Origin of the sequence: Geodermatophilus siccatus, from assembly GCF_900103785.1 — a bacterium.
GTDB lineage: Bacteria > Actinomycetota > Actinomycetes > Mycobacteriales > Geodermatophilaceae > Geodermatophilus > Geodermatophilus siccatus.
The window spans coordinates 513589-570352 of sequence record NZ_FNHE01000002.1 but is presented as its reverse complement, the minus strand read 5'-3'; the positions used below and the strand labels follow the sequence as shown (position 1 = coordinate 570352).

General features: G+C 75.4%; 53 protein-coding genes and 1 riboswitch (1 of these 54 cut by a window edge). Of the genes, 32 read left to right on the top strand and 21 right to left on the bottom strand.

Going from position 1 to position 56764, the window contains the following annotated elements; all coding sequences use genetic code 11:
* Positions 1–171: 171 nt before the first annotated feature.
* Positions 172–675 carry a hypothetical protein gene (locus tag BLS21_RS05840; RefSeq protein ID WP_091215005.1) on the top strand — a complete coding sequence of 168 codons (504 nt, stop codon included), beginning with the start codon at positions 172–174 and terminating at the stop codon, positions 673–675.
* A gap of 49 nt (positions 676–724) precedes the next feature.
* Here the strand turns inward: BLS21_RS05840 and BLS21_RS05835 are convergent, their stop codons facing one another.
* The 4 genes from BLS21_RS05835 to BLS21_RS05820 are packed head-to-tail and all read right to left on the bottom strand — an operon-like array spanning position 725 to position 4258.
* Complete coding sequence (locus tag BLS21_RS05835; protein ID WP_091215003.1) at positions 725–1114, bottom strand: universal stress protein; 390 nt, start codon at positions 1112–1114, stop codon at positions 725–727.
* Positions 1111–2625: a tripartite tricarboxylate transporter permease gene (locus BLS21_RS05830; protein WP_091215002.1), complete on the bottom strand. Its 1515-nt coding sequence runs from the start codon at positions 2623–2625 to the stop codon at positions 1111–1113. Before BLS21_RS05830 ends, BLS21_RS05835 begins: the two co-directional genes overlap by 4 nt.
* Positions 2626–2633: 8 nt before the next feature.
* Positions 2634–3248, bottom strand: coding sequence for a tripartite tricarboxylate transporter TctB family protein (locus tag BLS21_RS05825; protein ID WP_091215000.1), 615 nt, complete (start codon positions 3246–3248; stop codon positions 2634–2636).
* On the bottom strand, positions 3245–4258 hold the full coding sequence (locus BLS21_RS05820; protein WP_091214999.1) for a tripartite tricarboxylate transporter substrate binding protein: 1014 nt from the start codon (positions 4256–4258) through the stop codon (positions 3245–3247). Before BLS21_RS05820 ends, BLS21_RS05825 begins: the two co-directional genes overlap by 4 nt.
* A gap of 141 nt (positions 4259–4399) precedes the next feature.
* Here BLS21_RS05820 and BLS21_RS05815 point away from each other — a divergent pair, with 141 nt between their 5' ends.
* The 7 genes from BLS21_RS05815 to BLS21_RS05785 all read left to right on the top strand — a co-directional run bounded on the left by BLS21_RS05815 (position 4400) and on the right by BLS21_RS05785 (position 12358).
* The gene (locus BLS21_RS05815) at positions 4400–5293 is read left to right on the top strand and encodes a LysR substrate-binding domain-containing protein (RefSeq protein ID WP_091214998.1); all 894 of its coding nucleotides are present in this window, start codon (positions 4400–4402) and stop codon (positions 5291–5293) included.
* 135 nt (positions 5294–5428) lie between these two features.
* Complete coding sequence (kdgD, locus tag BLS21_RS05810; protein ID WP_091214996.1) at positions 5429–6343, top strand: 5-dehydro-4-deoxyglucarate dehydratase; 915 nt, start codon at positions 5429–5431, stop codon at positions 6341–6343.
* A 31-nt stretch (positions 6344–6374) separates the two neighbouring features.
* Positions 6375–7706, top strand: coding sequence for an enolase C-terminal domain-like protein (locus tag BLS21_RS05805; RefSeq protein WP_091214995.1), 1332 nt, complete (start codon positions 6375–6377; stop codon positions 7704–7706).
* Positions 7707–7750: 44 nt separating this feature from the next.
* A complete protein-coding gene (locus tag BLS21_RS05800; protein ID WP_091214993.1) occupies positions 7751–8923 on the top strand; it encodes an L-talarate/galactarate dehydratase in 1173 nt (390 codons plus the stop codon).
* Positions 8924–8952: 29 nt separating this feature from the next.
* Complete coding sequence (locus tag BLS21_RS05795; RefSeq protein ID WP_091214991.1) at positions 8953–10482, top strand: aldehyde dehydrogenase (NADP(+)); 1530 nt, start codon at positions 8953–8955, stop codon at positions 10480–10482.
* Positions 10479–11441, top strand: coding sequence for an ATP-grasp domain-containing protein (locus BLS21_RS05790; protein WP_091214989.1), 963 nt, complete (start codon positions 10479–10481; stop codon positions 11439–11441). Before BLS21_RS05795 ends, BLS21_RS05790 begins: the two co-directional genes overlap by 4 nt.
* On the top strand, positions 11438–12358 hold the full coding sequence (locus BLS21_RS05785) for an AEC family transporter (protein ID WP_091214987.1): 921 nt from the start codon (positions 11438–11440) through the stop codon (positions 12356–12358). Before BLS21_RS05790 ends, BLS21_RS05785 begins: the two co-directional genes overlap by 4 nt.
* A gap of 8 nt (positions 12359–12366) precedes the next feature.
* Here the strand turns inward: BLS21_RS05785 and BLS21_RS05780 are convergent, their stop codons facing one another.
* Positions 12367–13011, bottom strand: coding sequence for a maleylpyruvate isomerase family mycothiol-dependent enzyme (locus tag BLS21_RS05780; protein WP_091214986.1), 645 nt, complete (start codon positions 13009–13011; stop codon positions 12367–12369).
* Positions 13012–13152: 141 nt separating this feature from the next.
* Here BLS21_RS05780 and mqo point away from each other — a divergent pair, with 141 nt between their 5' ends.
* From mqo to BLS21_RS05760, 4 genes are all read left to right on the top strand, one after another.
* The gene (mqo, locus tag BLS21_RS05775) at positions 13153–14631 is read left to right on the top strand and encodes a malate dehydrogenase (quinone) (RefSeq protein ID WP_245700083.1); all 1479 of its coding nucleotides are present in this window, start codon (positions 13153–13155) and stop codon (positions 14629–14631) included.
* Positions 14628–16034: an FAD-binding oxidoreductase gene (locus BLS21_RS05770; protein WP_091214984.1), complete on the top strand. Its 1407-nt coding sequence runs from the start codon at positions 14628–14630 to the stop codon at positions 16032–16034. Before mqo ends, BLS21_RS05770 begins: the two co-directional genes overlap by 4 nt.
* 114 nt (positions 16035–16148) lie before the next feature.
* A complete protein-coding gene (locus tag BLS21_RS26140) occupies positions 16149–19208 on the top strand; it encodes a BTAD domain-containing putative transcriptional regulator (RefSeq protein WP_091214983.1) in 3060 nt (1019 codons plus the stop codon).
* Between the two features lie 105 nt (positions 19209–19313).
* Positions 19314–19895 carry an RNA polymerase sigma factor gene (locus BLS21_RS05760; RefSeq protein ID WP_091214981.1) on the top strand — a complete coding sequence of 194 codons (582 nt, stop codon included), beginning with the start codon at positions 19314–19316 and terminating at the stop codon, positions 19893–19895.
* Positions 19896–19966: 71 nt separating this feature from the next.
* On the opposite strand, the gene BLS21_RS05755 is transcribed toward BLS21_RS05760, so the two are convergent.
* Positions 19967–21325 (bottom strand): Dyp-type peroxidase, encoded by a 1359-nt coding sequence (locus tag BLS21_RS05755; protein WP_139177026.1) that lies wholly within the window; start codon positions 21323–21325, stop codon positions 19967–19969.
* Positions 21306–21755 carry a hypothetical protein gene (locus tag BLS21_RS05750; RefSeq protein ID WP_091214978.1) on the bottom strand — a complete coding sequence of 150 codons (450 nt, stop codon included), beginning with the start codon at positions 21753–21755 and terminating at the stop codon, positions 21306–21308. The genes BLS21_RS05755 and BLS21_RS05750 overlap by 20 nt, the downstream gene beginning before the upstream one ends.
* A 160-nt stretch (positions 21756–21915) precedes the next feature.
* On the opposite strand from BLS21_RS05750, the gene BLS21_RS05745 reads away from it, so the two are divergent.
* The 4 genes from BLS21_RS05745 (at position 21916) to BLS21_RS05730 (ending at position 24558) form a co-directional block, all read left to right on the top strand.
* Positions 21916–22638 (top strand): AfsR/SARP family transcriptional regulator, encoded by a 723-nt coding sequence (locus BLS21_RS05745; RefSeq protein ID WP_091214977.1) that lies wholly within the window; start codon positions 21916–21918, stop codon positions 22636–22638.
* Between the two features lie 121 nt (positions 22639–22759).
* On the top strand, positions 22760–23221 hold the full coding sequence (locus tag BLS21_RS05740; RefSeq protein WP_091214975.1) for a hypothetical protein: 462 nt from the start codon (positions 22760–22762) through the stop codon (positions 23219–23221).
* Positions 23222–23492: 271 nt separating this feature from the next.
* Positions 23493–24125, top strand: a complete 633-nt coding sequence (locus BLS21_RS05735; protein ID WP_091214974.1) for an RNA polymerase sigma factor — start codon at positions 23493–23495, stop codon at positions 24123–24125.
* Positions 24094–24558 carry a hypothetical protein gene (locus BLS21_RS05730; RefSeq protein ID WP_091214972.1) on the top strand — a complete coding sequence of 155 codons (465 nt, stop codon included), beginning with the start codon at positions 24094–24096 and terminating at the stop codon, positions 24556–24558. Before BLS21_RS05735 ends, BLS21_RS05730 begins: the two co-directional genes overlap by 32 nt.
* A 105-nt stretch (positions 24559–24663) precedes the next feature.
* Here the strand turns inward: BLS21_RS05730 and BLS21_RS05725 are convergent, their stop codons facing one another.
* The 5 genes from BLS21_RS05725 to BLS21_RS05710 form a co-directional block, all read right to left on the bottom strand.
* Positions 24664–25146: a hypothetical protein gene (locus tag BLS21_RS05725; RefSeq protein ID WP_091214970.1), complete on the bottom strand. Its 483-nt coding sequence runs from the start codon at positions 25144–25146 to the stop codon at positions 24664–24666.
* Between the two features lie 54 nt (positions 25147–25200).
* Entirely contained in the window at positions 25201–25665 is a 465-nt protein-coding gene (locus BLS21_RS05720; RefSeq protein WP_091214968.1) for a hypothetical protein, read from the bottom strand.
* Between the two features lie 106 nt (positions 25666–25771).
* Positions 25772–26032, bottom strand: coding sequence for a hypothetical protein (locus tag BLS21_RS05715; protein ID WP_091214967.1), 261 nt, complete (start codon positions 26030–26032; stop codon positions 25772–25774).
* The gene (locus BLS21_RS26135) at positions 26029–26163 is read right to left on the bottom strand and encodes a hypothetical protein (protein ID WP_281241908.1); all 135 of its coding nucleotides are present in this window, start codon (positions 26161–26163) and stop codon (positions 26029–26031) included. The genes BLS21_RS05715 and BLS21_RS26135 overlap by 4 nt, the downstream gene beginning before the upstream one ends.
* Before the next feature lie 188 nt (positions 26164–26351).
* Positions 26352–26690, bottom strand: a complete 339-nt coding sequence (locus BLS21_RS05710) for a WhiB family transcriptional regulator (RefSeq protein ID WP_091214965.1) — start codon at positions 26688–26690, stop codon at positions 26352–26354.
* A 255-nt stretch (positions 26691–26945) separates the two neighbouring features.
* On the opposite strand from BLS21_RS05710, the gene BLS21_RS05705 reads away from it, so the two are divergent.
* On the top strand, positions 26946–28133 hold the full coding sequence (locus BLS21_RS05705; protein ID WP_091214963.1) for a cytochrome P450: 1188 nt from the start codon (positions 26946–26948) through the stop codon (positions 28131–28133).
* On the opposite strand, the gene BLS21_RS05700 is transcribed toward BLS21_RS05705, so the two are convergent.
* Positions 28099–29184, bottom strand: a complete 1086-nt coding sequence (locus tag BLS21_RS05700; RefSeq protein WP_091214961.1) for an App1 family protein phosphatidate phosphatase — start codon at positions 29182–29184, stop codon at positions 28099–28101. The genes BLS21_RS05705 and BLS21_RS05700 overlap by 35 nt on opposite strands.
* Before the next feature lie 61 nt (positions 29185–29245).
* Positions 29246–29794 (bottom strand): hypothetical protein, encoded by a 549-nt coding sequence (locus BLS21_RS05695; protein ID WP_139177025.1) that lies wholly within the window; start codon positions 29792–29794, stop codon positions 29246–29248.
* A 303-nt stretch (positions 29795–30097) separates the two neighbouring features.
* Between BLS21_RS05695 and BLS21_RS05690 the strand changes: the two genes are divergently transcribed.
* The 4 genes from BLS21_RS05690 (at position 30098) to BLS21_RS05675 (ending at position 39401) form a co-directional block, all read left to right on the top strand.
* Positions 30098–30913: a 3-oxoacyl-ACP reductase family protein gene (locus BLS21_RS05690; RefSeq protein WP_091214955.1), complete on the top strand. Its 816-nt coding sequence runs from the start codon at positions 30098–30100 to the stop codon at positions 30911–30913.
* A gap of 79 nt (positions 30914–30992) precedes the next feature.
* Positions 30993–36482 (top strand): ATP-binding protein, encoded by a 5490-nt coding sequence (locus BLS21_RS05685; protein WP_091214953.1) that lies wholly within the window; start codon positions 30993–30995, stop codon positions 36480–36482.
* 25 nt (positions 36483–36507) lie between these two features.
* A complete protein-coding gene (locus tag BLS21_RS05680; RefSeq protein ID WP_175479434.1) occupies positions 36508–38475 on the top strand; it encodes a 3-oxoacyl-ACP synthase III family protein in 1968 nt (655 codons plus the stop codon).
* Between the two features lie 68 nt (positions 38476–38543).
* Positions 38544–39401: an alpha/beta fold hydrolase gene (locus BLS21_RS05675; protein WP_245700081.1), complete on the top strand. Its 858-nt coding sequence runs from the start codon at positions 38544–38546 to the stop codon at positions 39399–39401.
* 69 nt (positions 39402–39470) lie between these two features.
* Here the strand turns inward: BLS21_RS05675 and BLS21_RS05670 are convergent, their stop codons facing one another.
* Entirely contained in the window at positions 39471–41075 is a 1605-nt protein-coding gene (locus BLS21_RS05670; RefSeq protein WP_245700080.1) for a PHA/PHB synthase family protein, read from the bottom strand.
* A gap of 329 nt (positions 41076–41404) precedes the next feature.
* Between BLS21_RS05670 and BLS21_RS05665 the strand changes: the two genes are divergently transcribed.
* Together BLS21_RS05665 and BLS21_RS05660 are read left to right on the top strand one after the other, a co-directional pair.
* Positions 41405–42250, top strand: a complete 846-nt coding sequence (locus BLS21_RS05665; protein WP_091214944.1) for an MEDS domain-containing protein — start codon at positions 41405–41407, stop codon at positions 42248–42250.
* On the top strand, positions 42247–43185 hold the full coding sequence (locus tag BLS21_RS05660; protein WP_091214941.1) for a sensor histidine kinase: 939 nt from the start codon (positions 42247–42249) through the stop codon (positions 43183–43185). Before BLS21_RS05665 ends, BLS21_RS05660 begins: the two co-directional genes overlap by 4 nt.
* A gap of 66 nt (positions 43186–43251) precedes the next feature.
* Here BLS21_RS05660 and BLS21_RS05655 read toward each other — a convergent pair whose 3' ends face one another.
* From BLS21_RS05655 to ureA, 5 genes are all read right to left on the bottom strand, one after another.
* On the bottom strand, positions 43252–43761 hold the full coding sequence (locus tag BLS21_RS05655) for an HD domain-containing protein (protein ID WP_091214938.1): 510 nt from the start codon (positions 43759–43761) through the stop codon (positions 43252–43254).
* A 299-nt stretch (positions 43762–44060) separates the two neighbouring features.
* Complete coding sequence (locus tag BLS21_RS05650; protein ID WP_091214934.1) at positions 44061–45410, bottom strand: MFS transporter; 1350 nt, start codon at positions 45408–45410, stop codon at positions 44061–44063.
* A complete protein-coding gene (locus BLS21_RS05645) occupies positions 45407–47071 on the bottom strand; it encodes an amidohydrolase (protein ID WP_217636002.1) in 1665 nt (554 codons plus the stop codon). Before BLS21_RS05645 ends, BLS21_RS05650 begins: the two co-directional genes overlap by 4 nt.
* A gap of 20 nt (positions 47072–47091) precedes the next feature.
* On the bottom strand, positions 47092–48780 hold the full coding sequence (locus tag BLS21_RS05640) for an urease subunit alpha (protein ID WP_091214929.1): 1689 nt from the start codon (positions 48778–48780) through the stop codon (positions 47092–47094).
* The gene (ureA, locus tag BLS21_RS05635; protein ID WP_091214926.1) at positions 48777–49355 is read right to left on the bottom strand and encodes an urease subunit gamma; all 579 of its coding nucleotides are present in this window, start codon (positions 49353–49355) and stop codon (positions 48777–48779) included. The genes BLS21_RS05640 and ureA overlap by 4 nt, the downstream gene beginning before the upstream one ends.
* Positions 49356–49582: 227 nt before the next feature.
* A riboswitch (SAM riboswitch) is annotated at positions 49583–49677 on the top strand.
* On the opposite strand from ureA, the gene BLS21_RS26410 reads away from it, so the two are divergent.
* The 7 genes from BLS21_RS26410 (at position 49671) to BLS21_RS05605 (ending at position 55487) form a co-directional block, all read left to right on the top strand.
* Complete coding sequence (locus tag BLS21_RS26410) at positions 49671–49757, top strand: putative leader peptide (protein WP_425431580.1); 87 nt, start codon at positions 49671–49673, stop codon at positions 49755–49757. Its footprint overlaps the riboswitch before it by 7 nt.
* A 179-nt stretch (positions 49758–49936) precedes the next feature.
* The gene (locus BLS21_RS05630) at positions 49937–50971 is read left to right on the top strand and encodes a methionine ABC transporter ATP-binding protein (RefSeq protein ID WP_091214923.1); all 1035 of its coding nucleotides are present in this window, start codon (positions 49937–49939) and stop codon (positions 50969–50971) included.
* The gene (locus BLS21_RS05625) at positions 50968–51627 is read left to right on the top strand and encodes a methionine ABC transporter permease (protein ID WP_091214921.1); all 660 of its coding nucleotides are present in this window, start codon (positions 50968–50970) and stop codon (positions 51625–51627) included. Before BLS21_RS05630 ends, BLS21_RS05625 begins: the two co-directional genes overlap by 4 nt.
* A gap of 55 nt (positions 51628–51682) precedes the next feature.
* Complete coding sequence (locus BLS21_RS05620) at positions 51683–52504, top strand: MetQ/NlpA family ABC transporter substrate-binding protein (RefSeq protein ID WP_091214918.1); 822 nt, start codon at positions 51683–51685, stop codon at positions 52502–52504.
* A gap of 179 nt (positions 52505–52683) precedes the next feature.
* Positions 52684–53094: a large conductance mechanosensitive channel protein MscL gene (gene mscL, locus BLS21_RS05615; protein ID WP_091214915.1), complete on the top strand. Its 411-nt coding sequence runs from the start codon at positions 52684–52686 to the stop codon at positions 53092–53094.
* A gap of 706 nt (positions 53095–53800) precedes the next feature.
* On the top strand, positions 53801–55186 hold the full coding sequence (locus tag BLS21_RS05610; RefSeq protein WP_091214912.1) for a carotenoid oxygenase family protein: 1386 nt from the start codon (positions 53801–53803) through the stop codon (positions 55184–55186).
* Between the two features lie 106 nt (positions 55187–55292).
* Positions 55293–55487 carry a hypothetical protein gene (locus BLS21_RS05605; protein ID WP_091214910.1) on the top strand — a complete coding sequence of 65 codons (195 nt, stop codon included), beginning with the start codon at positions 55293–55295 and terminating at the stop codon, positions 55485–55487.
* Positions 55488–55632: 145 nt separating this feature from the next.
* Here the strand turns inward: BLS21_RS05605 and BLS21_RS05600 are convergent, their stop codons facing one another.
* Positions 55633–55836 carry a cold-shock protein gene (locus BLS21_RS05600; RefSeq protein WP_091214907.1) on the bottom strand — a complete coding sequence of 68 codons (204 nt, stop codon included), beginning with the start codon at positions 55834–55836 and terminating at the stop codon, positions 55633–55635.
* A gap of 260 nt (positions 55837–56096) precedes the next feature.
* Between BLS21_RS05600 and BLS21_RS05595 the strand changes: the two genes are divergently transcribed.
* Positions 56097–56348: a hypothetical protein gene (locus tag BLS21_RS05595; protein ID WP_091214904.1), complete on the top strand. Its 252-nt coding sequence runs from the start codon at positions 56097–56099 to the stop codon at positions 56346–56348.
* Between the two features lie 137 nt (positions 56349–56485).
* Positions 56486–56764, top strand: partial view of an NAD-dependent epimerase/dehydratase family protein gene (locus BLS21_RS05590; protein ID WP_091214902.1) — the 5' end (the start) only. 705 nt of this gene lie beyond the right edge of the window; the window shows 279 of its 984 coding nt (coding positions 1–279); it begins with the start codon at positions 56486–56488; its stop codon lies off the right edge, out of view.

Sequence of the window (56764 nt, the reverse complement as noted above, 5' to 3'; positions counted from 1 at the left end):
CGCCCGTGCCGCCGGCGGGCCCACGGGTGCCGGGGCGAGCCGTTCCACCAGTGCCGGTCGTCCCTTGCGGGCGCCCGGACCGCCGCAGGACGATCGCGCGCACGGGCTCGGTGGACGCGCACCGGCCGGCCGTCGCGGTCGTCCCGCCGGGCATCCCGGGAGGAGGACCGCGTGCGTCGCGTCGTCAGCGGCCTGCTGGCCTGGTTCGTCGTCTTCGGCCTGGGTGTCGGCGGGTGGCAGACGCTCGCGCCGCGGTCCTTCTACGAGGACTTCCCGGGCTTCGGCCGCACCTGGGTGAGCGTCGACGGCCCCTACAACGAGCACCTGCTCCGGGACGTCGGCCAGGGCAACCTGGCCCTCGGGGTCGTGGCCCTCGTCGCGCTGGTGACCGGCGGGGTGTGGCTCGCCCGGGCGACGGGGCTGGCCGCGGTCGTGGCCTACCTGCCGCACCAGCTCTACCACCAGCTGACCCTGCACCTGCTCGAGACCAGGAGCGACGCGGTCCTGCAGACCGTGACGCTGACCCTGGTGTCGGTCGCCGCGGTGCTCCTCGCCGTGCTCGCGTTCCGGCTGCCGGTGGGTGAGCGCCCGTCGCGGGGCTCGGCGCTGCGGTCCGACCCGGTCGGCGTCCCCGGCCGGGACGCCGGACGCCGGCACGCCGTCGCGGAGGAGTGAGCTCCTCGGGAAGGGCGTGCCGGCGTCCGCGACGCAGGGCCTGGGGGCCTCAGGGCTTGACGGCGAGCACCGGGCGGTCGGCGTCGAGCAGGATCCGCTGGGCGGTGCTGCCCATGAGCAGCTTGCCGACCGGCGAGCGCCTGCGCAGGCCGATCACGATCACCGAGGCGTCGACCGCCCCGGCGACGCGCACCACCTCGTCGGCGACGTCGCCGGTGTGCGCCTCCTGGTGCACCTCGACGTCGACGCCGGCCGCGGCGGCGCGCTCCACGAGCTCCCGCACCGCGTCCTCGTCGGCCATGGCCGCGCTGACCGGCGCGCCCTCGCGCGGGGTGTTGAGCAGCACCAGCCGCCCGCCGCGGCGGCCGGCCTCCTCCACGGCCGCGGCGAAGGCGGCATCCCCCTCGGGCGTCGGGACGTAGGCGACGAGGACGGTCACACGAGCTCCTTGGTGTTGCGCCGGTCGGTGCTCCGCCGGCGGGCGAGGGCGGCCCGGATCACCGGGAGCAGCACCACGACGAGGAACAGGACGAGCAGCGTCCCGGAGATGGGACGGGTGAGGAAGCCGGTCGGGTCGCCGTCGAAGAGCAGCAGCGAGCGGCGCAACGAGTCCTCGAGCAGCGAGCCGAGCACGAAGGCGAGCACCAGCGGGCCCGGGTCGAAGCCCAGCTTCTTCATCAGGTAGCCCAGCGCCCCGAAGACGACGACCAGCCCGATGTCGAAGACGTCGTAGTTGACCGTGTAGACCCCGATCAGCGTGATGAGCACGGTGATCGGCGCGAGGATCGTGGCCCGCACCCGCAGGATCTTCACGAACAACCCGACCAGCGGGATGCTCATGATCAGCAACAGGATGTTGCCGATGTACATGGAGTTGACCACGCCCCAGAACAGCTCGGGCTCCTGGTCGACCAGCTGCGGGCCGGGGCTCACGCCCTGGATGAGCAGCGCGCCGTAGATGACCGCCATCGTGGCGTTGGCGGGGATGCCGAGCGTGAGCAGCGGGATGAACGACGAGGTGGCGGCCGCGTTGTTGGCCGACTCCGGCGCGGCGACGCCCTCGACGGCACCCCGGCCGAAGCGCTCGGGCGTCTTCGACCGGCGCTTCTCCATGGCGTAGGCGGCCAGCGAGGCCAGCGTGGCGCCGCCACCGGGCAGGATGCCGAGGAAGAAGCCGAGGACCGAGCCGCGGCCGATGGCGCCCGAGGACTGGCGCAGGTCCGCGCGCGAGGGCCAGACGTTGGCCACCGTCGCCGGTGCGTGCACCGCCCGGTGCCGTTCCTCCAGGTTGTAGAGGATCTCGCCGAGGCCGAACAGGCCCATCGCGATCGGCACGAAGTCCAGGCCGTCGGCGAGCGAGAGGTTGTCGAAGGTGAACCGCTCGGCGCCGGTGAACCCGTCGCGGCCGACCGTGGCCAGCAGCAGACCGAGGCAGGCGGCTATCACGGCCTTGAGCCGGTCCCCGCTGCTGACGGTGGCGACCAGCAGGATGCCCAGCAGCGCCAGGGCCGTGTACTCCGGCGGGCCGAAGTCCAGGGCGAAGCCGGCCACCAGCGGGGCGACGAAGGAGAGCGCGACGATCGAGACGGTGCCGCCGAGGAACGAGCCGACCGCGGCGATGCCCAGCGCCGTCCCGGCCCGGCCCTGCCGGGCCAGCGCGAAGCCGTCGAACACGGTGACCACCGAGGACGCCTCGCCGGGCAGCCGCAGCAGCACCGAGGTGATCGTGCCGCCGTACTGGGCACCGTAGAAGATGCCGGCGAGCATGATGACCGCGGTCACCGGTTCGATGCCGATGGTGATCGGCAGCAGGATGGCGATGGTCGCCGCCGGGCCGAGGCCGGGCAGCACGCCGACGAGCATGCCGACGACGACGCCGATCAGGCAGTAGAGCAGGTTGGTGGGCTGCAGCACGACGCCGAAGCCGTCGAGCACCGGGGCGAGGTCCACGGCGTCTCCTAGAACAGGTGCGGGATGGGCACCGAGAGGGCGCCCACGAAGATGAGGTAGAAGGCGACCACGAGGGCCAGGCTCGTGACGATCGACGTGCGCCAGCCCTCGTGCCCGAGGAAGCGCAGCCAGACGAAGGCGAGCAGGGCCGCGGGGATCTCGAAGCCGATGACCGGGATCAGCGCGACGAAGGCGACCATGGTCGCCAGGCCCGCGAGCACCAGCCAGCTGGTCCGGCCGAACCGCTCGGCGTCCGTGGTGCGCCGGGCCGTGGCCACGAGGCCCAGCCCGAGGACGACGATCACGACGCTGACCATGAGCGGCCAGGTCCCCGCCTCGGGGCTGCGAGCACTGCCGGCGTCGAAGGCCAGCGAGCCGACGACCGCGGCTCCCCCGAGGACGACGACGGCGGCGGCGACGACCAGGTTGCCCAGCAGCCCGGCGGCCGGCGGGCGGCCCTCGTGCTCCTCGGCCTCCACCTGGTGGATGGCCTCCTCGAGGTCGAACTCCTCGGGGGCGGCCTCCTCCGGCGGCGCTCCGGGGCCCGCCTGGGGGGTGGCCCCGGCGGCCGTGCGGCCGCCGGGGCGCCCCGGGACGTGCGCTCCGCCTGCGGAGGAGGTCATGAGTCCCCGCCGAGGTCGATTGAGTACTGCTCGACGACGCTGCGGTACCGATCGAGGTTCGACGTCCAGGCCTGGCGGACCTCCTCGCCGTCGATCTCGTTCGGGGTGAGCTGGTTGTCCTGGTTGAACTGCTGGTAGGCCTCGGACCCGAAGGCCGTCTGGAACGACGCCTGCAGGGTCTCGATCACGTCCTCCGGCGTGCCCTTCGGGGCGAAGACCGCGCGGGACTGCTGCACCGGCACGTCGTAGCCGGCCTCGATGGCGGTCGGGGTGTCGGGCAGGTAGCTGACCCGCTCCTCGGCGAAGGTCACGATCGGCGTCAGCTCGCCGGCCTCGATCTGCTCGATGGCCTCGCCCAGCTGGATGGAACCGACGTCGACCTGACCGCCGAGCACGGCCGTGAGCGTCGGGGAGCCGCCGTCGAAGGGGACGGCGGTGGCCTCGATGCCGGCCTGGTTGAACAGCAGCTCCTGGGAGAGCTGGCTGCCCGTCCCGACGCCCGTCGTCCCGAAGGTGATCGGCCGGCCGGCGTTGGCCAGGTCCTCCACCGTCGTGAAGCCGGAGGACGGTGCGGTCACCAGGACGTAGTCGTCCTGGCTGATGCCGGTGACGATCTCGTAGTCGGCGATGTCGGGCGCCTCGCCCTCGGCGACGGCCAGCGGCGTGATGTAGGCGAGGCTGCCGTTGTAGACCATCAGGGTGTGCCCGTCGGGCTCCGCGCCGGCCAGCTCCTGGGCGGCGAGCGCGCCGTTGGCGCCGGGCCGGTTCTCCACGGTGACCGGGACGCCGAGGTCGTCGGAGACCTCGTCGGCGAGCGCGCGGGCGATCAGGTCGGTGCTGCCGCCCGGGTCCTGCCCGACGAGCACGGTGATCGGGTCGTCGCCCGGGAACTCCTCGCCCTCGGCGGCCGTCCCGCCGCCGACGTTGCCGCCGCAGGCGGCCAGCGAGAGGGCCAGTGCGAGGCCGGTGCCGGCCGTCGCCCATCGGCGCGCGCGGTTGTCAGTGGTCATGAGAGTTCTCCTCGGAGAGCAGCCGTGGCCGGGCCGCGGGCGGTGTGAGTGGCGTCACGGACGCCGGGTCGTCGGCGAGCCTAAGAAGCCTCGCTCATGCCTGTCCAAATCCATTGAGGCATCGGTTGATACCTTGTCGGCATGGCCTTCACGCTCGAGCAGCTCCGCGGATTCGTCGCCGTCGCCGACGAGCTGCACTTCGGCCGCGCCGCCGCCCGGCTGAAGATGACCCAGCCGCCGCTGAGCCGGCAGATCCAGAAGCTGGAGCGGGTCGTCGGCGCCCAGCTGCTCGAGCGGGACAACCGCCGGGTCACCCTGACCGCCGCCGGCCAGGTCTTCCTCGTCGAGGCCCGGAGGCTGCTGGGCCTCGCGGACTCCGCGCCCGAGCTCGCCCGGCGCGTGTCGTCGGGGGCCAGCGGCGTGGTGCGCATCGGCTTCACCGCCGCCTCGACCTACGGCATCCTCGGCCAGTTGCTCAACGACCTGGCGCAGGAGCTGCCCGACGTCGACGTCGACCTCGCCGAGATGGTGACCCGGGAGCAGGTCGCCGGGCTGCTCAACGAGGAGGTCGACCTGGGCCTGGGGCGCCCGCCCTTCGACGAGGACGCCTTCGGGCACCGGCTGCTGCACCGCGAGGCGCTGCTCGTGGCCGCGCCCGTGGGGCACCGGCTGCTGGAGCTCGGCCGGCCCGTGACCGCCGCGGACCTCGCGTCGACGCCGGTCGTCATGCACTCGCCGACCCAGGCGAAGTACTTCTACGACCTGGTCGCCGGCGTCGCGCCGATCGCCGCCGAGAACACCGTGCACACCGTCAGCCAGGTGCTCACCATGCTGTGGCTCGTGGCGGCCGGCCGGGGGGTGGCCTTCGTCCCGGAGTCCGCCGCGCGGTTGCCGATCGAGGGCGTGGCCTTCGTCCGGCTGGAGACGCCGGTGCCCGAACCGGTGGAGCTGCACCTGCTGTGGGCCAAGGACTCCAAGAACCCCGCGCTGTGGCGGGCGCTCGCCGTGCTGGAGCAGCGGGCCGGGCGTCTCTGATACCGGACGGGCATCGAGCGATGCGCAAGTGCTCTTGGACGTGCATCGTCTGTCCTTCCTACGGTGGCCGCGACCACAGCCCGCGCCGTCGGAGGACCCCGGCGCGGACCCGTCGGACCGAAGGACACGATCTCCGTGACGCTGCTGCCCCCGGACGCCCTCGCTGACCGGCTGAAGGCCGGCCTGCTCTCCTTCCCGGTGACCCACTTCGACGCCGACCTGCAGTTCGACGAGGCCCGGTACCGGGAGCACCTGGCGTGGCAGGCGGGCTTCGACGTCGCCGGCCTGTTCGCCGCGGGCGGCACCGGTGAGGGCTTCTCGTTGACGCCGGCGGAGATCGACCGGGTCGTCCGCGTCGCCGTCGACGAGGTGGCCGACCGGGTGCCGGTCATCGCGCCGGCCACCGGCGGGACCGCCGTCTCCGTCGCCCAGGCCCAGGCCGCGCAGGCCGCCGGCGCCTCCGGGCTGCTGCTCTTCCCGCCCTACCTGACCGAGGCCAGCCAGCGCGGCCTGGTCGAGCACATCAGCGCCGTGTGCCGCGCCACCGACCTGGGCGTCATCGTCTACAGCCGGGCCAACGCCGTGCTCACCGACGCGACGGTGGCCGAGGTCGCCGAGCGCAACCCCAACCTGATCGGCCTCAAGGACGGCATCGGCGACATCGAGCAGATGACCCGCACGTACGCCCGCGTCGGCGACCGGCTGATCTACGTCGGCGGGCTGCCCACGGCCGAGACCTTCGCGCTGCCGCTGCTGCAGCTCGGCGTGACCACGTACTCGTCGGCGCTCTACAACTTCCTGCCCGAGTTCGCGCTGCGCTTCTACGCCGCGGTGCGCGCCCAGGACCGCACCGCCGTCTACCAGATGCTCAACGACTTCGTGATCCCGTACCTCGACATCCGGGACCGGGCCAAGGGGTACGCGGTCTCCATCGTCAAGGCCGGGCTCACCGCGGTCGGGCGCGACGGCGGCCGGGTCCGCCCGCCGCTGTCGGACCTGACCGACGCCGAGCTCGCCGAGCTCGCCGCCCTGGTCGACAAGGTCTCCTGACCCCACTCCCGAGAGGACGGCGAGGACTCCCATGACCGGTCGCACGCCCACCGTCGCCCGCGTGGAGGTCGTGCCCGTCGCCGGGCACGACAGCATGCTGCTCAACCTGAGCGGCGCCCACGGCCCCTTCTTCACCCGCAACCTCGCCATCGTCACCGACAGCGAGGGGCGGGAGGGTGTCGGCGAGGTGCCCGGCGGCGAGGCCATCCGCCGCACCGTCGAGGACGCGGGCGCGCTGCTGACCGGGCAGCCGGTGGCCCGGTACGGCAGCCTGCTGCGCAGGGTGGCCGCCACCTTCGCCGACCGGGACGCCGGCGGCCGCGGCCTGCAGACCTTCGACCTGCGGACGACGATCCACGCGGTCACCGCCCTGGAGTCCGCACTGCTCGACCTGCTCGGCCAGCACCTGGGCGTACCGGTGGCCGAGCTGCTCGGCGAGGGGCAGCAGCGCGACAGCGTGCCGATGCTCGGCTACCTCTTCTACGTCGGCGACCGCAACGCCACCGACCTGCCCTACCTGGCCGAGACCCACCCGGCCGACGACTGGGAGCGGCTGCGCCGCGAGCCGGCGCTGACCCCGGAGGCGGTCGTCGCGCTGGCCGAGGCGGCGCAGTCCCGCTACGGGTTCTCCGACTTCAAGCTCAAGGGCGGCGTGCTCGCCGGTGAGCAGGAGGTCGCCGCGGTCCGCGCGCTGGCCGCCCGCTTCCCCGACGCCCGGATCACCCTCGACCCCAACGGCGGCTGGCTGCTCGCCGAGGCCGTCGAGCTGTGCCGCGACCTGCACGACGTGCTCGCCTACGCCGAGGACCCGGTCGGCGCCGAGGGGGGCTTCTCCGGCCGCGAGGTCATGGCCGAGTTCAGGCGGGCGACCGGCCTGCCGACGGCGACGAACATGATCGCCACCGACTGGCGGCAGATGGGCCACGCCATCCGCTCGAACGCCGTGGACATCCCGCTGGCCGACCCGCACTTCTGGACGATGCGCGGCTCGGTGCGCGTCGCCCAGCTCTGCCACGAGTTCGGGCTCACCTGGGGCTCGCACAGCAACAACCACTTCGACGTCTCGCTGGCGATGTTCACCCAGGTCGGCGCCGCGGCCCCGGGGCGGATCACCGCCCTGGACACGCACTGGATCTGGCAGGACGGGCAGGCGCTGACCCGCGAGCCGCTGCAGATCCGCGACGGCGCGATCGCCGTCCCCACCGCACCGGGTCTCGGCGTCGAGCTGGACCGCGACGCCGTGGCCGCCGCGCACGAGCTGTACCTGGAGCACGGGCTCGGCGCGCGGGACGACGCGGTCGCGATGCAGTACCTCGTCCCCGGCTGGGCGTTCGACCCGAAGCGACCCTGTCTCGTCCGTTGAGCCTCGTCCGTTGAGCCTCGTCCGCTGACCCCTGGAGACCCGCCATGACGACGACCGTCCCGGCCCCGCTCACCTCCACCGCCCCGGCGGTGCTCGACCGCATCGAGTCGGTGACCCTGTCCTCGGTCACCCTGCCGCTGCCCAACCCGATCAGCGACGCGAAGGTCTTCACCGGCCGGCAGCGGCCGATGACGGAGGTGGCGTTCCTCTTCGCCGAGGTCACCACCGAGGGCGGCCACGAGGGCATCGGGTTCAGCTACTCCAAGCGGGCCGGCGGCCCGGCGCAGTTCGCGCACGCCCGCGAGGTCGCGCCCGACCTGATCGGCGAGGACCCCAGCGACATCGGCCGGCTGTGGACCAAGCTGGTCTGGGCCGGTGCGTCGGTGGGCCGCAGCGGGGCCGCCACCCAGGCGATCGCGGCGATCGACGTCGCGCTGTGGGACCTCAAGGCCAAGCGGGCCGGCCTGCCGCTGGCCAAGCTGCTGGGCGCGCACCGCGACTCGGTGCGCTGCTACAACACCTCCGGCGGCTTCCTGCACGAGTCGATCGACCAGGTCCGCGACAACGCCACCCGCACCCTGGAGCAGGGCATCGGCGGCATCAAGATCAAGGTGGGGTTGCCGGACTCGGCGGAGGACCTGCGCCGGGTCCGTGCCGTCCGCGAGCACATCGGCGACGGCGTGCCGCTCATGGTCGACGCCAACCAGCAGTGGGACCGGCCGACCGCCATGCGGGTCAGCCGGCGGCTGGAGGAGTTCGACCTGGTGTGGATCGAGGAGCCGCTCGACGCCTACGACGCCGAGGGCCACGCGCAGCTCGCCCGCTCGCTGGACACCGCCGTCGCCACCGGGGAGATGCTGACCAGCGTCGCCGAGCACGCCGAGCTGATCCGGCACGGTGCGGTGGACGTCATCCAGCCCGACGCGCCGCGCATCGGGGGCATCACCCAGTTCCTCAAGCTGGCGACCCTCGCCGACGTCGCGAACCTGCAGCTGGCGCCGCACTTCGCGATGGAGATCCACGCCCATCTGGCCGCGGCCTACCCTCGCGAGCCGTGGGTGGAGCACTTCGACTGGCTGCACCCGCTGTTCAACGAGCGCCTGGAGACCCGCGACGGGCGCATGTACATCTCCGACCGTCCCGGGCTGGGCATCACCCTCAGCGAGCAGGCCCGCGCCTGGACGGTCGACCGCGTCACCGTCGGCGCCATCCGCTGACCACCCGCACCACCGCACAGGAGGCCCCCGTGTCCACACGCCCCGACTCCGGAGTCGTCAGCACCGACCCCCGCACCGGCGAGGCCGTCGAGGTGGTCGCCCAGGAGACCACCACCGAGGAGGTGGACCGGCTCTGCGCGGCCGCGCTCGCCGCGGCCCCCGCCCTGGACGCCCTCGGCCGCGCCGGCCGGGCGGCGCTGCTGCGCGCCCTCGCCGACGCCCTGGAGGCCCGGCGGGACGACGTGGTCGCCGTCGCCGACCGGGAGACCGCGCTCGGCCCGACCCGGCTGAACGGTGAGCTGACCCGCACCTGCTACCAGCTGCGGCTGTTCGCCGAGGTGCTCGACGAGGGCAGCTACCTCGAGGCCGCGATCGACTCCGCCGGGGACACCCCGATGGGCCCGCGCCCGGACCTGCGCCGGATGCTCGTGCCGATCGGCCCGGTCGCGGTCTTCGGGGCCAGCAACTTCCCGCTGGCCTTCTCCGTGCCCGGCGGCGACACCGCCTCGGCGCTGGCCGCCGGCTGCCCCGTCGTCGTCAAGGCGCACGGCTCGCACCCGGCGACCTCGCAGCTGGTCTTCGACGTCCTGGACGCCGCCGCCCGCGAGGCCGGGGCGCCCGACGGCACGCTCGGCATCGTGCACGGCCTGCAGGCCGGCGCCGACCTGGTCGCCCACCCCGCGATCCGCGCCGTCGGCTTCACCGGCTCGGTCAACGGCGGCCGCGCGTTGCTGGAGATCATCGAGCGGCGGCCCGACCCGGTGCCGTTCTTCGGCGAGCTGTCCAGCCTCAACCCCGTCGTCGTCACGCCGTCGGCCGCCGCCGAGCGGGGGACGACGATCGGCGCCGAGCTGGTCGGCTCCTTCACCCTCGGGGGCGGCCAGTTCTGCACCAAGCCGGGCCTGGCGTTCGTGCCCGCCGGGCCCGAGGGCGACGCCGTCGTCGACGCGATGGCCGAGGCCGTGCGCGGCACGGCCGCCCCGGTGCTGCTCAACGAGGGCATCGCCGCCTCCTACGGGCGCATCTCCGACGGCCTGGCCGCAGCACCCGGCGTCGAGGAGATCGCCCGCGGCGGGGACCCCTCGGGCCGGGGCTTCGAGGCCGTGCCCCGCCTGCTCACCACCTCGGCGGCCGACCTCCCGCACGAGGTGACCGAGGAGTGCTTCGGCCCGGTGTCGGTCGTCGCGCGCTACGACGGCGAGAAGGAGCTGTTCGCCGCGCTCGACGCCATGCCGTCCTCGCTCACCGCCACCGTGCTGCGCGGCGATGGGGAGACCGAGCTGCCGCTGGCCGTCTCGCAGGAGCTGCGCACGCGGGCCGGCCGGCTGGTCTACGACGCCTACCCGACCGGCGTGGCCGTGTCCTGGGCGCAGCACCACGGTGGCCCGTGGCCGTCGACGAACTCGCAGCACACCTCGGTGGGGACGACGGCTATCCGCCGCTTCCTGCGCCCGGTGACCTGGCAGGGCGCGCCGCAGGAGGTGCTGCCGGAGGAGCTGACCGACGACTTCCGCGACATCCCGCGGCGGGTCGACGGCGTCCTGCAGCTGCCGCGGTGACGTCGCGGGTCGCCCTCGTCAGCTCCGAGCGCGGCCTGCGGCTCGACCCGGACCTCCCGCTCGCCGCGCCGGCGCTGCGGGAGGCCGGGTGCGCCGTCGACTGCGTGCGCTGGGACGACCCGGCGGTCGACTGGGCCGGGTACGACCTGGCCGTCGTCCGTTCCTGCTGGGACTACGCCTGGCGGCGGGCGGAGTTCCTGGCCTGGGCCGACGCCGTCCCGCGGCTGCGCAACGACGCCGCCGTGCTGCGCTGGAACACCGACAAGACCCACCTGCGCGACGTCGAGGCCGCCGGGCTGCCGGTCGTGCCCACGGTCTGGGACCCGGCGAGCGCCGCCGACCTGCCCGACGCGGGCGAGTGGGTGGTCAAGCCGTCGGTGTCCGCGGGCGCCCGGGACACCGCACGCTGGACCGACCCCGGCGACGTCCTGGCGCACGTCGCGCAGCTGACCGCGGCCGGCCGGACGGCGATGGTGCAGCCGTACCAGGCCAGCGTGGACGACGCGGGGGAGACGGCGCTGCTGTTCCTCGGCGGCCGGTTCTCGCACGCCGCGCGCAAGCCCCCGATGCTCGGCCGCGGTGAGGGCGTGCGGCAGGACCGCAGCGGTCGCCGGGGGGTGCGGCCGGCGACCGCGACGCCGGAGCAGCGGGAGCTGGCGCAGGCGGTGGTCGACGCCGTCCCCGCGCTGGTGCGCGATGCCCTCCCCGCGCTGGTGCGTGATACCCCTTCCTCGCGGGGGCGCGATGCCCTCCCCTCGCGGGGGCGCGATGCCCCCCGCTCGCGGGGGCGCGATGCCGCGCCGCTGCTCTACGCCCGGATCGACCTGGTCGCCGACCCCGCCGGCCGGCCGGTGGTGCTCGAGGTGGAGCTCACCGAGCCGAACCTGTTCCTCCCGCACGCGCCGGCGGAGGCGCTGCCCCGGCTGGTGCGCGCGGTCGGGGACGCGATCGCCGCGTGAACGGGGTGGTGGGGGGCTTCGCCGCCCTCACCGCGGTCATCGCCGTCGGTTGGCTGGTCGCCCGCACCGGCACCCTGGGGCAGGACGCCGCGGCGGTGCTCTCGAGGCTCTCCTACGTCGTGGCGACCCCGGCGCTGCTGCTGCTCACCCTCGCCGACGCCGACCCCGGCGTCCTGGTGTCACCGGCGCTGGTCGCCACCGCCGGCAGCGCGGTGCTGGCCGCGCTGCTGTTCGCCGGGCTGGCGCGCTGGCGCTGGCGGCTGCGGCCGGCCGAGCTGACCGCCGGTGGGCTGGCGTCCTCGTACGTCAACGCCGGCAACCTCGGCGTCCCGATCTCGGTGTACGTGCTGGACGACGCCTCGTTCGTGGCCCCGGTGCTGCTGTTCCAGGTGCTGGTCATGGCCCCGGTCGGCCTGGCCGTGCTGGCCGGGTCGCGCGCGCGGGCGCGGTCCCGCTGGCGGGTGCTGCTCCAGCCGCTGGCCACGCCGGTCGTGATCGGCTGCGCCCTCGGCGTGCTGGTGGCCGCGACCGGGGCGGAGCTGCCGGCGCTGGTGCTGCAGCCGGTCGAGCTCACCGCCGGGCTGGCCGTGCCCGCGGCCCTGCTCGCCTACGGGATGAGCCTGCACGGCGCGCCGCGTCCGGCGTCCGGCGAGGGCGCCGGGCCGGTGTGGCTGGCGGTGGCGCTCAAGACGGTGGGGCAACCGGCGCTGGCCTACGCCCTGGGCCGCTGGGGCGCCGGCCTCGACGGGGGAGCGCTGCTCGCGGTCACGGTGACCTCCGCGCTGCCGACGGCGCAGAACGTCTTCGTCTACGCCGCGACCCACGACCGCGGCACGCTGCTCGCCCGGGACGTCGTCCTGCTCAGCACCGTCCTGTCGGTCCCGGTGCTGGTCGGGATCGCCCTGCTCCTCGGCTGAGCGCCGGCTCAGGTCGCGGCGGACCGCAACCGCGCACGTGCCTCGGGAACGCCCTCGCCGGTGAGGTCGTCGAGGGCCGCCGGGCGGCCGGCGAGCGTGCTGAGCAGCGCGGTGGCCGGACCGCTGACCGGGAGGCCGGATCCGTGGCGCCAGTCGGTGTCGGTGGCCGTGAAGGCCAGCCCGTCGAGCAGGCCGGGGGCGAGCGCACGACGGCCGGTCAGCTGGCCGAGGGCGATGCCGGCGTCCTCCGGGTCGGTCGGCGACGGGACGCCGAGCGGCCGGTAGACGTCCTGGGCGTGGATCACCAGGTGGCTCAGCGGCGCCTCCGCCGGCGCTCCCGGCCCGGCCTCGAAGCGCAGGTGCTCGGTGTCCCGCAGGGCGGCGACGACCTGCGCGGGGGACCGCGGGTCGCGGCGGGCCCAGCGGTCCGCGGCCCGGTCGAAGCGGAGGCCGGAGCGCACCATGAGGGCGAGGAACCGGGGCACCGACAGCTCGTAGGGCATCAGCAGGTGGACGACGAGGTCGCGCACCGTCCAGCCGGCGCACAGGCTCGGCGTGCGCCACCCGTCGGCGTCGAGGCCCTCGAGCACGGGCAGCAGCCGGTCCCGCTCCCGCCGGACCCGCAGCTCCACGTCGTCCCTGGTCATCGTCATCCCGGTGCCCCTCTCGTCGTGTCCGGAGCGGTGACGCCCCCGGCGGGGGGAACTCATCGCAGCGTCCCATGCCGGCCGGGCATCGCATCATGCAGCAGCGGACTTGGACAGGCATCGCGGCAGCTCCCTAGCGTGCGCACCGTGCCGGGAACCGGGTCGGTCGAGGACTGGGACGCCGTGCTGGTGGGCGGTGGGGTGATGAGCGCGACGCTCGGCGTGCTGCTCGCCCAGGTCGAGCCGGACCGGCGGGTCCTCGTGGTCGAGCGGCTGGACGAGGCCGGGTGCGAGAGCTCGGCCGCGGAGAACAACGCCGGCACCGGGCACGCCGGGCTGTGCGAGTTCAACTACACGCCGCGGCGGCCCGACGGCACCGTCGACCCCGGCGCCGCCGTGCTGATCGCCGAGCAGTTCGCCGCCTCCCTGGTGTTCTGGGCCCGGCTGGTCGAGCGCGGTGAGCTGGGGCCGCCCGGGGCGTTCGTCCGGTCGGTGCCGCACCTGGGCCTGGGCCGCGGCGCCGACGGGGTGGCGTACCTGCGGGCCCGCGTCGAGGCGCTGCGCGGCCATCCGCTCTTCGCCGACCTCGAGTACAGCGACGACCCGGACGTGCTCGCCACCTGGCTCCCGCTGGTGATGGCGGGCCGTACGGAGGGCGAGCCGATGGCCGCCACCCGGGCGGCGCAGGGCACCGACGTCGACTTCGGCGTCCTCACCCGGCAGCTGCTGGCGGCCCTGCGGGCGCGCGGTGGCGAGGTGCGGCTGGGCACCGAGGTGACGTCGCTGCGGCGGCGCGGCGGACGCTGGGAACTGGCGGTGCGGGACCGGGCGACGGGGGCGCGCCGGCGGCTGCGGACCCCCTACGTCTTCGTCGGCGCCGGCGGCGGGACGCTGCCGCTGCTGCAGTCGGCGCGGGTGCCCGAGGTCCGGCGGTACGGCGCCTTCCCGATCAGCGGCCGGTTCCTGCGCACCGACCGGCCGGAGCTGGTGGCCGCGCACCGCGGCAAGGTCTACGGCCACGCCGAGCCGGGCGCGCCGGCGATCTCCGTGCCGCACCTGGACCTGCGGGTGGTCGACGGGCGCGAATCGCTGCTGTTCGGCCCGTTCGCCGCCTTCTCGCCGCGCTTCCTCACCCGCGGCCGGCTCGGCGACCTGGTCCGCTCGGTGCGGCCGGGCAACCTGCCGGTGCTGCTCGCCTCGGTGCGCGACAACCGCGCGCTGATCGCCTACCTCGTCCGCCAGGTCACCGCCCGGCCGTCGTCCCGGATGGCGGCGCTGCGCCGCTTCGTGCCCACGGCACGCGAGGAGGACTGGCGGCTGGTGGACGCCGGGCAGCGGGTGCAGGTGCTCAAGGAGACCGACGGCCGCGGCACCCTGGTCGGCTTCGGCACCGAGGTCGTCACCTCGGCGGGCGGGTCGCTGGCCGCCCTGCTCGGTGCCTCGCCGGGTGCCTCCACCGCCGTGGCCACCGTGCTCGACGTCCTGGACGCCGGCTCCCCCGGACGGCGGGACGAGTGGGGCGCGCGGCTGGCGGAGCTCGTGCCGCCCCCGACGCCCGACGAGCTGGCCCGGGCGCGCCGGGTGCTCGGGCTGGCGCCGGTGCTCGCCGTCGGGGGTGCGCGGTGACCGCGGACCTCGCCGCCCGGCTGCGGGACCTCGTCGGGCCCGCGGGGGTGGTCGACGACCCGGCGGGCTTCCTCACCGACTGGCGGGGCGCGTACTCGGGGACGGCGGCGGCCGTCGTCCGCCCCGGCAGCACCGAGGAGGTGGCCGCGGTGGTCGCGCTGTGCCGGGAGCTCGGCGTCGCCGTCGTCCCGCAGGGCGGCAACACCGGGCTGTGCGGTGGCGCCGTGCCCGACGCCTCCGGCCGGCAGGTGGTGCTCTCGCTGACCCGGATGCGGCGGATCCGGGACCTCGACGCGGCGAACTCGACGATCACCGTGGAGGCCGGGGTGGTGCTGCAGACCGTGCAGGAGGCGGCCGCGGCCGCGGGCCGGCTGTTCCCGCTCTCCCTGGGTGCCGAGGGCAGCTGCACGATCGGCGGCAACCTGGCCACCAACGCCGGCGGCACCGGGGTGCTGCGCTACGGCACGATGCGTGACCTCACCCTCGGCCTGGAGGTCGTGCTGCCCGACGGGCGGGTGTGGGACGGGCTGCGCGGCCTGCGCAAGGACAACACCGGCTACGACCTCAAGCAGCTGTTCGTCGGAGCCGAGGGGACGCTCGGCGTCATCACCGCCGCCGTGCTCGAGCTGTTCCCGGCCGTCCGCAGCCGGGCGACGGCGTGGGTGGCGCTGCCGGACCCGCAGGCGGCGGTGGACCTCATCGGCGTGGTCCGCGGGTCGGCCGGCGACCGGCTGACGGCCTTCGAGCTCATGTCCCGGCGGAGCGTGGAGTTCGTCCTGCGCCACGCGGCAGGGGCCCGCGACCCGATCGCCGACGTGCACCCCTGGTACGCGCTGGTCGAGCTCAGCGACACGCTGCCCGACGGGGACCTCGACGCGGTGGTCGAGGCGGCGCTGGGGGAGGCGGTCGAGCGGGACGTCGTGGCCGACGCCGTGGTCGCCTCCGGCTCGGCCCAGGTCGCCGCGCTGTGGGCGCTGCGGGAGGGCATCTCCGAGGCGCAGAACTGCGAGGGCCCGAGCCTCAAGCACGACGTCACCGTGCCGATCAGCTCGATCCCGGCGTTCGTGGCCGCCACCGGCCGGGCGCTGGCCGAGGCCCTGCCCGGTGTCCGGGTCGTGGCCTACGGCCACGTCGGGGACGGCAACCTGCACTACAACCTGAGCGGGCCCGAGCCGAGGGACGACGGGGCCTTCCGGGCGCGGGCCGGCGTGCTGAGCCGGATCGTGTACGACTCGGTGGCCGCCTTCGACGGCAGCATCAGCGCCGAGCACGGGCTCGGGCAGGCCAAGCGCGACGTGATCGCCGGCTACAAGGACCCGCTGGAGCTGGAGCTGATGCGCGGGGTCAAGCAGCTGCTCGACCCGGCCGGGCTGATGAACCCCGGCAAGGTGCTGCCCGGCTGACCGGGGGACGACGCGCCCGCCGCCGGCGCCGGCGACCCGCACCCGGCGTCGGTGCACCGGACCGGCGCGATCCGGTGGGTCCCCCGAGGGGCGCGGCGTCCGTACAGTCCGCCCATGAGCCGGGCGTTCCGGTACACACCGCCACTCGCCGACCGTGGGCTCATCGTCCGGCCCCGGCTGCTGGACCGGTTGCACACCCGGTTCGAGCGGCGCCTGACCGCCGTCGTGGCGCCGGCCGGCTTCGGGAAGACGACGCTGCTGGCTCAGGCGGTGCAGGAGAACACCCTCTCGCCCCTCGGGGAGGACCGCTGGCTGACCTGCCAGCGCGACGACACGGCGCTGTCCTTCCTGGGCGCCGGCGCCTTCGCCGCCGTGGGCCTCACCGCGCCCGTCCCCGAGGACCCGCGGGAGGCCGCGGTCACCGTCGCCGAGGCCATCTGGCACGCCGCGCCCCGGCAGGTGGCGCTGATCCTCGACGACGTCCACCTCGTGGGGCCGAGCTCGCCCGGCGGCCACTTCGTCGCCGAACTCGTCGAGGAGCTGCCGCGCAACGGCCACGTCGTCCTCGCCTCCCGTCCCCCGCTGCCCGTGCGGACCTCCCGGCTGCTCGCCACCGGCGACGCGGTCGTCGTGGGCGAGTCCGAGCTGCACTTCGAGGACGACGAGGTGGCGGCGTTCGCGGAGTCCCGGCACGTCGCACCCGACCTGCTGCGGGACGTGGGCGGCTGGCCCGCCCTGGCCGAGCTGACCGCGACCGCCGGTCCGTACGCGGTCAGCGGCTACGTGTGGGAGGAGCTGCTCAGCCGGCTCACGCCGGACCGGCGCCGCGCGCTGGCCGTGCTCGTCGCCGTCGGCGGCGCGGACGACGAGCTCGCCACGGCGCTGCTCGGGGTGGACGTGCGGCTGGAGGAGCTGCTGGACGGGCTGCCGCTCGTCGCCCGGGGCCGCTCGGGCTGGTGGTCGCTGCACGGACTGTGGACCGAGGTCCTCCAGCACCAGCTGGACCCCGCCGAGGTGGCGGCGGTGCGCCGCACCGCGGGCCTGGTCCTGGCCCGCCGGCATCGCTACCACGACGCCGTGGACCTGCTGACCGAGGCCGGCGCGTGGGAGGAGCTCCGGCGGGTCGTGGTCGAGGTGTGCGAGGTGGGCACGCCGCTGGTCCCGCCGGACCAGCTCGAGGGGTGGCTGCGCCGGCTGCCGCCGGCGGTCCAGGGGAGCGCGGAGGGGCTGCTGCTGTCGGCGATGGTCGCCGAGCCCATCAGCCCGGACGCCGCCGAGCAGATCCTCGAGCGGGCCTTCGCGCTGGCGCCCGACACCGCGCCGGTACGCGTCGCCTGTCTCAACGCCCTCCTCGAGGTGGCCTTCCGCCGCAGCGACGGCACGCGGATGAGGCGCGTCATCGAGCAGCTGACCGACCTGGCCGCGCACGGCCACGAGCGCGCCGCGAGCTGGATCCCCCTGTTCCGCGGCCTGCTCGCGCGCACCCCGGGTGAGGTCCGGGCCCAGCTGGCCAGTCCCGCACTGGTCGCGGGGACCGCGCTCAGCCCGGTGCAGGAGTGGCTGCGCGGCCACCTGCTGCTGCGCTCACTGGGGGACGCCGCAGCCGCCGAGTCCGTCGCCCGGGCGGCGCTCCAGCAGCCGGCCCCCAACATGCTGGTCCAGACCCAGTGCCTGCTGCTGGAGTCGCTGCGGCTGCGGGGCCGGCTCGACCAGGCGGCGGAGCTGCTGCCGGACCTGCTCGCCGGCATCGACCCGGCCCGGGTGTGCACCTCCCCGGAGTGCGTCACCTACGCCGTCGTCCTGCTCGGCGTGCTGGGCCGCGACGCGGAGGCCGCGGAGCTGCTGCGTGCCACGCGGGCGGCGCTCGCCGACTCGACGGTCGACTGGGCGCCGGTCGCCGCCGCCGTGGCCGAGGCCTCCGTCGCCGTGTCGGCCGGCGACGAGACGGCGGCCGCTGCTGCGCTGCGGTCCGTCCAGCACCTCCGCCTGAGCCGGCGCCGGGGGGTCCTGACGGTGACACCGGCGGCCCTGCCGCTGCTCTACGTGCTGCTCCCGGAGGTCCGGCCCCAGTGGGACGCCGAACCGCCGCCGGGCTGCTTCGAGGCGGTGCTCGAGCTCTCCCGGGCGCTCGTCGCCGTCCGGGAGCAGGGGCGTCTGGAGGCGGTCCGACGCCTGTCGGCGGACGCGCGTGCGGTCGTGCGGGCGGTGCTCCCGGGGCCGTGGACGGCGGAGCTGGCCCTCGGGATGGTGGCCTCGGGGCTGGAGGAGGGGCGGGCGCTGGTGGAGGAGCTGGGGCCGCGGGCCCGGGGCACGCTGCGGGGGGTGAGCGCCTCCGGCCCCCCGCCGGTCGCCGCCACCGCCCGGCGGCTGCTCCGGGAGATGCCGCCAGCCCCGACGTCCCGGCTGGAGCTGCGCGTGCTGGGACCGATGCAGCTGCGCCGCGACGGCACCGTCGTGGTGGCCCGCGAGCTGCGCCGCGAGCGGGTGCGCCAGCTGCTGGGCTACCTGCTCACCCACGACCGGCCGACGCGGGCCGCCGTCACCGCCGACCTGTGGCCCGACCTCGACGAGGTCGCCGCGGCCCGCAACCTGCGGGTGACCCTCGCCTACCTGCACGCCCTGCTGGAGCCCGACCGCCGCGAGCCGGACGCGCCGTACTTCGTGCGCAGCAACGGCCCGATCCTGCACCTCGTCGTCGACGAGGCGCTGCAGGTGGACGTGGTGGAGTTCGAGCGGCACCTCGACGAGGCCGCGCGGCTGGAGCACCAGGGCGCGCCGTCGGCCGCACTGGCCGCCTACCAGCAGGCGCTCGCGCTGTGGGACACCGAGTTCCTCCCCGACGTGAGCGGCGGGGACTGGCTGCAGTGGGAGCGCGACCGGCTGCGCGGCCGGTTCGTCGGGGCCGCCGTCCGTGCCGGGGAGCTCCTCCTGGCGCGGGGCGACGCCGCCGCCGCCCGGACGCTGGGCGAGCGTGCGCTCGGGGTCGACAACTGGTCGGAGGAGGCCCACCAGCTGCTCGTCGCCGCGCTGCTGGAGTCCGGGGACCTCCTCGACGCGCGCCGGCAGCTGCGCCGCTGCCTGCAGGCGCTCGCCGAGCTGGGCGTCCCGGCCCAGCCGCGCACGGCAGCCCTGGCCCGGCGACTCGAGGTCCACCGCGGCCGGCCGCCCGGCTGACGGCCGGCTGACACCCCCTCCGCTCCCGGCTGACGCCCGGCTAACACGGCCCCCCGACGCTCCCGTCCGACGGCGAGGCAGCCGTCCGGGACGAGGGGAGCCGCCATGGACGCCGCAGAGGTGACCGGCCTGGTCCGGCGCGCCGCTCAGGGTGACCAGCGGGCGTGGCAGGGGATCGTCGACGAGTACAGCGGCCTGGTGTGGTCCGTGGCGCGGGGCTTCCGGCTCAGCGAGGCGCAGACGGCCGACGCCGTCCAGACGACCTGGCTGCGGCTGGTGGAGCACCTGGCCGAGATCCGCGAGCCCGAGCGCCTGCCCGGGTGGCTGCGGACGACGACGCGCCGGGCCTGCCTGGCGGCGGCCCGCCAGTCGCACCGCGAGTCACCGGTCGACGCCGCCGAGCAGTGCTCGGCCTTCGACCACGGCGGTCACACCGACGACGGGCCGGAGACCAGCGCCGTGCGGCAGGACCAGCAGGTGCTGGTCCGCCGGGCCGTGGCCACCCTCCCCCCGCGGCACCGGGCGCTGCTGGGCATGCTGGTCAGCTCGCCGCCGGTGAGCTACGAGGAGATCAGCGCCGGCCTCGGCATCCCGGTGGGCAGCATCGGCCCGACCCGGGCCCGGATCCTGGGCCGGCTGCGGACGGCGCTGGAGACGGCGGGCCTCCACGACGCGGCGCTGAACTGAGCCGCCAGCGTCCGCCTCCCGCTCGGTGATCCCGCGGGGACGCCGAGCGGGAGGCGACGCGTCCCGCCGCGTCACCGGCCGGCCAGGTGGCGGATCCCGGTGAGGCTGGGCAGGAAGACGTAGGCGCAGCCGCGGGTGGTGACCAGCCGCGGCAGGTCGGTCAGCTCGGCCCTCCTCCCGGCGGCGCGGAAGCGGAAGGTGCCCCCCGCGCCCTGCCCGGCGCCGGTGCCGAGGAAGGGGTCCTGCGTGCGGCCGAGCCCGGGCGCGAAGAGCCCGTCGTGCGCCCACTCGGCCATGAGGAACTCGAACTGGTCCCGCAGGCTGGCGCCGATGAACAGGCCGACGACCCCGCGCTCCTGCCCGTCGCGCGGCCGGGCCGGGTCGTGGGGCGGGCCGTAGGTCAGCCCGCGCCGGACGATGCGGTGCTTGGCGCCCCCGTTGCCGGCGACCCGGGAGTCGCGCGGGTGCATCCGCCGGACGTGCGCGCCGATCGGGCAGCGCTCGCCGCGCTCGTCACCGGCGTAGTCGAAGTCGTTGAGCGCCTCGGGCGGCAGGTGGGAGTCGGCGTCGGGGGAGAGGACCAGCGGCGTCCCGCTCCGCCACCGCCCGCACAGCTTCGCGGCGACCAGCTCGGGGGACATGCCGGTGCGCCGTGACTGCTCGGCCAGCAGCGCGCAGAAGGCGTCGACGTCCTGGGCCATGACCCGGAACGCCGCGAAGCTGCCGTTGCGGCCGAGGGCCGGCGGGTCCGGCACGGGGTAGCTGTGGCCGGTGAACTGGCTCGGGTGGCCGAGCAGGAAGGCCCCGGTCGGCTGGACCGGCAGCCGGTCCGGTGGGCCCGGCGGCGGGGCGGGGGCGACGGTCGGCTGGGAGATGCCGTCCACGTACCCGAAGTGGTCGGTCCGGTTCGGCAGCAGGTCGCCGTCCAGGCGGTCGAGCTCGGTGAGCCCGGGCGCGGTGCCGGCCAGGAGGGCGTCGGTGGCCCGCTCCCGCGCCTCCGGCGACACGGCCGACAGCGAGAGCAGCAGGTGGAGGCCCGGCCCGGTGAACACCGGCCGCCAGTGCGCGGGGTCGCACGGCCCCACGTCCCCCACGACGCCGGCGCGGGCGACGGCGCCCTGGGTGAACTCGGCGGGGAAGCCGGACAGCGACGCCCCCAGCACCTCGAGCCCCTCCGCGGTGACCGCCACGTTGAGGCAGGAGTCGGGCCTGACCTCCCAGGGGGTCGCCGTGGTGACCTGCGGCCGGCCGGGCGTGCCGTCGACCAGCGAGCCCAGCAGCGCCCGGGCGGCCGGCACCGAGTCCACGCGCACCAGCAGGTGGCGCGCGTGGGGCATGGTGTAGCCGCGGACGACCAACCCCTGCACGTCGGCCAGGTCGAGCACGTCGGCGTCCCCGGGGACGCTGCGGTCAGCCGGCGTCGTCAGCACGGATGTCCAGGACCGGTCGGGTGGGGTAGGCGCTGTAGAAGGGGCCGACGCACCCCAGGTCGTGCCGGCGCACGTAGGCGAGGAACTCCTCGGGGTGCTGCTGCACCGGCAGCGGCGGCGGGTCGGCCATGTGCCGCAGCAGCATGTCGAACACCGGCCCGATGTGGTCGACGAAGTCCATGATGTAGCGCTCGAAGTCGCCGTCGTAGGTGGTGATCACGGCCAGCCGCTCGTCGTCGAGGAAGACGAACCGGGCGAAGTGCACGGTGCCGATCGCGTCGAGCGCGGTGATCACCGGGTTCTCCTCCCGCGGCAGCGCCTGCAGCCGGTCGACCTCCGCCCGCAGCGCCTCCCGGGCCTCGGGCCGGACGGGCATGACCAGCGTCAGCGGGTTCTGCACCGTCGTCCCGGTCGCGGTTCCCCCGGTCATGGACAGACCTCCTCGTCCCGCGGACGGCGAGGTGCCGCCCGGACCAGCGACGATGCGGGAACGGCGTCACCGCCGCGTCACGTCCGCGTCACCGTCCCCGCCGTATCAGCGGGGCCGCCGCCGTCCTCTGTCCCGTCGGACACCGCCGGAGGGGGAACTCATGGACGCGCGGATCGACCTGCTGGACGGCTTCACCCTGGTCCCGGAGCGGGGGCGACCGACCGGGCGGGACGTCGTCCCCCGCGCCGTGCAGCGGCTGGTCGCCTTCGTCTGCCTCGCCGGGCGGCCCGGCCGGGCGGCGGTCGCCGGGCAGCTGTGGGGCGACGTCCCGGAGGAGCAGGCGCAGGCGAGCCTGCGGTCGGCGCTGTGGCGGCTGCACCGGGTGGCGCCGGGACTGCTCGACACCGCCGGGGGCGCGCTCGCGCTCGCCCCGGGCGTGGGCGTCGACGTCCGTGAGCTGGCCGCCTGGGCGATCCGGACCCGGGACCCGCGCACCGACCTCGACGACCTGGACCTGCCACGCGCGGACCTGCTGGGCGACCTGCTGCCCGGCTGGCACGACGACTGGGTGCTCGTCGAGCGGGAACGGCTGCGGCAGCTGCGGCTGTACGCGCTGGAGACCCTCGCCGCACGGCTGGCCGCGGCCGGGCGACCCGGCGACGCGGTGGCGGCGGCCCACTTCGCCGTGCGCGGCGAGCCGCTGCGGGAGAGCGCGTACCGCCTCCTCGTGCGGGTCCACCTGGCCGAGGGCGACGTGGCCGCCGCCGTCTCCGCCTACCGGCAGTTCTGCGCGCGGCTGCGCGACGAGCTCGGCCTCGACCCGACCGACCAGCTGACCCGCCTGGTCGCCCACCTCGGCGAGGGACGGCGGCTGGCCTCCTGAGGAAGCACCGACGGCGGTGTATCAGCCGAGCCGGACGGGTGCTCTGTCCGACGTGGGCCCGGCCACGGTCTCGGGGGGGTGGCCGGGCCCGCGCTCCCACCGAGAGCCCCGGAGGTCGGCCATGGCCACGCAGTCACCCCGTCCGGCAGACCCGTGCCGCGACGTCCCGTACGGGGAGCTGCTCAGCGGGCTGCGCCGCCTCATCCGGACCGAGGGCCGCCGCTACCTCGACGACCCGAACATCACCTCCATCGGCCTCGGTCACCGGGTGGTCGGGGGCCGGCCGACCGGCGAGCTGGTGGTGCAGTTCACCGTGGAGGAGAAGCGCGCCGAGCCGGAGGCCCTGGCCGCGCTGGGGACCACCCCCGTGCCGGAGGTGGTCACGGTCGCCGGCGTACGCGTGCCGACCGACGTGCTCGAGCGCCGCTCGCAACCGGCCCTCACCTCCCCGGCCACCCCGGTCCCCGGCGAGCGCCACGGGACCGTCGACGTCCCCGCGGGACGGTGCCCGCACCCCGCGGCACCCGGCGGGACCCCCGACCCGGTGAGGAGGGGGCGTGCCCATCCGGCTCGTGCCGTGTAGTCCCGGCACCCGGAACACCGCCGGCCGGCACCGCTGGGGCCGGCCGTGCCCGACCGACCGGGGCACCCCACGGACGACGCCCGTCCCGGTCGACGTGCGCAGGACGTCGTCCTGAGCGGAGCCGTCAGGGGCAGACGGCGTCGCCCGCACGCCCCACCCGATCACGGCCCTCCCGGTATCTCCTGGCCCTCCGCGTCCTCTGTCGGGGGAGAACCGGTCAACACCCCGCTGCGGGACGCTCTGCGCCCCTCGATGGCAGGAGGTGGCACGCATGCTCGTTGACGACGACGTCCCCCAACTGGTCACGGCCGCGTCGCGCGGTGACCAGGGGGCGTGGAACGCCATCGTCGACCGGTACCTGCCGCTCGTGTACTCGGTGACGCGCGCCTACCGGCTCGCCCGGAGCGACGCCGAGGACGTCAACCAGACGGTGTGGCTGCGCCTGGTGGAACACCTGGACCACCTCCGCGAGCCGCGCGCCCTCCCCAAGTGGATCCTGACGACGGCCCGGCACGAGTGCAGCCGCCTGACCAGGGCCGGCCGCCGCGAGCAGCCCGTCGACCCGCTGACCGACCGCACCCTCGACGCCGCGGTCGACGACGAGGTGGTGGAGGCCGAGCTCCTCCGGGTGGAGCGGCAGCAGGCGTTGCGGGACGGCCTCGCGCAGCTGCGCCCCGCGGACCGCCGCCTGCTGGAGCTCCTGGCGGAGGACCCGCCGCGGACCTACCGCGAGATCTCCGAGCTCACGGGTATGCCGATCGGCAGCATCGGCCCGACCCGGGCCCGGTGCCTCGAGCGGCTGCGAGAGACCCCTGCCGTGCGCGCACTGCTCGCGGGAGAGTCTGCGGCAGCCCACACGGGAGGTGACCGGGATGAGCGCGCACCCACCGCACAACGGCGATGACCCGCTGCTCGCGGAGCTGGCGGAGGCGCGGAGCGCGGCACGGGCCGTACCCGAGAGCATGCGGGTGGCGGCCCGTGCCGCGTTCGCCTGGAGGAGCGTGGAGGAGGGACTCGAGCTCCTCGTCCTCGCGCACGACTCGGCGCTCGGAACCGACGCGGGCGACGTCCGCGCCGCTCCCCCGGACGGCCCGCGTGAGCTGGCCTTCCGGGGCGCCGCGCTGTCCGTGGAGCTCGAGGTGGACGCGGACGTCAGGGGCCGGCTCGTCCCGCCGGGACCCGGCCGGGTGACCCTGGCCGGCCCCCTGGCGGTCCTCGCCGAGGCCGAGGCCGACGCGCTGGGCTGCTTCCGGCTGCCCCGGCCGGGGTGCGGACAGGTCCGGTTGGTGTGCCGGACGGAGGACGCGGCCGTCACCACCGGGTGGGTCCGGCTGTAGCGGCGGTCGGACCCGCCGTGGTCGCGGCCGCTGCGGGCTTCGTCTGCGCCGGCGCGCCTCCGCTCCCGGCGCGGCCGGTTCAGGGGGAGCCCGCGGCAGGCCCGGTCACCCCCACGCGCCCTCCGGCCCGGGGCCGACCCAGGCGGTGACCACGCGGGCGCCCGCGGCGGTGCGCAGGTGCAGGCGGAAGCACCCGCGGGGGACGGGCCGGAGGACGAAGCACCCCAGGGCGTCGATCTCCGCGGACGCCCGGTCGCCGTCCATGGTCTGCAGCTGCACCCGTCCCGGTCCCCGGGGGAGCACCTGCCCGAGCAGGCGCTCCGCGCCGAGCTCCACCTCCACGGTGAGGTCGGCGGCGACGAAGGTCAGGTCCCTGAGCGCGGCCACGTCCTCCCGGCCGGTCCGGCGGGTCCCCGGGACGGTGGCGCGGTCCCGGGCGAGGGTCGCCAGCTCGGCGTCCCGCGTGCGCCAGTCGTAGGCCGCCCGGGCTGCCACCCGGAACTGCGCCGGGACCGCCCGTGCGGCCAGTACGGCCTCGGCGAGGGCGCGCTCCAGCCCCGCATCGTCTCTCGTCCACGCTCCGCGCACGTCCCTCAGCTCCTCGTCCGCTCGCTCCGGTCGCGGTCGCCGGCGTCCCCTCGCTCACGGTCGGGGTGCGGAGACGTCGTGGCCGTTCCCGTGGCGGCGGGATCCGATGCGGCCGAGCGCCTGCCGTGCCGTTGCGCCCTCCTGCCGGGCCACCCGGCCGTCCTCCCGCCGGGCGTCGACGGGTGTCCGCCGCAGCACGCGGCCGGCGACGGTGGAGGGCGCGAGGGGGCCGTCGGGGCGGAGCTCGAGGGGCACCGCATCCACCGGCTCGGGCGCGCCGTCGCTGCCGCCGGTGCGGGGCAGGTCGGCGTCCGGCAGGTCCCGGGCTCCCCGGGAGGCCGGACCGGGCACCGTCAGCACAGTGGGGCCCAGCGCGGGCAGCGGCCGGTCGGTCCCGGTCACGTCGGGGGACCCGCTGTCGGCCGGCAGGTCCACGACGACCCGCCGGTGCTCGGTGTGGACCACGATCTGCTCGCGGTCGAACCGCTCGCCCCGCCGGACTCCTGCGCTCGAGGTCATCTCGTCCTCCCTGGTCGCTCCCGTGCCCATCCGGAGCGGACACGGGGCGCCGTGATACGAGGTGCTCCGGCGTGGTCGGCTCCGGGCAGGTCGGCGACCGTCCTGCTCAGCGCACCGCCCGTCCGGCGTGACAGGTCTCGAGGTACAGGTCGAGGACGACGTCGACCCGGGCCGAGCACTCCTCGACGGCGGCCCGGTGCTCGCGGCTGTCCCGGTCCCGCCGGCGCAGCCGGGCCCGGGCGAGCTCGGCGCAGGCGGAGGCGAAGTCGGCGCCGAGCTGGTCGGCGAGGCTGCCGAGGACGACCGGCGGGGACGTCTGCACCGGGTGGTGCAGCGGGGCCCCCGTCCCCGGTCCGGCGCCGGTCACGGGTGCACCCGGCGGGGGTCGGCCCGGACGCCGCTCGTCAGCGCGGCCCGCCGGGCCCCGGCCGGGGCCAGGTGCTCCCCGGGGTCGAGCGCCACCAGCGGCCGCGGCGGCAGGAGCAGTCGATCGAGCACCGTGCGCCTCCTCTCGTGCCCGGCCGGCGGGGACACCGCCGGCCGGCAGTCCTGCCGGCCCTGCCCCGCTCCGGGGGCGCGTCGGCCGATACCCACCTGAGCAGCGGCCGGCCCGCCAGATACCTCGCCGGCGCCGGATCCCGTCCGGGTGAGCGCCGTGGTGCCGCCCCGGCAGGAGGCGGGGTGGGTCAGGCGCTGAGGTGGGTGCGCTGCTGCAGGCGCAGCCGGCGCCGCTCGCGCTCGGAGAGACCGCCCCAGATGCCGAAGCGCTCGTCGTTGGCCAGGGCGAACTCCAGGCACTCGGCCCGCACCGTGCAGCCGCTGCACACGCGCTTGGCGTCGCGGGTCGAGCCGCCCTTCTCCGGGAAGAACGCCTCGGGGTCGGTCTCCGCGCACAGCGCCTCCAGCCGCCACGACGCGTCGCCCACGGGGGACAGGTCCGTCCACGGCGAGGCGGCGGGGCTGGCGGCGGGGGCGTCGGACCAGCCGGGGACCAGGGAGAGGTGCGGGCGGGAGAACGTGGACACGGAGGGCTCCTCGGGGAAGGGGGAGTCGGACGGGTGAGTGACGGACCGGTACGGCCTCGTTGCTGTCCGTGACGTTACGGAACGGCGTCGCCCGGAGGCACTGGCAGAAATGGGACGAAAACGCCCCTCCGTTCTGGCGGCATCTGTCGGTGCCCGCGCCGTCCGGCGCGTCGTCCTGGCGCACCAGTGCCGGTCGCCCCTGGCGGTCGGTGCGGGAGGGGAGGACCGTCGGCCCCCTCCCCGGAGGTGACCCGCATGACGACCACGCGACCCACGTTCGACGAGTTCCTGGCCTGGCTGGAGGCCGGCCGGGACCAGGGTCAGGTCCACTTCGACGAGCACCAGCAGTGCTGGCACGTGCTCGGCCACCCGGAGGCGAGCACCGTCCTCTCCGACCCGGCCGTGTTCTCCTCCGACCTCACCGCGCTGCAGCCCGCCCAGGACGACTTCGCGCTCTTCCAGCGCGGCAACCTCGTCCGGATGGACCCGCCGCGGCACCGCACGCTGCGCTCCCTGGTCAGCCAGGCGTTCACCCCGCGTGTCGTGGCCGACCTCGAGCCGCGCATCTCCGCACTGACCACCGAGCTGCTGGACGAGGCCGGCGAGCGCTTCGACCTGGTCGACGCGCTGGCCTACCCCCTGCCGGTCATCGTCATCGCCGAACTGCTCGGCGTCCCGACCTCCGACCGGGCGCTCTTCCGCCGGTGGGCCGACGTGCTGCTCGGCCAGGAGATCGACCCCGACCAGGCGCTGCTCGAGGCCGGGGAGCAGGCCATGAGCGCCGTCGCGCCCGTCGTCCGGGAGATGAACGAGTACTTCCTCGCCCACATCCGGTCCCGGCGGCGGCGCCCGGGCAGCGACCTGACCAGCCGCCTGGTGCAGGCCGAGGTGGACGGCGAGCGGCTGGCCTACGAGGAGATCGTCGGCTTCGTCGGCCTGCTGCTCGTCGCCGGCCACATCACCACCACCGCGACGCTGGGCAACGCCGTGCTGGCCTTCTCCGACGCGCCCGGGGCCGCCGCCGCGGTGCGCGCCGACCCGGCCCTGCTGCCGGCCGCGATCGAGGAGGTGCTGCGGCTGCGGACGCCGTTCCCGCGCCTGGCCCGGCTCACCACCACCGACGCGTGGGTGGGCGGCGCGCGCATCCCGGCCGGGCAGGTCGTGCTGCCCTGGCTGGCCGCGGCCAACCGGGACGGCCGCGTGTTCGCCGAGCCGCAGCGCTTCGACCTGCACCGCCGGCCCAACCCGCACCTGACCTTCGGGCACGGCGTCCACTTCTGCCTCGGCGCGCCGCTGGCCCGGCTCGAGGCCAGGGTGGCGCTGCGCCTGCTGTTCGAGCGCTACCGCGACGTCGAGGTCGCCGCCGACGAGCCGGTCGAGCACCGCAACCCGTGGACGATGGTCGCCGTCACCCGTCTGCCGCTCGTCGTCCGTCCCGCCTGACCGGCCCGCCTACCCCCCCGAGGGCGGGTGCGGCGAGCACCCCGGCACGGTCGAGCAGGTCGGCGAGCGCCCGGCCGTCGCCGGCGCGGACGACCGGGACGGTGCCGACCCGCTCCTCGGTCTCCGGCGGGGTCGTGCCGATCGGGGCGACGGTGCGCAGTGCGATCGCGGCGACGTGCTCCGGGTGCGACCGGGCGAAGTCGCGGTAGACCTCCGGGTCGTGCTCGCCGTCGTCGCCGACGAGGACCCACCGCACGCCGGGCAGGTCGCTCGCCAGCCGCTCGAGCGAGGCCCGCTTGTGCGCCCGGCCGCTGCGGAACCAGGCGCGCGGGCTGATGCCCCAGTCGGTCAGCAGCAGCGCCCCGGCGGGGAAGCCGTGCCGCTCGAGGAAGGCGGAGATCGGACCGGCCAGGTTCCACGGCCCGTTGCTCACGTAGACGACCGGCGCGCAGGCCTCGGCCGCGGTCAGCCGGGTGAGCAGCGCGGCCATGCCGGCGACCGGACGGCGGGTCGCGCCGTTGCCCGCGAAGGTGCGCCAGGCGGCGCGCAGCGGGTGGCGGATGCCGGTGATCCAGACGGTGTCGTCGATGTCGCAGACGACGCCGCGCGTGGCGTCCGGGGCGGCGACGTGCAGCGGTGCGGGCACCGGCGGGCGGCCCTCCGGGTGCAGCAGCGCCGCCGCGCGCCCGGGCGGCAGCTCGGCGGGGACGACGAGGTCGACCACGCCTGCCCCGTCGGCGCGGGCACGGACCCGCACGCCGTCGAGGGTCACGTCGACCTCGCCGTGCGGCTGCTCGAGGGTCAGCAGCCGGCGCCACCCCGGGATGTCGAGGCGGGCGTTCGGGTCGCTGCCCGGCGGGGCCAGCAGCAGCCGCCCGCGCACCCGCGCCCGGCCCTGCGCGGCGTAGCCGGGGTAGCCGAGCGCGGCCGTCGTCCAACCGCGGGCGCGGGCGCGCTCGGAGAGCACCCGGTCGAGCTGCGTCTTGACGCGGTTGGCGGCGCCGAGGGCCCGCAGCGACCAGCCCGGCGGGGGAGCGGGCTGGTCGGGCACGGGCACCTCCGTCGGGACGTGCGCCGACCGTACTGACCCGTCGCCGGTGCCGCAGGTCCGCTCAGGCCGCCCTCGGGGTCTCGCCGAAGGTGCTGCAGTCCGAGCCGAGCTCGTACGGCCGGTACTCCACGGCCCAGCCCGGGCCGGCGTCGCGGACGACGGTGTGCGCCCCGGTGATGGCGTACATGCAGGAGGAGTCCGGGTCGCTGCCGACCCACAGGTCGATGGTGTAGTCGGCCTCGGGCGTCCAGTCCGAGCAGCCGCCGCAGCGGTCCTCCACCACGAAGTACGCGCGGACCAGCGGGACGTAGAAGACCGTCCCGACGGGGAACTCGTCGCCCCCCGCGTAGCCCACGGCGAGCGTGATCGGGTCGTCGTGGGTCCCCGTGCCGCCGGCCTTGCGGCCGGAGGAGGTGGCACGGGTCCCGGCGGGCGAGTTGTCCTCCAGGCTGTACCCGGTCAGCCACGCCGTCTCGACCCACCCGTGCGGCTCCGGGCCGGGGTGGGCGGCGGCCTGGGGGGCGGCGACCGCCGGCACCAGGACGGCGGCGCACAGGCCGGTCAGCCCTGCGGCGGCGGTGGTCACGGTGCGGCGGGTCGGTGTCCTCATGGCGTTCCTGTCCGTCGGGGGCGGGAGCGCCGGCCACTCTCCCGTTCCTCGCGCACGGCCACGACTCGAGGGTGGGGGTCCGGGCGGGCAGCCCGCGCGTCGGCGACCGCGCGTGTCGGACTCACGCAACGGCCTGTGCGACGGCGCGCCGTGTCGTCGCAGGAGGGAGCCGGGCCCTGTCTTGCCGTACCGCCCGCTCGGCACCATGCTGCCCGTACCCGCTGCCGGAGCCGACGGCGTCACCAGCCCATCGGCTCCGGCCCAAGGAACGAGGCGCACGCGCCCGAGCCGCAGGAGGAGCCGGTGACAGCGACCCAGGAACGGACCAGCAGGACGGGCGACAAGCTCTCCGGCCGGGTGGCGTTCGTGACGGGCGGCACCCGGGGGATAGGCGCGGCGATCTGCCGCAGCATGGCCGCCCAGGGTGCCGACGTCGCCGCCGGCTACAGCGGCAACGACGAGGCCGCCGAGCGGTTCCGCAAGCAGTTCTGCGACGACTTCCCCGACCAGGGCTTCTCCGTGCACAAGGGCGACATCGCCAATCCCGACGACTGCCGGCGCACCGTCGCCGAGGTCATCGAGCAGCACGGTCGCCTCGACATCCTGGTCAACAACGCCGGCATCACCGCCGACCGGACCGTGCTGAAGATGACCGACGACGACTGGCGCCGGGTCATCGACGTCAACCTGTCCGGCGCCTTCTACCTGTCCCAGGCCGCGCTCAAGCACATGCTGGAGCGCGGCACCGGGCGGATCGTCATGATCTCCTCGGTCATCGGCGAGATGGGCGGCATCGGCCAGTCCAACTACGCCTCGGCCAAGGCCGGGCTGCTGGGCCTGACCAAGACGCTGGCCCGCGAGGCCGCGCACCAGGTGCAGCGCTCCGGCAAGGCCGACGGCCTGGGCATCACGGTCAACGCCGTCACGCCCGGCTACACCGCCACCGAGATGCTCGGGACGGTGCCGGACAAGGTCCTCGACCAGCTCAGGGCCAAGACCCCGATCGGCCGGCTGGGCGAGCCCGAGGAGGTCGCCCGCGTCGTGCACTTCCTCGCCGCCGACGCCTCCGGCTACATCACCGGGCAGGTCTGGGGGGTCAACGGCGGCCTGGACATGTAGCCGCACGGACGTCCAGCGGCAGGGCTCGCCTTCCAACCACCACCACCACCAGCACCACCGACCAGGGAGAGGTGTCCGGGTGTTCGACCGCATCGCCGTCGTCAACCGTGGGGAGCCGGCGCTCCGGCTGATCCGTGCGGTGCGGGAGCTCAACGCCGAGCACGGCACGCGGACCCGCGTCGTGGCCCTGCACACGGAGGCCGAACGCCGGGCGACCTTCGTGCGCGCCGCCGACGAGGCGGTGCTCCTGGACGACAGCGGGGCCGGGTCCCCGTACCTCGACCACGCCGAGCTGGCCCGCGCGCTGCGGGCCAGCGGTGCCGACGCGGCGTGGGTCGGCTGGGGCTTCGTGGCCGAGGACCCGGCCTTCGCCGAGCTGTGCGCCGACCTCGGCGTGACGTTCGTCGGGCCGCCGCCGGAGGCGATGCGCCTGCTCGGCGCCAAGATCGAGGCCAAGGTGCTCGCCGAGAAGGTCGGCGTCCCCGTCGCGCCGTGGAGCCACGGCCCGGTCGAGGGGCTGGACGACGGCCGTCAGCACGCCGAACGCATCGGCTACCCGCTCATCGTCAAGGCCCGCAGCGGCGGCGGCGGGCGGGGGATCCGCGTCGTCCGCTCGGAGGCCGAGCTCGACGAGGCCCTGACCCGCACCCGGTCCGAGGCGGAGAAGAGCTTCGGCGACCCGGTCGTGTTCATGGAGCGGCTGGTCGAGGGCGGCCGGCACGTCGAGGTCCAGGTCATCGCCGACCAGCACGGCACGGTGTGGGCGCCCGGCGTGCGCGACTGCTCGGTGCAGCGGCGCAACCAGAAGGTCATCGAGGAGTCCCGCTCGCCGGCGCTCAGTCCCGAGCAGGACGCCGCCCTGCGCGAGTCCGCCGTCGCGCTCGTGCGGGCCGCGGGCTACGTCGGCGCGGGCACCGTCGAGTTCCTCTACCAGCCCGAGGAGCAGCTCACCACGTTCCTCGAGGTCAACACCCGGCTGCAGGTGGAACACCCGGTCACCGAGGCGACCACCGGCCTGGACCTGGTGAAGCTGCAGCTGCACGTGGCCGGCGGCGGCCGGCTCGAGGGCGACCCGCCCCCGGCCATCGGCCACGCCGTCGAGGCGCGGCTCACCGCCGAGGACGCCGAGCAGGGCTTCGCTCCCGCACCCGGCCAGGTCGAGCTGCTGCGCCTGCCGACCGGGCCCGGCGTCCGCGTGGACACCGGGATCAGCGAGGGCGACGTCATCCCGCCGCAGTACGACTCGATGATCGCCAAGGTGATCACGTGGGGCCGGGACCGTCCCGAGGCGCTCGCCCGGCTGCGCTGCGCGCTGCGGGAGACCACCGTCGTGCTGCGCGGCGGCACCACGACCAAGTCCTTCCTGCTGGACCTGCTCGACCGCCCCGAGGTGGTGTCCGGCACCGCCGACACCGGGTGGCTGGACCGCGCCGGTACCGCCGGCGCCCCCCGGCCGTCCGAGACCGCGTGGGTGGCGCTGGTGCAGGTGGCGCTCGACCTGGCCGAGGCCGAGGAGGAGCAGGAGCGGCTGGCCTTCCTGGCGTCGGCGCGCGGCGGCCGGCCACGGGCACCGCACGAGGTCGGCCGCACCATCGAGCTCGGCATGCGCGGCCAGGTGTACCGGCTGACCGTCGCCACCGTGGACCGGGACCGTCACCAGGTCGGCCTCGACGGCCGGGTCGTCGACGTCCGGGTCGACCGGCTCGGCCCGCTGGAGAGCCGGCTCAGCACCGGTGGACGGCGGTACTCCGTGGTCGCCGCCGAGGCGCCCGGGTCCTCCCTGGTGGAGGTCGACGGGGAGACCCACCGCGTGAGCCGCGACGTCGGCGGGGTGGTCCGCGCACCCGCGCCCGCCGTGGTCGTCGCCGTCCGCGCGGGGGTGGGCGACGAGGTGGAGGCCGGCCAGCCGATCGCCGTCCTCGAGAGCATGAAGATGGAGACGGCGGTGCGGGCGCCGTTCGCCGGCCGGGTCCGCGAGGTGCGGGCCGCGGTCAACAGCCAGGTCGACGCCGGCGCGCCGCTGCTGACCCTGGAGCGGACCGGCGGCGACGTCGAGGAGGCCACCGGGGAGCGGGTGACGCTGCCCGGCGCCGACGAGACACCGGACGGCGAGCCGCGGGCGCGAGCGCTGGACCGGCTCGCCGCGTTGCGGGCGCTGGTCACCGGCTACGACGTGAGCGGCCGGCACGCCAAGCGGCTGGTCGCCGAGTACGCCGCCGCCCGCGACGAGCTGCCCGCCGACGACGCCCAGCTGCTGCACGCCGAGCTCGACGTCCTGGTCACCTTCGCCGACATCGCCGAGCTCTCCCGCAACCGCCCGGCCAGCGCGGAGGAGGAGGCCGACACCCAGGTCCACAGCCCGCGGGAGTACTTCCATTCCTATCTGCACTCCCTGGACGCCGAGCGCGAGGGGCTGCCGGAGGCCTTCCGGGCCCGGCTGCGGCGGGCGCTGGCCCACTACGGCGTCGAGGACCTCGAGCCCAGCGCGGCGCTGACCGAGGCGGTGCACCGGGTGTTCCTCGCCCAGCAGCGCGTCGGCGAGCAGCTGCCCGCGGTCTCGGCGCTGCTGGACCGCTGGCTCACCGCCGAGCTGCCCGAGGGGGCGGCGCGCGCCGAGGTGGGGGAGGTGCTCGACCGGCTGGTCGTCGCCACCCAGCTGCGCCATCCCTCGCTGGGGGACCTGGCCCGCGCCGTCCGCTACCGGCACTTCGAGGAGCCGGTCGTCCGGGCGGCCCGGCAGGAGGTCCTCGACCGGGCCGCGCGGCTGCTCGACGAGCTCGACGAGGCCGCGGCGCGCGGCGACACGACGGAGAGCATGCGGCGGATGGAGGCGCTGGTCGCCAGCCCCGAGCCGCTGGTGCGCCTGCTGGCGCAGCGCTTCGACCGCACGACGTCGGTCCCGGACCCGGTCCTCGAGGTGCTCACCCGGCGCTACTACCGCAGCCGCAGCCTCGAGGACGTCCGGTCGACCCTGCTCGACGGGGACACCTGCGTCACCGCCGAGTACGACCTGAACGGCACCCGGCTGCACCTGCTGGCGCTGATGACGGACGCGGCGCGGCTGCCCGAGGCGCTGGGGTCGGTGGCCGGCGCGCTGGCCGGCGTCGCCGACCCGACCCAGGTCGTGGTGGACCTCTACGTCAACTGGTCCGACCGCCCGGCCGACGCCGACGAGCTGTCCGAGCACCTGCGGGGCGTCCTCGACGACGCCCCGGTGATGCGGACCGGCCGCCGGGTCACCGTCACGGTCTCCACCCCGGACGGCGAGGTCGAGACGGTCACCTTCCGGCCGGGGCAGGACGGCCGGCTGGCCGAGGAGCGGGTCGTCCGCGGGCTGCACCCGCTCACCGCGCAGCGGCTCAACCTGTGGCGGCTGAAGAACTTCGACGGGGAGCGGGTGCCCTCGGCCGAGGACACCTACCTGTTCCACATCACGGGCAAGGAGAACCCGAACGACGAGCGGTTCATCGCCATGGCCGAGGTCCGCGACCTCACGCCCCTCCGGGACGAGGCGGGCGAGATCGTCGGCTTCCCCACGGTCGAGCGGCAGCTGACCTCCTGCCTGGACAGCCTGCGCCGGGCGCAGTCGCTGCGGCGGTCCCGGCGGCCCCTGGAGCACAACCGGGTCTACCTCTACGCCTGGCCCTCGATCGAGGTGCCGCTGTCGGAGGTCGCGACCTTCGCCCGCACCTCGGCGCCGCTGACCATCGGCGCCGGCCTGGACCAGATCGTGCTGTTCGCGCGGCTGCAGGAGGCCGCGGGTCCGCCGCGCGACGTGGCGCTGCGCTTCTCCTTCCGGCCCGGCGCCGGGCTGCGCATGGAGGTGACCGACCGGCCCACCGAGCCGATCCGCCCGCTGGACGACTACACCGCCAAGGTGCTCAGCTCGCGGGCCCGCGGCGCGCCCTACCCGTACGAGCTGGCGCCGCTGCTGGCCGGGCCGGAGGGCTCCTGGGTCGAGCACGACCTGGACGCCGACGGCCGGCTCGCCCCGGTCGAGCGCCCGCGGGGCCAGAACAAGGCGGGCATCGTCGTCGGTCTGGTCACCACGCCGACACAGCGCTACCCCGAGGGCATGACCCGGGTGGCCCTCTTCGGTGACCCGACCAAGGCCCTGGGCACCGTCGCCGAGCCCGAGTGCGCCCGGGTGGTCGCCGCCCTGGACCTGGCCGAGGAGCGCGGCATCCCGGTGGAGTGGTTCGCGCTCTCCTCCGGCGCACGCATCTCCATGGACAGCGGCACCGAGAACATGGACTGGGTCTCCCGGGCGCTGCGCCGCATCATCGAGTTCACCCAGGCCGGCGGGGAGATCAACGTCGTCGTCACCGGCATCAACGTCGGCGCCCAGCCGTACTGGAACGCCGAGGCCACGATGCTCATGCACACCAAGGGCATCCTGGTCATGACGCCGGACAGCGCGATGGTGCTCACCGGCAAGCACTCGCTGGACTACTCCGGCGGGGTGTCGGCCGAGGACAACTTCGGCATCGGCGGCTACGACCGGGTGATGGGGCCCAACGGGCAGGCCCAGTACTGGGCACCCGACCTCACCGCCGCGCTCGACGTGCTCTTCCGGCACTACGACCACACCTACCGGGCACCGGGGGAGCGCTGGCCCCGGCAGGCCGAGACCTCCGACCCGCGCGACCGGGACGTCCGCGACTACCCGCACGACCACCCGGCGAGCGAGTTCACCACCGTCGGGGACGTCTTCTCGGCCGAGAAGAACCCCGAGCGCAAGAAGGCCTTCGACATCCGGACCGTCATGCGGGCGGTGACCGACCAGGACCACCCGGTGCTCGAGCGCTGGGCCGGCATGGCCGACGCCGACACCGCCGTCGTCCTCGACGCGCACCTCGGCGGGCACCCGGTGGCCGTGCTCGGCGTCGAGTCGCGGCCGATCCCGCGGCGCGGCAGCCACCCGGCCGACGGGCCCGACCAGTGGACGGCGGGGACGCTGTTCCCCCGGTCGTCGAAGAAGACCGCGCGCGCCATCAACGCCGCCAGCGGCAACCGCCCGCTGGTCGTGCTGGCCAACCTGTCGGGCTTCGACGGCTCACCGGAGTCGCTGCGGGAGATCCAGCTGGAGTACGGCGCGGAGATCGGCCGGGCGATCACCAACTTCGACGGCCCGATCGTGTTCTGCGTCGTCTCCCGCTACCACGGCGGCGCCTTCGTCGTCTTCTCCGGCGTCCTCAACGAGGGCATGGAGGTGCTGGCCGTCGAGGGCTCCTACGCCTCGGTGATCGGCGGCGCGCCGGCCGCGGCGGTGGTCTTCTCCCGCGAGGTCGACAAGCGCACCGCCGCCGACCCCCGCGTGCAGGAGCTGGAGGCCGCGATCGCCGCGGCCGACTCCGTCGAGCAGGCCCACCTGCGCTCGCAGCTGGCGACCCTCCGCAGCGCGGTCCGGTCGGAGAAGCTGGGCGAGGTCGCCGCGGAGTTCGAGGCCGTCCACGACATCGAGCGGGCCCGCCGGATGGGCTCGGTGCACGCGATCATCCCCGCCGCGGAGCTGCGCCCCCGTCTCATCGCCGCCGTCGAGCGCGGGATGGAACGCGCCGCCCGCTGAACCGCCCGACACAGAGAGGACTCCCGTGAACGCGTTCGTCCTGAACCGGCACGGCCGCATGGTGTTCCCGTCGAACATCATGCCCGAGCTGGACTTCTCCACCGTGGAGACGCTCGAACAACTCGACAGCGTCATCCGCCGGGACTTCGAGACCAAGGCCCCCAGCGGCACCGAGATCCTCGAGCGGGTGCGCACCGGGGCCTACGCCACCCGGTACGACCTGATGCGGGACATGGCCCTGAACCTGTTCTGGGCCAACCGCTTCTCGATCACCATGTACGACAAGCGGCCCACCCGCTGGGCCGACGTCCCCCGGTCGCGCTCGGACGTGTTCCTCCCGGTGCTGGAGCCCTGGGAGGACGGCGAGACCAAGATCGCCGCGGTGGAGGAGGCCTACCCGCAGCTGCCGTCGCGGTGGGACGAGGGCTGCGAGGACCGGATCTTCGACATCCTGTTCGACGTCTACGGCCACCGGAAGCACCACGCCTCGACGCTGCCGGCGGTCAAGCCGACGGTCGCGGAGTTCCTGGAGCAGCCGGGCGCGCTGACCTTCCGGCTGCCGGACTACGACCCGGACTACCCGGTCTACGACTACACCGACATCCTCGACGTCTCCGAGGACGTGCCGGAGCTCGAGGCGCTGCACCGCTGGGCGATGGTGCTGCACAACCAGTACCCCTGGGACCGGTCGAAGATGGAGCTGGCCCGGGCCGACGACCTGAAGGACGACGACTACGTGGTCGCCTTCCACCCGCGGGACAAGGAGGTGCGGGCCTTCCTGCGCCGGCTGCGCGCGGGTGCCGAGCCCCGGCACGTCGCCGGACCCCGGGAGTCGCGGCCGCCGGTGCGGCCCTACCCCGAGCTCGACGTGCGGCAGCGCTTCTCAGTGCAGCCGCGGATCGAGGCGCTGGCCGCGGTGCACGGCGACCAGGTGTGCAGCAACGACGACCTGATCCGCAACACCGCCTACAACTGGTCGCCGATGAGCGCCGACGAGATCTCGTCCAAGACCGGCATCGAGCAGCGCGAGTACAGCTCGCTCCCGCTGGAGGACCTCGCCCTCGAGGCCGCCGAGGCCGCACTGGACAAGGCGGGGCGGCAGCCGGAGGAGATCGGCGCCGTGCTGGTCTGCACCTGCACCAGCTCCCGGCTCATCCCGTCCCTGGCCACCTACCTCTGCGGCCAGCTCGGGATGCACCAGGTGTACGCGGCCTACGACATCATCGCCGCCTGCGCGGGCATGCCCTACGGCGTCGCCGACGCCGTGCGGATGCTGCAGGAGGTCGAGCGGCCGGTCCTCGTCGTCTGCGTCGAGAAGTTCTCCGACAAGATCGGCAACGTCCGCACGTCGCGGATGATCTTCGGCGACGGCGCGGCGGCGCTGGTCGTCGGCCCGGCCCCCGAGGGGACCGAGGGCGACATCGACTACATGAAGACCTACGCCAGCGGCCCGGCCAGCGAGGTGAACTCGATCCTCTGGCCGAACCCCGAGTTCGACAACAACATCACGGTGTTCGGCCCGCAGGTGAAGGCGCTGGCGGGCCGCTACCTCTCGCAGATGATCGACGAGCTGGGGCAGCTGCCCGCCCCGGACGGCCGGGACGGGTCGCTGATGGACGCCATCGACCTGATCGTGCCGCACCAGGCGAACAAGACGATGGTGATCGGCCTGGCCGAGCGGGCCGGGCTGACCGCCGACCAGCTCTACTTCAACATCGAGAAGGTCGGCAACACCTCCTCGGCGAGCATCCCGCTGGCCATCCACGACGCCGTGCGCGACGGGGTGGTCACCGAGCCGGTGCGGGTCTTCGCGCCGGGGTTCGGTGCGGGCGCGGTGGCCGGGTACGCCGTGATGCGGGTCGACCCGGCGGTGGTCGCCGTCCAGGGCTCGTCCGCGCCGCACGAGCACGGTGCCGAGATGCCCGCCCCGGCGCCGGCCGACGAGACGCAGCCCGGGTCGGCCTCGGAGGGGATGCGGGAGGCCTTCACCTGATGGAGGACCTCCCTGCCCCCCGCCACTCGCAGGCTCGCGGCGGGCCCCTGCAGGGAGGCCACACGACGGTGCGGGCCGCGGACGGCACGCGGCTGCGCGCCTGGACCAACGGCGGGGACGGCGTCCCGGTCCTGCTGTGCAACGGTCTGGGCGCGCCGCCGGCGGCCTGGCCCCGGGTGGTCGAGCGGGACAGCGGCTTCCGGGTCGTCACCTGGGCACACCGCGGTCTGGCCGGCTCCGAGCGGCCGGCCGACCGCAGCCGGGTGCGGGTCGAGGACCACGCCGACGACGCCCGCGCCGTCCTCGACGCCTTCGACATGCCGTCGGCGACGGTGGTCGGCTGGTCGCTCGGGGTCAACGTGGCCTTCGAGCTGGCGCTGGAGCAGTCCTCGCGCGTCCGGTCGCTGCTCGCTGTCGCCGGCGTGCCGGGCGGGAGCTTCTCGGCGATGTTCGCCCCCTACGGCCTGCCGCGGCGGCTGCGGGCGCCGGCAGGCCGGCTGAGCAGCCGGCTGCTGCCGGTCGTGGGTCCGCTGCTGCCGGTGGTCGTGGCCAGCCTGCCGCCGTGGCACGAGCTGCTGACGCCGGCCGGGTTCACCGGGCCCGCGCGGGAGGCCACCCACCCGGCCGCGCTGTACCACGTGCTGCACGAGTTCTCGCGGCACGACTGGCGCTGGTACCGGCACCTGGCCCTGGCCGTCGCCGAGCACGCGCCGCTGGACGTCGCCGGGGTGAGCTGCCCGGTCACGTTCGTGGCCGGCCGCTACGACACCCTGGTCGACCCGGTCGACGTCCGGACGGCGGCCGAGGCGGTGCCCGGCGCCCGGCTCCGCACGCTGGCGGGCACCCATTTCGTGCCGCTGCAGTACCCCGAGGTGATGCGCGCGGAGCTGCAGGCCCTCGTCGCCCGCGAACCCCGCCACCGCTAGCACCGCGTCCGGCGGCGGCCGGTCGGCGCCCCGGCCCGGCCCGCTGCCGGACCGGGGCGCTGACCGCCGCTAGGCCCGGGCCGGCACCCGGTCCCGGACGTAGGAGCCGGGCGCCGGCTCCAGGACCGGGTGCTGCGCGCTGCCCAGCGTCTCCGGTGCGGGCACCTCGTCGCCGGAGCGCTCGATCGCCCACTCCGACCACGGTTCCCACCAGCTGCCGGTGTGCTCCTCGGCCGCCGCGCGCCAGGCGTGCGGGTCCGGGCCGGGCGCCCCGCCGGTCCAGTACTTGGCCCTGGGGTTGCCCGGGGGGTTGACCAGGCTCTGGATGTGGCCGCTGGAGCTGAGCACGAAGGTGCTCGGCCCCGACAGCAGCTGGGTGGTCCGGTAGCAGCCGTACCAGGGGGTGATGTGGTCGGTGAGCGCCCCGGTGACGAACGTGGGGAGGGTGATCCGGCTCAGGTGGACCGGCGTCCCCAGGACCCGCAGCGCCCCTGGCTTGACCAGGGCGTTGTTGCCGAAGATGTCGAGGAACTGCTCGTGCAGCCGAGCGGGCAGGTTCGTCCCGTCCGCGTTCCAGGCGAGGACGTCGAACGCGGGCGGGTCCTCGCCCATGAGCCACTGCTGCACCAGGTAGTTGAAGATCAGGTCGTCCGGGCGCATCCAGGTGAACATCGACCCCATCTGGCGGGCGGTGATGACGCCGCGCCGGCTGGAGTTGCGCCGGGCGACCTCCAGCATCCGCGGGCCGGAGAAGGCGCCGAGCGGAGCCTGGCTGGAGAAGTCGAGCAGGGTCACCGCGTAGCCGGCGGCGTGCACCCGGTCGTCGCCGGTGGCGGCGAGGTGGTTGAGCGCCGTCGTCATCACCTGGCCGCCGGCGCACAGGCCCAGGGTGGTGGCGTCGGGGGAGCCGGTGACCTCACGGGCCACGTCGACGGCCGTGAGGACGCCCTGCGCGTACTCGTCCAGGCCCCACTCGGACTGCTCCCTCGTCGGGTTGCGCCAGCTGATCATGAAGACCTGCAGGCCCCGGCTCACCGCGTACTCGACGAGGCTGCGCCCCGGTCGCAGGTCGAGGAAGTAGAAGCGCCCGATGGGCGGCGGCACGATCACCAGGGGCCGTTGCCGGACGCGCGGCGTCGAGGGGGTGTACTGGATCACCTCGATGACCTCGTCCCGGTGGACGACGGCGCCCGGGGTGATGCCGAGGTCCTCGCCCACGGTGAAGGCGCTGCGGTCCACCTGGCGGGGCAGCCCGCCGTTGCGCACGAGGTCGTGGAGCATGTTCCGGAACCCGCGGACGACGCTGACCCCGGCGGTGTCGAAGGCCCGCTTGAGCGCGGCCGGGTTGCCCAGCAGGGTGTTCGTCGGCGCCATGGCGCTGGTGAGGGCGTTGAGCACGAAGCGCACCTGCTCGACCTCGCGCCAGTCGGCGCCGCCGGCCTCGAAGTCCTCCACCAGGCGGCCCAGCGACGACGCGGCCGCCACGTAGGACTGGGCGAGCCGGCGGTACCCGGGGTGCAGAGACCAGGCGGGGTCGGCGAACCGCTTGTCCTTCGGGGAGGGCGCGACGTCGGCGGTGCCCCGGAGGATGCGCACGGTGTCCCGCCCGAGCCGGACGGCCTCCCGCGCCATCGGCCGGGGCTGGGTGAACGTGGCGACCAGACCCCGGGCCATGCCCCGCGGAGAGGGGAGGCCGACGGGCTCGCCGCCCTCCACCGGAGCCGGCGTGCCGGGATCCTCCGGCGCGAGCCGGTCCTCGGCTGCCGGGCGCGGCCGGCCGGATGTGCGCGGACGGGGCGGGGTCGTCGTCACGGTGCCTCCGTTGTGAGCTGGGTCACAGGCCCTCCGACGGTAGCCCGTCTCCTCGGTGCCGGGCACCCCCTGCGACGGCCGCGGGTCCGCGCCCGCCGGGCCGGCGTCGGACCTCCCGCCCCGGCCCGTGCGCCGGGTCTGTGACGGCCGGCCCCTCCCGTACGAGCGGACCCGGCGGTAACGTCGCCGACGTGAGCGCCCTGCGGAGGCTGGACGCCCCGATGGGTCTGCGCCCCGGCGACCACGTCTGCTGGACGTTCGTCGACGCCGCGGACTTCAGGGCCGCCGTCCTGCCCTTCCTCGACGAGGGACGACGGCTCGGCGAGCACCTGCTGCTCGTCGGGGCGTCGCGACCGGAGCTGCTGCGGGCCCTGGCACCGCTGCCGGGCCGGGACGAGATGCTCGCCAGTGGGCAGCTGGAGGTGCGCAGCACCGCCGAGGTGTACGCCTCCGGCGAGCAGCTCTCCCCGGCCGAGCAGGTGGCGGCGTACCGGAGCCTGGTCGATGCGGCCCTGGCGCGCGGACGCACCGGCCTCAGGGTCGCCGCCGACGTCACCCCGCTGGTCCGCGGCGGGGACGACGGCCGGACACGGCTGCACGTCTACGAGCAGCTGGCCGACGCCCTGATGGGCAGCGTCGCCATGACCGCGCTCTGCCTGTACGAGGCGTCGCTGGGGGCGGAGGTCCTCGGACCGGTGACCCTCCTGCACCCCGACCAGCACTGCGGCGAGGAGGAGCCCCTCGCCCACCTGTCCGGGCGGGGCCGGGCGCTGTCGCTGCACGGCGAGGTCGACGTCACCCAGGCCGACGGTCTCGTCCGCGCGCTCGTCGACGTCGCCCGCGGCACCCCTGGTGAGGTCGTGCTCGACCTGTCGGACCTCCGGTTCCTGGACGTCGCGGGCGCCCGCGCGCTGGCCCGGGCCGCCCAGGTGCTCCGCGCAGCCGACGTGCAGCTGCGGCTGGTGCGGGCCCCCCGGACCGCCGTCCGCTGTCTGGGGCTGTTCGGCCTGGACGGCGGGGAGACGGTGCCGGCGTGAGCCGAGTCCGCCCGACCGGCGACTGGGACGGGAGGAGCTTCGCCCACGAGGCCTTCGCGTTCAGCGCCGACCAGGAGCTCGTCGACCGGGTCGTCCCGTTCGCGGTGGAGGGGTTGTCCCGCGGGGAGCCGGTGCTCGTCGTCGCCGGCGAGCGGGTCCGGACGCTGCTCACCCAGGAGCTCGGCGCGGACGTGCGCCGCCTGGCGACCTTCGCCGCCGCGGAGACCTGGTGGCAGGGCGGGCACCGCACCCTGCACGCCTACGACCGCGACCTCCGCGCCCTGCAGGCCGTGGCGCCGACCTGGCGGCTCGCCGCGGAGCCGACCTGGCTGGCCCGCGACGACGGGCGGGAGTGGAGCCGGTTCGAGGCCGTCGCCAACCGCTGCTACGCCGACCTGCCCTACTACAGCCTGTGCCTGCACGACCGGCAGCGGCTCCCGGCGTCGGTCCTCGACGCGGTGGCGCGCACCCACCCGCTCACCTGGGGTGGCTCCGCTCCGGTCCCGGAGCCGGCCTACGAGGGCCCGGAGCAGTTCATCCGGTCGGTGCACCCGGTCTGGGCCCAGCGGCCGGCGCGCGCGTCCGTCGCGGTGCTGACGACGCCTCGGGAGGCGCGCCGCACCGTGTCGGCAGCGGCGCTCGGCTGGTGGCCGGCGCGTGTCGGCGACGTCGTCCAGGCCGCCCACGAACTGGTGGTCAACGCGCTGCGCGTGGCGGCCTTCGCCGAGGTGTCGTCCTGGACCGACGGGGACACCCTCGTCGTCGAGGTCGCCGACTCCGGGCCGGGGCTGCCGGACGAGACCCTCGGCTACGTCCCGCCTCCCGTGGGCCCCGACGGCGGCCGGGGCATGTGGCTGGCGTGGAGCCTGGCCGACGACGCGGCCGTCGACTCCCACCCGGCGGGCACCGCCATCCGGCTGTTCTTCCACCGCTGAAGGGGGCCACCTCTCCCCCCACGCCTCGCGGGCTCGGCGCGGGACCCTGCGAGGTGGCGGACCGGGTCAGACGAGGACGCGGCGTCCGGAGCGGGTGTCGGCGGCCTCGGCGGCCAGCAGGATCCGGCGGGCCGGGCGGTAGCGGCCCTCGCGCAGACTGCGCGCCTTGTCGGGGTCGACCCGCGCCAGCTCGGCGTTCGAGGCGAGGTTGTGCGCGTTGTCGGCCAGCTTGACCAGCCGGCCGAGCGGGTGCGCCGCGGCCCGGCGGATCAGGCCGGCGATGTAGGGCTCGCCGGGGCGCCGGGTGACCGCGTCGATCGCCTCGACCACGACCTCCGGGACGCCGAGGGAGCGGAGGCGGTCGAGGTCGTAGCGCCGGGTGGGGTCGGGGTGGTCGCGGGTGTCCTCGACGATGTCGTGCAGCGCGCCGGCCATCTCGGCGTGCGGACCGTGGGGGCGCAGGGCCTCGGCGATCGGCCGCAGGTGGGCGAGGTAGTAGTCGCGGCCCTGCTTGTCGACCTGGCCCTGGTGCGCGTGCAGCGCCAGCAGGTGCGCGTCGGGAACGGTGAACCCCACGCTCCGAGGCTAGGCGCTGGGTGTGACACGGCTGCAGCAGCCGGCCGCGGGGCACAGGGCGGTCGCGGTCACCGGCCGCCGGGAGGACCGCCTCGAGCAGCCGCTGGAGGGGTGCCCGGCCGAGCGCGCCGCGGCGTTCCCCGCCGAGGACGTCGCGCCGCCGGTGCGGTTCCTGGCCAGCGACGTGGCCGGCTGGCTCACCGGCGTGGTCCCTGCCCGTGGACGGCGGCCCAGCGCCTCCACCGGCAGCCGCACGTGCAGCCGACCCGCCCGCTCCCGCCACCGTCGGGCGACGGATCTCAGTCCACGACCACCTCGTCGCGCACGCGCATGCGCTCACCCACGAACCCGCCGACGGCGGTGACGAGCGACACGGCGATCAGCAGGGTCGCGGGCACCCACGGGTCGTCGCCGATGCTGCTGGTCATGGCGGTCGCGATGAAGGGGAGGAACCCGCTGAGCGCGCCCGCGATGTTGTAGGCCAGTGCCACCCCGCTGTAGCGGTACCGGGCGGGGAACAGCTCGGCCAGCAGGGCCCCGGTGACGGCGTACGCCACGGAGAGCGCGGCGATCCCGACCGAGATGGCGAGCACGACGGCGACGGGCGAGCGCGTCGTCAGCAGGGCGAAGACCGGTAGCGCCAGGACCGCGCTGGCCAGCCCGCCCCAGAGCGTCACCCGCCCCGGGCCGAGCCGGTCGGCGATCCGCCCGAACAGGACGATGACGGCCATCTCAACCACGGCGGCCACCAGCGTGGCGTTGACCATGAGGCTGCGGGACAGGCCCAGGGTGTCGACGCCGTAGCTGATCGCGAACGTGGTCAGCACGTAGAACCCGCCGACGCCGAGGAACGCCGCGGCGATGGCGACGACCAGGCGGACCCAGGCGTGGGTGAAGACCTCACCGGCCGGGATCTTGGGCCGGTCGGCCTCCTGGGCGAGCATCTGGTCGAAGACCGGCGACTCCTCGACGCGGCGGCGGATGTAGAAGGCGACGACGAGCAGGGGGAAGGCCGCGAGGAAGGGCAGGCGCCACCCCCACGAGTCGAACGTGGCGTCGGTCAGCAGCAGGACCAGGGCGAACGCCCCCGATGACATCAGCGTGCCCACCGGGGAGCCGAGCTGCGGCAGCGCGGCGTAGCGGCCGCGCTGGTCCGGCGGGGCGTGCTCGACGGCCAGGGTGACCGCGCCGCCCCACTCGCCGCCGACGGCCACGCCCTGCGCGAGGCGCAGCAGCACCAGCAGGGTCGGCGCGGCGACGCCGATGGCGGTGTAGTCCGGCAGCAGACCGATCAGGCCGGTCGCCGCGCCGATCAGGACGACCGTGATCAGCAGGGCGGGACGGCGGCCGATGCGGTCGCCGACGGCGCCGAAGACGACCGCGCCCACGGGGCGGGCGACGAAGCCGACGCCGAAGGTGGCGAAGGACGCCAGCGTCGCCGCCGCGGGGTCCAGCGTGCTGAAGTACAGCCGGTTGAAGACCAGGGCGGCGGCGGTGCCGAACAGGAAGTAGTCGTACCACTCGAGGGCCGTGCCGACGAAGGCCGCGAAGGCGACGCGGCGGGCGTCCTGGGCGCTGACGTGGACGGGCGCGCCCACGGTGGCGGAGGTCCTCGCCGTGCCCGGTGACGAGGCGGTCGGGTCGGTCATGCCTGCGCTCCCTCGGGTGTGGTGGTCGGTGCCGGGAGGTCCCGGCCCGCGAACAGGCCGGTGTCGTGCACGGGCGCCCCGGCGAGCAGCGTCGCCAGGACGCCGATGGCGCCGATCCGGTCGGCATCGACGCGCAGCGGGTCGTCGTCCAGCAGCACCAGGTCGGCGAGCTTGCCGCGGGCGAGGCTGCCACGGGTCTGCTCGTCGTGGCTGGCCCAGGCCTCGTCCAGGGTGTAGGCCCGCAGCGCCTGGGCGGCGCTCACCCGCTCGTCCGCCCCCAACAGGACCCCGCCGGACGACAGGCGCTCGACCATGGACTGCATGCCGAGCAGCGGGGCACCGGGGGCGACCGGCCGGTCGGAGCTGCCGGGCACCCGCAGTCCGGCGTCCAGGAACGAGCGGTGCCGGTAGAGCCAGTCCACGCGCCGGGGCCCCACCGCGGCGGCCATGGTGTCCCCGATCGCGTACAGGAAGCGCGGCTGCGGGACGGGTACCACGCCCAGCTCGCCGAAGCGGGCGAGCTGGTCCGGACGGACCAGGCCGGCGTGCTCGACGCGGTGGCGGACGTCGGCGCGCGGGTGCACCCGGGCCGCCTCGGCGAACGCGTCCAGCGCCAGCTCCACGGCGTCGTCGCCGATGGCGTGCGCGGCCACCCGCCACCCGGCGCGGTGCGCGTCGACGACGAGGCGGCGCATGACGTCCGGATCGTCCTGGAACACCGCGGTCCCGTGGTCGCAGAAGGGTTCGGACAGCGCGGCCGTGCGCCCGATCAACGACCCGTCCAGCCAGATCTTCATGGGCCCCAGCCGCAGCCGGTCGTCGCCGAAACCGGTGCGCAGCCCGAGGTCGAGCCCCACGTCGATGCCGTCGGCGGGGTGCGCCCGGAGGCGGTGCAGGGTGTCGCCGGCGACCATCAGCTCGACGCGGGTGCGCAGCAACCCCCGGTCCCGGGCGACCTGGTAGGCGGCCGCCTCCACCGGCGTGCGGCCCAGCAGGCCCAGGCCGATGCCGGCCTCGACGACGTGGGTCAGCCCCTCCGCGGCGTAGACCTCGCTCGCCCGGCCGAGCGCCGTCGCCACCTCCTCCACCGGGTACGGCTTCACCAGGTCGTCGACGAGCGCCTGCGCGCGCTCCTGGAGCAGCCCCGTGGGCTCGCCGGACCCGTCGCGGACGACGACACCGCCCTCCGGCTCCTCGGCGCGGCCGTCCAGGACACCGCAGCGTCGCAGCACCTCGCTGCTCACCGCGCTCATGTGGCCCGAGCGGTGCTTCAGCCACACCGGGCGGCCACCGCCGGCCCGGTCCAGCAGGGAGCGGTCGGGGTGGGCGCCCATGACCGTGTCGTCGTAGCCGGAGCCGACGACCCACGCGTCCGCGGGGAGGCGTGCGGCGTCCCGGGCCACGGCCTCCTCGACGCCGGCCAGGCTGGTCGTCGCGGACAGGTCGATCTCGCCCAGCGACTGGCCGAACCAGGCCATGTGGTTGTGCGCGTCCCCGAAGCCGGGGACCACCACGGCACCCTGGCCCTCGACGACCGTCCGGGCGGGCAGGTCCACGACCTCCTCGTCCAGGCCCACGACCCGACCGCCGAGGACGCCGATCGCCGACGCCGTCGGTCGGGCGTCGTCGACGGTGTGCACGCGGACGTCCCGTAGCAGCATGTCCAGCACGGTCGCTCCGTTCAGGCCAGGTGGTGCAGGCGGGTGAGGGGCAGGTCGGTCACGCGGTGCACGGGCACGGGACGCCCGTCCACGAGGACGGGACCCGGCTCCGTCGGCACGGCCACCGCGGGCAGGGCGGTGTTGGCGACCATGTCCGCGCTGGTCAGGCCCCGGCTCGCGCGGATGGCGGCGTAGCGCACGCCCTCGGGCAGCGCCCTGCGTGCGTCGGCGTCCGCGAGGCACTGCTCGGAGACGAACACCCGCGAGAGCCGGCGCGGCGCGGCCCCGAGGCCGCCGAAGTACGGCCGCAGCACGCGCGGCTGGGTCAGCCGGGTGGAGCCCGAGCCGGACCCCGAGGTCCCCCACGCGACGAAGCCGGACTTGAGGACCAGCTCCGGTGCGGTCCCGAAGGTGGCCGGGTGCCACAGCACGACGTCCGCGAGCCGCCCGGGCGTCAGGGAGCCCACCTCGTGCGCCATGCCGTGGGCGATGGCCGGGTTGACGGTGGTCTTGGCCAGGTAGCGGAGCACCCGCTCGTTGTTGACGTGCCCCGGCCCGGCCTGACCGGCCAGGTGCGCCTGCACGTGGGCCAGCTGCCAGGTGCGCCGGGCGGTCTCCGCGATCCGGCCCATGCCCATCGAGTCGGAGTTCACGATGCTGATGGCGCCCAGGTCGTGCAGGGCGTTCTCCGCGGCGATGCCGTGCTCGCGCACGCGGCTCGTGGCGATGGAGACGTCGCTGTCGATGCCGCGGGACCCGCGGTGGACGGTCAGCGTCATGGGCAGCAGCTCGTCGACCGTCGCGACGGTCAGCGGCAGCGTCGGCGTGGTCGAGGAGGTCAGGACGTGCGCCTCGCCCACCACCTGCAGCAGGTCGGCGTGCCCACCACCGCCCTCGACGTGGTAGGCGTGCACCGTCCGGCCGCGGGTGGCCGACAACGTGTCGGCGAGGGCGCCGGACTCGTTGAGGGTGTCCGTGTGCAGGGCCACGGGCAGGTCCACGTCGTCGGCCACGCCGAGGCAGGTGTCCACGATGCGCGGGGTCGCGCCCCAGTCCTCGTGGATCTTGAACCCTCCGGCCCCGGCGAGGACGGCACGCTCGAGCAGCTCGGTGGACGACGTGGACCCCCGGGCGAGGAAGGCCGCGTTGAGCGGGGTGTCCCGCCACCCCTCGATGAGCGTGTGCAGGTTCGCGGCGGGGTTGGCGCCGACGTCCCACACACCGCCGATGCCCATGCCCACCAGCGAGGTCACCCCGGCGGCGAGGGCCGCGGGGGCGATCTCGGGGCTGGACAGGTGCACGTGGGAGTCGACGACGCCCGGGGTGGCGATGAGGCCCTCCCCGGTGATCATCGCCGTGTGCGAGTCGACGACCAGCTCGACGCCGTCGGTGGTGTCCGGGTTGCCGGCCCGGCCGATCCCGACGATGCGGCCGTCCTTGACGCCGATGCTGGTCTTGCGCACCCCGAGCAGCGGGTCGACGACCACGACGCCGAGCACCACCATGTCCAGGGCGCTGTCCCCGGGGGCGCGGTCGGTCACGAGCAGCCCGTCCCGGGCCGTCTTGCCGCAGCCGCCGAGCAGCTCGTCGCCGGGCTCGGTGTCGTCGGCCTCGATGCGCACCCACAGGTCGGTGTCGCCCAGGCGCAGCAGGTCACCGGTGGTGGGGCCGTAGAGGCCGGCGTAGCGGGCGTGGGAGATGCGGCTCACCGCTGACCTCCGCGGGCCACCACGGGCACGACGGAGGTGGTGCCCGGCGGGAACTCCCGGCTGACCCCGGCCGGCAGGTCGAGCCGGAAGCCACGCACCGCGTCGCGGTCGAGCTCGACCGCCGGGTTGACCTCCTCCAGGGGGAAGTGCGAGGAGATCCACACGGAGCGGTCGCTGCGGTTGGTGACCTCGACCGTGCGCCGGAGCCGGCCCGGCGCCAGCTCGACGTCGCCGTCCTGCGCGAGGACGGCGCCCGGACCGGTCGGGTCGGCCGGGCCGAAGGGCTCGGGCACGTGCACCAGGGACGTGCCGTGGGGGAACAGCGCCTCCACCTGCACGCTGGGCACCGTGGTGGCGACCCCGGGCAGCACCTGGTCGGCCGCGACCACGCTCCGGGCCCGCCGGACGACCTCGTGGAGCGGCAGCCCGTCCCAGGCCATCTCCAGGACCTCGTCGCAGACCAGGGCGATCGCCTCGGTCGCGCCCAGGCGCGCGCCCCGGGTCAGCCGCCGGCGGGCGAGTTCGGCGGCGCTGAAGAGCAGCAGGCGTTCCTGCTCGCGGGGGGTCAGGTGCACCGCGGCCTCCGGGGTCCGTGCGGTGGGAGGTGTCGAGCGCCACGGTGCTCCTGACCTCGGCGTACGGCAATCCGCGGCGTGCGGCCGGGATCCGCTCGCGCCCGCCGGTCGTGGTCGGCCGCGCGACCGGGGGGACTCCCGGGGTGCTGCCGGACCCGCCGCCTGTGGGCGAGGTCGCAGGTCCGGCGTGTCGGTCGGGCCGGTCGGCTCAGTAGAGTCGATGGGCAACGCCATCCGGAGCGGCCGAGAGACCTGGCTCGACGACGCCGCAGCAACCCCCCGCCCCGGCGGACGAGGGTGCTACTGCCAGGACCGATGGAGGACGCGATGACAGGCCCAGCGCCCACGTGGGCCCGCCGGCACGTCGACCTGTGCCGCACCGCCGCGGCCCTGTGTCGCTGACCACCCGGGCCGCGTCGCGGTAGCCGCCCCGCCGTCCGGGGCACACAGCCGCTGGCGCGTCGTTCCCCGCGCCGCCCCGGACGCCGTCCGGCCGTCGTGCGGCCCTGCCCGGGGCTGCCCGTCGACCGCCGCCGTCCGGATCCCGTTCCCGCCTGCTCACCTCCGAGGACTGCCCGCCCGTGATAGATCTGCACGACGTCCGCAAGGTCTTCCCCGCCCGGAGGCGGTCCGGGGAGGTCGTCGCCGTCGACGGCGTCACCCTGCAGGTCGAGGCCGGTGAGTTCGCCGGCGTGGTCGGCCCGAGCGGGTCGGGCAAGAGCACCCTGGTGCGCCTGGTCAACCTGCTGGAGCGGCCCACGTCGGGGTCGGTGACCGTCGACGGCCGGGTGCTCACCGACCTGCCGGACGACCAGGTGCGGCAGGCCCGCCGCTCCATCGGGATGGTCTTCCAGCACTTCGAGCTCCTCGACTCGCGGACCGCGGCCGGCAACGTCGAGCACCCGCTCGAGCTGGCCGGCGTCGGCCGGGCCGAGCGCCGCCGCCGGGCCGTCGAGCTGCTGGACCTGGTCGGGCTGGGGGAGCGGGCCGACGCGCACCCCGGGCAGCTCTCCGGCGGGCAGAAGCAGCGGGTGGCGATCGCCCGGGCCCTGGCCGTCCGCCCGAAGGTGCTGCTCTGCGACGAGGCGACCTCCGCCCTGGACCAGGCCAGCACCACCGGCGTGCTGGAGCTCCTGCGCCGGGTGCGCTCCGAGCTCGGCCTGACCGTGCTGCTCATCACCCACGAGATGGCGGTGGTCAAGGCCGTGTGCGACAGCGCCGTCCTCCTCGAGCGGGGCCGCGTCGTGGACAGCGGCCGGCTCTCGGAGGTCCTGACCCGGGAGCACTCGCCGCTGAGCGACGCCCTGCTGCCCGCGCCGCTCGCCGACGCCGGCGCCGGCCACAGCGGGGTCCTCCTCCGGGTGACCGTCACCGACCGCACGCCCGAGACCGTCGTCCTGCAGACCCTGATCGGGCAGCTGGGGCTCGCGGTGGAGGTCGCCGGCGGTTCGGTGGAGACCGTCGCCGGGGGCCGCTACGGCCGGTTGCTGCTGCGGGCCACCGGCGACCTGAGCCGGCTGGACGGGGCGCTGCGCGGTCTGCGCGACGACGGCGTCCTCATCGAGGCGGTACCCCGGGACACCGACGCGGTGGCGGCGACGGGTGCGGGCCGATGAGCGACTGGACCCGCGTCTGGCCGCAGCTGGTCGAGGCGACCGGTGAGACGCTGTACATGGTCGGGGTCTCGGCCCTGCTCACCGTGCTGCTCGGCATCCCGCTCGGGATCCTGCTGACCGTCACCGCCCCCGGCGCGCTGACCCCGCAGCCGCTGCTCAACCGGTTCCTGGGGCTGGTGGTCAACCTCGGCCGCTCGCTGCCGTTCATCATCCTGCTGTTCCTGGTCGCGCCGGTCACCCGTGGCATCGTCGGGACGACGATCGGCTCGACGGCGGCCATCGTGCCGCTGACGATCGGCGCCGTCCCCTTCCTCGCCCGCCTGGTGGAGACCAGTCTCCGGGAGGTCGCGCCCGGGAAGGTCGAGGCGGCGATGTCCATGGGCGCGCGCCGCCGGGACGTCGTCCGCACCGTGCTGCTGCCCGAGGCGCGGCCCTCGCTCATCGCCGGGATCACGGTCACCGTCGTCGCGCTCATCAGCTACTCGGCGATGGCCGGCGCCGTCGGCGGTGGCGGGCTCGGCGACTTCGCCATCCGCTTCGGCTACCAGCAGTTCCGGACCGACATCACCCTGCTGACCGTCGTCCTGCTGCTCGGGATCGTGCAGGCCCTGCAGTGGGCCGGCGACCACTGGGCGCGCCGGCTGGCGCACGTCTGACCCTGCGGTGGCCGGCCGGCCACCGCCCCCACCACGTCCGAGGAGGACCCCCGTCATGCGTTCCCGTCGTCTCACCTCGCTCCTGGCCGCGTCCGCGGCGACCGCCCTCCTGGCCGCCTGCGGCGGTGGCGAGGCCGAGCTGTCCGCGGCCGACGAGCCGCTGCGGGTGGGCGCGTCCCCGGTGCCGCACGCCGAGATCCTGCGCTTCGTCGACGAGAACCTGGCCGCGGACGCCGGCCTGGACCTCGACATCGTCGAGTTCACCGACTACGTGCAGCCCAACGTCGCGCTGGACGACGGGTCCCTGGACGCCAACTACTTCCAGACCATCCCGTACCTGGAGGAGCAGGAGGCCAGCGCCGGCTACGACTTCACCCCGCTGGCCCCGGTGCACATCGAGCCCCTGGGCATCTACTCGCAGTCGCTGACCGACCTCGCGGCCCTCCCCGACGGCGCGACCGTGGCGATCCCGAACGACCCCACCAACGCCGCCCGGGCGCTGCGGCTGCTCGAGGCCAACGGGCTGATCACCCTGGCCGACACCGGCGACGCGGCGCCGACGTCGATGGACGTCCAGGACAACCCGAAGGACCTGAAGATCTCCGAGGTCGAGGCCGCGCAGGTGCCCCGGTCGCTGGCCGACGTCGACATCGCGGTGATCAACGGCAACTACGCCATCGAGGCCGACCTCGTCCCGGCCGAGGACGCCCTCGCGCTGGAGTCGGCCGAGGGCAACCCCAACGCCAACCTGCTGGTCGTGCGGACCGGCACCGAGGACGACGAGCGGATCCAGCAGCTCGAGGGGTTGCTGCACTCCGCCGAGGTGCGTCAGTTCATCGAGGACACCTACGAGGGCGCGGTCATCCCCGCCTTCTGACCGTCGCCGCGCAGGGGCCGGCCGGGAGTTCCCGGCCGGCCCCTGTCGCGTGCGGTGCCGGTCGTGGTCCGCGGGAACGGTCCGGCGGCGAGTAGCGCCGCGCGCGGTGGGAAGTGACGGGTCCGGGCCTCCGGGCCCGTCAGCCCCGGGCTCCGGCGCCCACATCAGCAGGAGGACACGTGCGCACGCTGCTCACCAACTTCCGCAACTTCGCCTTCTCCGGCAGCCTCATCGACCTGGCCGTGGGCCTGGCGATCGGGGCGGCGTTCGCGACGGTCGTCGAGTCACTGGTGGGCGACGTCATCCTGCCGCTCGTCGCCGCGATCTTCGGCGAGCCCAACTTCGACGCCCTCGTGCTGACGGTGAACGGCGCGGAGATCCGCTACGGGTCGTTCCTGACGGCGCTGGTCTCGTTCCTGCTGCTGGCCCTCACGATCATGTTCCTCGTCCAGGCCGTCCGGCGCGCCACCGGCCGGGAGACCGCCGGCGCGCAGGGCAGCCGGGAGTGCGACCACTGCAAGAGCTTCATCCCGGTGGACGCGACGGTGTGCATGTTCTGCACGCGGGACGTCGACCCGATCATCACCTGACCGGACCTCGCCGGGGACGTCGCGGGCGGGGGGCACGGGGCCCTGTCCCTGGCGCAGCCACCGGAACAGCGTCCGGTCCGGCTCCCACGACCGCCGCCGGGCCCGGGGAGGGGACCCCGGGTGGCGGGGGACGGCGGCACGTCGGGCACCCCGTGGACACTGCCCAGCCCGGACGGCGGGAGGGAGCCGGGAGGTCAGGAGAGCCGCCATGACCAGGACCCGCACCGCGCAGCGCCAGGCGATCGTGGCCGCAGCGCTGCTCCTCGTCGCCGGCACGCCGACCGGGACGGCAACGACGCCACCGCGGCCGACCCGGCGTGGACCTCGCTGCGGTCGGCTCCGCCCCACCCGGAGAGCCCCGGCGGACACGGCTGCGTCAGCTCGGCCGTCGGCGGGACCCCGAGGAGCCGTTCGGTCCCGGGCAGCTGGACGGGCGATCCGCAGCACCGTCACGAACACCACCCGGGTCCACGACGACGCGGGGGCCTGGCTGGACGACGTCGCCGACGCGCGGGTCCGGCTCGGGGTGCACTTCCGCGACCCGGTGGACGACGGCCGGGAGATCGGCGCCGGGGTCGCCGACGAGTCCCGCCGGCGGACGGCTGAGGCCGGCGCCGCCGGCTTTCCCGCGCGACGCCGGAGGGCCACACTCCCGGGTGCAGGGCGACGACACGGATCGAGGCCGACGACCGCCGGGGGGACCGCGATGCCCGACCACCCGATGCTGGACGCCGGCCGGTTCCTGGAGGGGCCGTTCGCGCCGGTCACGGAGGAGGTCACCGCGTTCGACCTGCCGGTGACCGGGACCCTCCCTCCCGAGCTGCACGGGCGGTACCTGCGCAACGGGCCCAACCCCCTCGGCCTCGACGACCCGGTCCAGCACTGGTTCGTGGGTCCCGGCATGGTGCACGGCGTCCGGCTGCGGGACGGTCGGGCGGAGTGGTACCGCAACCGCTGGGTGCGCTCGCGGCAGGTGGCGGAGGCGCTGGGGGAACGGTGGGCCGGGGGGCCGGTGCACGCCGGCATGGACTTCGCCGCGAACACCCACGTCATCGCGCACGCCGGGCGCACGCTCGCCACCGTCGAGGCCGGCGCGCTGCCCTACGAGCTCACCGACGAGCTCGACACCGTCGGTCCGTGCGACTTCGCCGGCACGCTGCCGGGCGGGTACGCCGCGCACACCAAGCTCGACCAGCGGACCGGGGAGCTGCACGCCGTCGCCTACTTCTGGGGATGGGACCACGTGCAGCACGTCGTCGTCGGCCCCGACGGGCGGGTCAGCAGCACCACCGACGTCCCGGTCGCGGACGGGCCGATGATGCACGACTTCGCCCTGACCGAGCGGCACGTCGTCCTGCTCGACCTCCCGGTGACCTTCAGCATGGCCGCCGCGGCCGCCGGCTCCTCGCTGCCCTACCGGTGGGACCCGGAGCACCAGGCCCGGGTCGGGCTGCTGCCCCGGGAGGGGACCGCCCGCGAGGTGCGCTGGTTCGAGGTGGACCCCTGCTGGGTCTTCCACACGCTCAACGCGTACGACGACGGCGACCGGGTCGTCGTCGACCTCTGCCGCTACGCGGGCTCCTACGACCTGTCCGCCCTGTCCGGGCAGGGCCCGCTGACGCTGGACCGCTGGACCGTCGACCCCGCCAGGGGCAGGGTCGGCCGGGAGTGCCTCGACGACCGCCCGCAGGAGCTCCCGCGCACCGACGAGCGGGTGGTCTCCCGGCCGCACCGCTACGGCTACAGCGCGGTCACCGCGGAGGTCAGCCGGGCCACCGTGCAGATGGACGGCACCTTCGCGGACGACGCGTTCGCCGACGCGCTGCTCAAGCACGACCTGGCCACGGGCGGCGTCGAGGTGCACCGCTTCGGCCGCGGCGTCACCGTGGGCGAGGCCGTGTTCGCGCCCTCGGCGCCCGACGCGGCCGAGGACGAGGGCTACGTCCTGGCGTTCGTGCACGACCCCGACCGCGGAGCCACGGACCTGGTGGTCCTCGCGGCCCAGGACTTCACCGGCGCACCGGTCGCCCGCGTCCACCTGCCGGTGCGGGTCCCGCTCGGCTTCCACGGCAGCTGGGTCGCCGACCGGTGAGCCGCCGCCGTCCCCGGCGAGGGGGCGGCCAGGGCACGATCAGCGGTGTCGCCGACGAGCAGCGTCGGCGCTCGCAGCCGGGCGAGCCGGTACGGGAGGGGCGACGATGGCGCGGAGTGACTTCCACGTGGCCCTGGCCAACGCACTGGACGTCGCCATGCCGCCGGAGGTGCCGCAGGAGTACGACATCGAGGCCGTGGTCGACCAGTGCATCGCGCTGCTGGAGCGGGCGGGATGGCGGTTCACCCGGACGCGACCCACCTCTGCACCTCCCGGCCGGCGCCCGCCGCGACCGGTGTGACCCGAGCGCCCCGCGGCCGGCCCGCGGGACCGCGGTGGGCGTGCCGCAGACGAGGGAGGCCCCGCGGTTCCCGACCGCGGGGCCTCCCTGGTGAACGTGCGTGCGGGAGGGGCACGGCGGAGTGTCGCCGTGCCCCTCCCGTCGCTCAGATCGCGCGGACGTTCTCCGCCTGCGGGCCCTTCTGGCCCTGGGTGACGTCGAACTCGACGCGCTGCGCCTCGTCCAGTGACCGGTAGCCGTTCCCGGTGATCGCCGAGTAGTGGCAGAAGACGTCGGCGCCGCCGCCGTCCTGCTCGATGAAGCCGAAGCCCTTCTCCGCGTTGAACCACTTCACAGTGCCCTGAGCCATGTCGTTCTCTTCTCCGTGCTGTCGTGTCAGGACCGACCGCTGTCGGTCCTGGGGCGCCGCACCGACCGGCAGGACCGAGAGGAACGTCAGGCAGAGACGACTGCGGACGTCCGAGAACGAAGCAGAGGCACAACGGCGACCGAGTCCAACTGTACGGGCTGCAGCACCGGTGCGGGGCCGTGCCCGGGAACGCGAGGCGGATCTCACCCGGGGAGCGACGGCCGGTGCCGCCGTGCCCGCCCGCGCAGGAGGCTGTCCCGATGGACATCACCACGGTCAACGACCGCCACCTCTACCAGGGCCGGGTCGTGGTGCAGGACCCGGCCGACCCGTCCCGCCAGATCGAGCTGCCGAGGAGGGTCGTCCGCTTCGGGCCGGCCGGCTGGCTGACGGTGATCGCCGCCCTGACCGGGGACGCCGAGATCGAGCTCTACCCGATCGGCCGCGTCCTGGCGGTCACCGACCTCCGCGAGGCCGGGGTCCCCGGCCACGACCCGGGTGCCGGTGGCTGAGCGTCGCACCGCGAGCGGACCGGCCCGGCCGGGACTGCGGGCGGGCGCAGGGTCCCCTCCCGGGCGCGTCCGCCGGTGGCGACGGCCCCGACGGCGGGCGGGACCCGGGCCGGGGTGTGCCCTGGGACGATCCCGCCATGGCGGATCCGCGGACGACGACGAACGACGGAGCGGCGCGGGCGGCCGACTCCTCCGGCGTGCACGCCGTGGTGGGTGCCGGGGGAGCGACCGGCCGGCGGCTCGTCGCGCACCTGCGCGCGGCGGGGTACCGGGTGCGCGCGGTCACCCGCGACGGCCGCGACGTCGGCACGCCCGGCGTGGAGACCGCGGCGGCGGACGCCACCGACGGTGCGGCCCTGGCCGCGGCCTGCCGGGACGCGGCCGCCGTCTACCACTGCGTCATGCCGGTGCTCGCC

Excerpts from the sequence above, each read along its gene's own strand:
- BLS21_RS05825 (WP_091215000.1), bottom strand. The coding sequence starts at position 3,248 with ATGACCTCCTCCGCAGGCGGAGCGCACGTCCCGGGGCGCCCCGGCGGC.
- BLS21_RS05820 (WP_091214999.1), bottom strand. The coding sequence starts at position 4,258 with ATGACCACTGACAACCGCGCGCGCCGATGGGCGACGGCCGGCACCGGC.
- BLS21_RS05815 (WP_091214998.1), top strand. The coding sequence starts at position 4,400 with ATGGCCTTCACGCTCGAGCAGCTCCGCGGATTCGTCGCCGTCGCCGAC.
- BLS21_RS05805 (WP_091214995.1), top strand. The coding sequence starts at position 6,375 with ATGACCGGTCGCACGCCCACCGTCGCCCGCGTGGAGGTCGTGCCCGTC.
- BLS21_RS05800 (WP_091214993.1), top strand. The coding sequence starts at position 7,751 with ATGACGACGACCGTCCCGGCCCCGCTCACCTCCACCGCCCCGGCGGTG.
- BLS21_RS05780 (WP_091214986.1), bottom strand. The coding sequence starts at position 13,011 with ATGACGATGACCAGGGACGACGTGGAGCTGCGGGTCCGGCGGGAGCGG.
- BLS21_RS26140 (WP_091214983.1), top strand. The coding sequence starts at position 16,149 with ATGAGCCGGGCGTTCCGGTACACACCGCCACTCGCCGACCGTGGGCTC.
- BLS21_RS05760 (WP_091214981.1), top strand. The coding sequence starts at position 19,314 with ATGGACGCCGCAGAGGTGACCGGCCTGGTCCGGCGCGCCGCTCAGGGT.
- BLS21_RS05750 (WP_091214978.1), bottom strand. The coding sequence starts at position 21,755 with ATGACCGGGGGAACCGCGACCGGGACGACGGTGCAGAACCCGCTGACG.
- BLS21_RS05745 (WP_091214977.1), top strand. The coding sequence starts at position 21,916 with ATGGACGCGCGGATCGACCTGCTGGACGGCTTCACCCTGGTCCCGGAG.
- BLS21_RS05740 (WP_091214975.1), top strand. The coding sequence starts at position 22,760 with ATGGCCACGCAGTCACCCCGTCCGGCAGACCCGTGCCGCGACGTCCCG.
- BLS21_RS05735 (WP_091214974.1), top strand. The coding sequence starts at position 23,493 with ATGCTCGTTGACGACGACGTCCCCCAACTGGTCACGGCCGCGTCGCGC.
- BLS21_RS05730 (WP_091214972.1), top strand. The coding sequence starts at position 24,094 with ATGAGCGCGCACCCACCGCACAACGGCGATGACCCGCTGCTCGCGGAG.
- BLS21_RS05720 (WP_091214968.1), bottom strand. The coding sequence starts at position 25,665 with ATGACCTCGAGCGCAGGAGTCCGGCGGGGCGAGCGGTTCGACCGCGAG.
- BLS21_RS05705 (WP_091214963.1), top strand. The coding sequence starts at position 26,946 with ATGACGACCACGCGACCCACGTTCGACGAGTTCCTGGCCTGGCTGGAG.
- BLS21_RS05695 (WP_139177025.1), bottom strand. The coding sequence starts at position 29,794 with ATGAGGACACCGACCCGCCGCACCGTGACCACCGCCGCCGCAGGGCTG.
- BLS21_RS05670 (WP_245700080.1), bottom strand. The coding sequence starts at position 41,075 with ATGGCCCGGGGTCTGGTCGCCACGTTCACCCAGCCCCGGCCGATGGCG.
- BLS21_RS05650 (WP_091214934.1), bottom strand. The coding sequence starts at position 45,410 with ATGACCGACCCGACCGCCTCGTCACCGGGCACGGCGAGGACCTCCGCC.
- BLS21_RS05645 (WP_217636002.1), bottom strand. The coding sequence starts at position 47,071 with ATGCTGCTACGGGACGTCCGCGTGCACACCGTCGACGACGCCCGACCG.
- BLS21_RS26410 (WP_425431580.1), top strand. The coding sequence starts at position 49,671 with ATGGAGGACGCGATGACAGGCCCAGCGCCCACGTGGGCCCGCCGGCAC.
- BLS21_RS05625 (WP_091214921.1), top strand. The coding sequence starts at position 50,968 with ATGAGCGACTGGACCCGCGTCTGGCCGCAGCTGGTCGAGGCGACCGGT.
- BLS21_RS05620 (WP_091214918.1), top strand. The coding sequence starts at position 51,683 with ATGCGTTCCCGTCGTCTCACCTCGCTCCTGGCCGCGTCCGCGGCGACC.
- BLS21_RS05610 (WP_091214912.1), top strand. The coding sequence starts at position 53,801 with ATGCCCGACCACCCGATGCTGGACGCCGGCCGGTTCCTGGAGGGGCCG.
- BLS21_RS05605 (WP_091214910.1), top strand. The coding sequence starts at position 55,293 with ATGGCGCGGAGTGACTTCCACGTGGCCCTGGCCAACGCACTGGACGTC.
- BLS21_RS05600 (WP_091214907.1), bottom strand. The coding sequence starts at position 55,836 with ATGGCTCAGGGCACTGTGAAGTGGTTCAACGCGGAGAAGGGCTTCGGC.
- BLS21_RS05595 (WP_091214904.1), top strand. The coding sequence starts at position 56,097 with ATGGACATCACCACGGTCAACGACCGCCACCTCTACCAGGGCCGGGTC.